The sequence below is a fragment of the Stenomitos frigidus ULC18 genome (assembly GCF_003003795.1).
In the GTDB taxonomy this organism is placed as follows: domain Bacteria; phylum Cyanobacteriota; class Cyanobacteriia; order Leptolyngbyales; family Leptolyngbyaceae; genus Stenomitos; species Stenomitos frigidus_A.
The window spans coordinates 57672-104745 of sequence record NZ_PVWK01000121.1 but is presented as its reverse complement, the minus strand read 5'-3'; the positions used below and the strand labels follow the sequence as shown (position 1 = coordinate 104745).

The 47074-nt window shown below is 51.4% G+C and carries 43 protein-coding genes (1 of these 43 running past the window's edge); 25 read left to right on the top strand and 18 right to left on the bottom strand.

Annotation, left to right across the window (positions count from 1 at the left end):
* Positions 1-347: 347 nt before the first annotated feature.
* Together C7B82_RS22305 and C7B82_RS22300 are read right to left on the bottom strand one after the other, a co-directional pair.
* Positions 348-833: a 2Fe-2S iron-sulfur cluster-binding protein gene (locus C7B82_RS22305; RefSeq protein WP_106258690.1), complete on the bottom strand. Its 486-nt coding sequence runs from the start codon at positions 831-833 to the stop codon at positions 348-350.
* Between the two features lie 34 nt (positions 834-867).
* On the bottom strand, positions 868-1758 hold the full coding sequence (locus tag C7B82_RS22300) for a hypothetical protein (protein ID WP_106258688.1): 891 nt from the start codon (positions 1756-1758) through the stop codon (positions 868-870).
* Positions 1759-1933: 175 nt separating this feature from the next.
* On the opposite strand from C7B82_RS22300, the gene C7B82_RS22295 reads away from it, so the two are divergent.
* The 5 genes from C7B82_RS22295 (at position 1934) to C7B82_RS22275 (ending at position 7816) form a co-directional block, all read left to right on the top strand.
* Positions 1934-2953, top strand: coding sequence for a LysR family transcriptional regulator (locus C7B82_RS22295; RefSeq protein ID WP_106258686.1), 1020 nt, complete (start codon positions 1934-1936; stop codon positions 2951-2953).
* A 17-nt stretch (positions 2954-2970) separates the two neighbouring features.
* Positions 2971-4476: a protein kinase domain-containing protein gene (locus C7B82_RS22290; RefSeq protein ID WP_106258685.1), complete on the top strand. Its 1506-nt coding sequence runs from the start codon at positions 2971-2973 to the stop codon at positions 4474-4476.
* Positions 4477-4633: 157 nt separating this feature from the next.
* On the top strand, positions 4634-5719 hold the full coding sequence (locus C7B82_RS22285) for a PstS family phosphate ABC transporter substrate-binding protein (protein WP_106258683.1): 1086 nt from the start codon (positions 4634-4636) through the stop codon (positions 5717-5719).
* A gap of 195 nt (positions 5720-5914) precedes the next feature.
* A complete protein-coding gene (locus C7B82_RS22280; protein ID WP_106258682.1) occupies positions 5915-6562 on the top strand; it encodes a DUF4439 domain-containing protein in 648 nt (215 codons plus the stop codon).
* A 519-nt stretch (positions 6563-7081) separates the two neighbouring features.
* Positions 7082-7816, top strand: a complete 735-nt coding sequence (locus tag C7B82_RS22275; protein WP_106258680.1) for a DUF4079 domain-containing protein — start codon at positions 7082-7084, stop codon at positions 7814-7816.
* Positions 7817-7898: 82 nt separating this feature from the next.
* Here C7B82_RS22275 and C7B82_RS32600 read toward each other — a convergent pair whose 3' ends face one another.
* The 3 genes from C7B82_RS32600 to C7B82_RS31635 all read right to left on the bottom strand — a co-directional run bounded on the left by C7B82_RS32600 (position 7899) and on the right by C7B82_RS31635 (position 8887).
* Positions 7899-8069 carry a hypothetical protein gene (locus C7B82_RS32600; RefSeq protein WP_181357612.1) on the bottom strand — a complete coding sequence of 57 codons (171 nt, stop codon included), beginning with the start codon at positions 8067-8069 and terminating at the stop codon, positions 7899-7901.
* Between the two features lie 140 nt (positions 8070-8209).
* Positions 8210-8500: a hypothetical protein gene (locus C7B82_RS22270; RefSeq protein WP_146141237.1), complete on the bottom strand. Its 291-nt coding sequence runs from the start codon at positions 8498-8500 to the stop codon at positions 8210-8212.
* A 195-nt stretch (positions 8501-8695) separates the two neighbouring features.
* Positions 8696-8887, bottom strand: coding sequence for a hypothetical protein (locus tag C7B82_RS31635; protein ID WP_146141236.1), 192 nt, complete (start codon positions 8885-8887; stop codon positions 8696-8698).
* On the opposite strand from C7B82_RS31635, the gene C7B82_RS22265 reads away from it, so the two are divergent.
* From C7B82_RS22265 to C7B82_RS22255, 3 genes are all read left to right on the top strand, one after another.
* Positions 8868-14681: an alpha-2-macroglobulin family protein gene (locus tag C7B82_RS22265; protein ID WP_106258677.1), complete on the top strand. Its 5814-nt coding sequence runs from the start codon at positions 8868-8870 to the stop codon at positions 14679-14681. The genes C7B82_RS31635 and C7B82_RS22265 overlap by 20 nt on opposite strands.
* Positions 14682-14760: 79 nt before the next feature.
* Positions 14761-15024, top strand: a complete 264-nt coding sequence (locus tag C7B82_RS22260) for a hypothetical protein (protein WP_106258675.1) — start codon at positions 14761-14763, stop codon at positions 15022-15024.
* Positions 15025-15489 (top strand): type II toxin-antitoxin system VapC family toxin, encoded by a 465-nt coding sequence (locus tag C7B82_RS22255; RefSeq protein ID WP_106258674.1) that lies wholly within the window; start codon positions 15025-15027, stop codon positions 15487-15489. It begins immediately after the preceding gene.
* A gap of 78 nt (positions 15490-15567) precedes the next feature.
* On the opposite strand, the gene C7B82_RS22250 is transcribed toward C7B82_RS22255, so the two are convergent.
* Together C7B82_RS22250 and C7B82_RS32595 are read right to left on the bottom strand one after the other, a co-directional pair.
* Positions 15568-15831, bottom strand: coding sequence for a hypothetical protein (locus C7B82_RS22250; protein ID WP_106258672.1), 264 nt, complete (start codon positions 15829-15831; stop codon positions 15568-15570).
* Positions 15832-15853: 22 nt separating this feature from the next.
* A complete protein-coding gene (locus tag C7B82_RS32595; RefSeq protein WP_181357611.1) occupies positions 15854-16015 on the bottom strand; it encodes a hypothetical protein in 162 nt (53 codons plus the stop codon).
* Positions 16016-16206: 191 nt separating this feature from the next.
* On the opposite strand from C7B82_RS32595, the gene C7B82_RS22245 reads away from it, so the two are divergent.
* Entirely contained in the window at positions 16207-16446 is a 240-nt protein-coding gene (locus C7B82_RS22245) for a hypothetical protein (protein WP_106258671.1), read from the top strand.
* Entirely contained in the window at positions 16443-17036 is a 594-nt protein-coding gene (locus tag C7B82_RS22240; protein ID WP_106258669.1) for an LSm family protein, read from the top strand. Before C7B82_RS22245 ends, C7B82_RS22240 begins: the two co-directional genes overlap by 4 nt.
* 914 nt (positions 17037-17950) lie before the next feature.
* Here the strand turns inward: C7B82_RS22240 and C7B82_RS22235 are convergent.
* From C7B82_RS22235 to C7B82_RS22225, 3 genes are all read right to left on the bottom strand, one after another.
* Positions 17951-19087, bottom strand: coding sequence for a hypothetical protein (locus tag C7B82_RS22235; RefSeq protein ID WP_181357610.1), 1137 nt, complete (start codon positions 19085-19087; stop codon positions 17951-17953).
* Positions 19088-19372: 285 nt separating this feature from the next.
* Positions 19373-20263, bottom strand: a complete 891-nt coding sequence (locus C7B82_RS22230; RefSeq protein ID WP_339375287.1) for an ABC transporter ATP-binding protein — start codon at positions 20261-20263, stop codon at positions 19373-19375.
* Positions 20253-21443 (bottom strand): branched-chain amino acid ABC transporter permease, encoded by a 1191-nt coding sequence (locus tag C7B82_RS22225; RefSeq protein WP_106258712.1) that lies wholly within the window; start codon positions 21441-21443, stop codon positions 20253-20255. The genes C7B82_RS22230 and C7B82_RS22225 overlap by 11 nt, the downstream gene beginning before the upstream one ends.
* A 213-nt stretch (positions 21444-21656) precedes the next feature.
* On the opposite strand from C7B82_RS22225, the gene C7B82_RS22220 reads away from it, so the two are divergent.
* The 4 genes from C7B82_RS22220 to C7B82_RS22205 all read left to right on the top strand — a co-directional run bounded on the left by C7B82_RS22220 (position 21657) and on the right by C7B82_RS22205 (position 24872).
* Positions 21657-21854 (top strand): hypothetical protein, encoded by a 198-nt coding sequence (locus C7B82_RS22220; protein ID WP_106258668.1) that lies wholly within the window; start codon positions 21657-21659, stop codon positions 21852-21854.
* Entirely contained in the window at positions 21820-22161 is a 342-nt protein-coding gene (locus tag C7B82_RS22215) for a cytotoxic translational repressor of toxin-antitoxin stability system (RefSeq protein WP_245940045.1), read from the top strand. Before C7B82_RS22220 ends, C7B82_RS22215 begins: the two co-directional genes overlap by 35 nt.
* Positions 22162-22412: 251 nt before the next feature.
* Positions 22413-23999 (top strand): glucose-6-phosphate isomerase, encoded by a 1587-nt coding sequence (locus C7B82_RS22210; protein WP_106258666.1) that lies wholly within the window; start codon positions 22413-22415, stop codon positions 23997-23999.
* 162 nt (positions 24000-24161) lie between these two features.
* Positions 24162-24872, top strand: coding sequence for a response regulator transcription factor (locus tag C7B82_RS22205; protein WP_106258665.1), 711 nt, complete (start codon positions 24162-24164; stop codon positions 24870-24872).
* A gap of 50 nt (positions 24873-24922) precedes the next feature.
* Here the strand turns inward: C7B82_RS22205 and C7B82_RS22200 are convergent, their stop codons facing one another.
* Entirely contained in the window at positions 24923-27037 is a 2115-nt protein-coding gene (locus C7B82_RS22200) for a S8 family serine peptidase (RefSeq protein WP_106258663.1), read from the bottom strand.
* Positions 27038-27339: 302 nt separating this feature from the next.
* On the opposite strand from C7B82_RS22200, the gene C7B82_RS22195 reads away from it, so the two are divergent.
* From C7B82_RS22195 to C7B82_RS22180, 4 genes are all read left to right on the top strand, one after another.
* On the top strand, positions 27340-27954 hold the full coding sequence (locus C7B82_RS22195) for a hypothetical protein (protein ID WP_106258662.1): 615 nt from the start codon (positions 27340-27342) through the stop codon (positions 27952-27954).
* Between the two features lie 136 nt (positions 27955-28090).
* The gene (locus tag C7B82_RS22190) at positions 28091-28345 is read left to right on the top strand and encodes a BolA family protein (RefSeq protein ID WP_106258660.1); all 255 of its coding nucleotides are present in this window, start codon (positions 28091-28093) and stop codon (positions 28343-28345) included.
* Positions 28346-28425: 80 nt separating this feature from the next.
* Positions 28426-28749, top strand: coding sequence for a Grx4 family monothiol glutaredoxin (grxD, locus tag C7B82_RS22185; protein WP_106258659.1), 324 nt, complete (start codon positions 28426-28428; stop codon positions 28747-28749).
* Between the two features lie 176 nt (positions 28750-28925).
* Entirely contained in the window at positions 28926-29507 is a 582-nt protein-coding gene (locus tag C7B82_RS22180) for a Uma2 family endonuclease (protein ID WP_181357609.1), read from the top strand.
* 226 nt (positions 29508-29733) lie between these two features.
* Here C7B82_RS22180 and C7B82_RS22170 read toward each other — a convergent pair whose 3' ends face one another.
* A complete protein-coding gene (locus C7B82_RS22170; protein WP_245940044.1) occupies positions 29734-30189 on the bottom strand; it encodes a sll0565 family protein in 456 nt (151 codons plus the stop codon).
* A gap of 56 nt (positions 30190-30245) precedes the next feature.
* Here C7B82_RS22170 and C7B82_RS22165 point away from each other — a divergent pair, with 56 nt between their 5' ends.
* A complete protein-coding gene (locus C7B82_RS22165) occupies positions 30246-30563 on the top strand; it encodes a DUF6439 family protein (protein WP_339375286.1) in 318 nt (105 codons plus the stop codon).
* Positions 30564-30643: 80 nt separating this feature from the next.
* Here C7B82_RS22165 and C7B82_RS22160 read toward each other — a convergent pair whose 3' ends face one another.
* The 4 genes from C7B82_RS22160 to C7B82_RS22145 all read right to left on the bottom strand — a co-directional run bounded on the left by C7B82_RS22160 (position 30644) and on the right by C7B82_RS22145 (position 36427).
* Positions 30644-30931 (bottom strand): hypothetical protein, encoded by a 288-nt coding sequence (locus C7B82_RS22160; protein ID WP_106258658.1) that lies wholly within the window; start codon positions 30929-30931, stop codon positions 30644-30646.
* Positions 30932-31122: 191 nt separating this feature from the next.
* The gene (gene bchD, locus C7B82_RS22155) at positions 31123-33288 is read right to left on the bottom strand and encodes a magnesium chelatase ATPase subunit D (RefSeq protein WP_106258657.1); all 2166 of its coding nucleotides are present in this window, start codon (positions 33286-33288) and stop codon (positions 31123-31125) included.
* Positions 33289-33351: 63 nt separating this feature from the next.
* Positions 33352-34599 carry a sensor histidine kinase gene (locus tag C7B82_RS22150; RefSeq protein WP_219904639.1) on the bottom strand — a complete coding sequence of 416 codons (1248 nt, stop codon included), beginning with the start codon at positions 34597-34599 and terminating at the stop codon, positions 33352-33354.
* Between the two features lie 25 nt (positions 34600-34624).
* Complete coding sequence (locus tag C7B82_RS22145; RefSeq protein ID WP_219904638.1) at positions 34625-36427, bottom strand: ABC transporter ATP-binding protein; 1803 nt, start codon at positions 36425-36427, stop codon at positions 34625-34627.
* 361 nt (positions 36428-36788) lie between these two features.
* On the opposite strand from C7B82_RS22145, the gene C7B82_RS22140 reads away from it, so the two are divergent.
* Complete coding sequence (locus tag C7B82_RS22140) at positions 36789-38666, top strand: sensor histidine kinase (protein ID WP_106258655.1); 1878 nt, start codon at positions 36789-36791, stop codon at positions 38664-38666.
* On the top strand, positions 38654-40279 hold the full coding sequence (locus C7B82_RS22135) for a hybrid sensor histidine kinase/response regulator (protein WP_219904637.1): 1626 nt from the start codon (positions 38654-38656) through the stop codon (positions 40277-40279). Before C7B82_RS22140 ends, C7B82_RS22135 begins: the two co-directional genes overlap by 13 nt.
* A 130-nt stretch (positions 40280-40409) precedes the next feature.
* Here C7B82_RS22135 and clpB read toward each other — a convergent pair whose 3' ends face one another.
* Positions 40410-43031, bottom strand: coding sequence for an ATP-dependent chaperone ClpB (gene clpB / locus C7B82_RS22130; protein WP_106258652.1), 2622 nt, complete (start codon positions 43029-43031; stop codon positions 40410-40412).
* A 509-nt stretch (positions 43032-43540) separates the two neighbouring features.
* Here clpB and C7B82_RS22125 point away from each other — a divergent pair.
* Entirely contained in the window at positions 43541-43732 is a 192-nt protein-coding gene (locus C7B82_RS22125; RefSeq protein WP_245940043.1) for a DUF2949 domain-containing protein, read from the top strand.
* A 218-nt stretch (positions 43733-43950) separates the two neighbouring features.
* Here the strand turns inward: C7B82_RS22125 and C7B82_RS22120 are convergent, their stop codons facing one another.
* The gene (locus tag C7B82_RS22120) at positions 43951-44544 is read right to left on the bottom strand and encodes a DUF3611 family protein (protein WP_219904636.1); all 594 of its coding nucleotides are present in this window, start codon (positions 44542-44544) and stop codon (positions 43951-43953) included.
* A 196-nt stretch (positions 44545-44740) separates the two neighbouring features.
* Here C7B82_RS22120 and C7B82_RS22115 point away from each other — a divergent pair, with 196 nt between their 5' ends.
* The 3 genes from C7B82_RS22115 to C7B82_RS22105 all read left to right on the top strand — a co-directional run.
* Positions 44741-45418 (top strand): response regulator, encoded by a 678-nt coding sequence (locus C7B82_RS22115; RefSeq protein ID WP_106258647.1) that lies wholly within the window; start codon positions 44741-44743, stop codon positions 45416-45418.
* Between the two features lie 723 nt (positions 45419-46141).
* A complete protein-coding gene (locus C7B82_RS22110) occupies positions 46142-46525 on the top strand; it encodes a PadR family transcriptional regulator (protein WP_106258703.1) in 384 nt (127 codons plus the stop codon).
* Positions 46526-46736: 211 nt separating this feature from the next.
* Positions 46737-47074 carry the 5' portion of a cofactor assembly of complex C subunit B gene (locus tag C7B82_RS22105; RefSeq protein ID WP_106258646.1) on the top strand. The gene runs 193 nt beyond the window's last position, so 338 of the gene's 531 nt are visible here — the first part of the coding sequence; the start codon lies at positions 46737-46739; its stop codon lies off the right edge, out of view.

Below are 47074 nucleotides of genomic sequence, written 5' to 3'. Positions count from 1 at the left end.
CACGACGGATTTCCAAGGGCTAGGAGACTAATCTAGAGTCATCACATTTCCTGCTCTCTGTCAATGCGTAACTTCTATACATGTGAAACTATATACATATACAAGTACGTACGGAGAGAAGCGCTATCCTCTGAACGTAATCAATGACTACAGTATATTGAGCTACAGTCCGGATACGCTTCCTCTGTGTTGCAATGAAACTACTGTCCACCCCAGCTTTGTTAGACGCTGGACGATGGCTTTCTGCTAAGGAACACGAATTTAATCACTCCGGCATTTTCCGTAGGGGCGCACGGCCGTGCGCCTCTACCTGCAAACAATTTGTCGATTTTATTTAATCCACGATCCTAAGAATCTGTTGTGAGAGAGAAATAGTTGCCGACATTGAAGCTGGTTGTGTCTTCAATTTGCTTGAGCGTCGAGCGAGTGATGAGTTTGCCTGCTTCGACGAGTACCTTCCCGGTAAGGGGATGCAGCAGATCCTGGTCGGCACGTCTGCCAATGAGCGCTTCAATATCCTTGATGGAGTTGATGTACATACCAGGTGGCAGCTCAACCACAACGCCATCCTGCAAAACCCTTGCTTGGCAGGCCAGACGGGAATGTGGCTTGCAGGTCGTGATGACCTCCAACGTGCGTTGCTCGCGGCGACTGACAGGAGAGAGTGATTCCATTCCCTCTTTCACATAAATATGACAGGTGGCACACATGCCTCGCCCACCACATTCTTTCAAAACATCCAGATCTTTGTTGATGAGTACTGAGAGGAGATTGCCGTTGGTTTCAACAGACGTATTCTGCGCGATCGGTTCGAGTCTGACGGTTTTAACCATGAGTCGTTACAAGAAGGGTTAAGTGTTTTAAGGACTAAAGGTTGGGGGGAAGCAGAAGGGCTTTTTGCTTCTCGTTCAGGGCTTTTTGCTCAATGATCGCGGGAAAATCGCGGATTACCTGGGTACACCGTTTAACGAACGCGCCGACCCATGCTTGAAGCCACTGTTGCTCTTGAGCGGTTAAAGGCGTGAGAGCGTTTTGGGATGACTCTCCTGTGAGGGAAAATTGAGCGGAGCGATCAATTTGAACTGGGGCTAACCAATCCACCTGCGGCCGTGTGGCTTTCCAGTAGTTTGTAATGACATGGGTGCCCAAATATTGAGTTGTGAATTGGCTGAGCTGGTTAAGGGCGGCGATCGCCTCTTTCAGCGTTATCGGCTCAGAAGGTGACGCTAACGTCTGCTCAGGAAGTGGATCAAGGAGTGTGGGAGGTGTGACCGTCTCGAGTGCGGGTGCTGCAGCATGAGTGTCCTGAGCCTTAACCGTGATGGGGTCGTCAATGAGCGTCGCTGATTCAGTAGTGTGTCTGCGGTTATTTAGACTGGTGAGAGGGATATTATCGGCAATCAAACGGAAGGTGGCGATCGCGTTTGGGATATTTTCTTGCAGAATGGCTTTAAGCTGTTTGATGGTGCCCAAACAGTCTGCATAGACTAGATTGGAACCCGTCAAAACCAGCAAAACCATGCCTCGATCGAGTTTGTAGAGATGAACCTGGTGTTCAATAAATTGAAACTCAAACGTATCGAAGTCATCAGGAATTGTTTCAACGACTTGTAAGATGCCTTGGGCAAGGGCTTCTTTTTGTTGAAAGTTCAAGGTCTGATCGATACCACAAAAATAGGGTCGAGAATGCCCATCCATTAGGGCAACGCCTGCAATTCCTGGTAAATTCAGAAAGTCCTGAATAACCTCCCGTTTCATAGTTCTTTAATTTACGTTTCAATACGACACATGGCATAACGTACTGTTAGGGACTATTCGGCTGACTGTGTTAGGGTTTCTGGGTTAGAAGCGCATTGATTGCCTGATGGCTCTATCGCGTCTAAACCAGCAGGTAGGTACACTCCAGCTCCTCCAAAATCTCAGGTTTAGCAGTATGTCTGACCTTCCTTTTACTCTAGATCAGTTACGCATTCTCAAAGCGATTGCCGCCGAGGGAAGTTTTAAGCGTGCGGCTGATAGCTTGTACGTTTCGCAGCCTGCCGTTAGCTTACAAGTCCAAAATCTGGAACGCCAGTTGGATGTGCCCCTGTTTGACCGAGGCGGTAGACGGGCACAGCTTACGGAAGCGGGACATCTACTGTTGAGCTATGGAGAAAAGATTCTTACGCTTTGTCAGGAGACCTGCCGTGCGATCGAGGATTTGCAAAACCTCCAGGGCGGCACCTTGATTATTGGAGCCAGTCAAACTACGGGTACCTATCTACTACCGCGCATGATTGGTGTGTTTCGGCAGCAGTATCCTGATGTGGCTGTACAGCTACATGTGCACTCAACGCGTCGTACCTCCTGGAGTGTGGCGAATGGGCAAATCGACCTTGCAATTATTGGGGGTGAGATCTCACCGGAACTACAAGACTCTCTAGAAATTATTCCCTATGCTGAAGATGAACTAGCACTGATTCTGCCCGTCTTTCATCCCTTAGCCAAAGTGGAGACGATTCAAAAAGATGATTTGTATAAGCTCCAGTTCATCGCGTTAGATTCACAGTCCACGATTCGTAAAGTCATCGATCAGGTTTTGGCGCGTTGCGGCATTGAAACCCGTCGCCTCAAGATCGAGATGGAGCTGAATTCGATCGAAGCCATTAAAAACGCGGTACAGTCGGGATTAGGGGCAGCCTTTGTGTCGATTTCAGCGATCGAAAAAGAACTACAAATGGGTGTCCTGCATCGCGCCAGAATCGATGATGTGGTGGTGAAGCGGATGCTATCCGTCATCATTAACCCCAACCGTTACCGTTCGAAAGCCGCCGAAGCCTTCTGTCGGGAGATTTTACCCAAGTTTGCTGGCTACGCTAACTTGCAGCCCTGTGAACCTGAGCCCAGAGAGCCCTTAAAGCCTCTCGCCTCAAGTTCGGGTATTAGCCGTCTAGTCGTGCCAGAGATTGATTAAGCTAGCCCCTCCCCTTTATGGATCTCTATTGCACCCGTCCAGGCTGCCCACGCCCCGTAAATGCCTTTGCTGACTTGGATCACCCAGCCACGCTGAAGACGGTACCGCAGAAATATTGTACGACCTGTGGCATGGAGTTGATCTTAGTGGGTCGCTACCTGCCGCTCAAGTTGTTAGGGCAGGGCGGCTTTGGTGCTGCGTTTCTAGCGCGCGATCGCTATACGCCAGCGATGCGCCAGTGTGTCGTGAAACAATTTTTGCCATCTGGCAATCTTAGCCCCGCTCAGCTTGAAGTCGCGCAGCAACTCTTCGAGCGTGAGGCAGAAGTATTAGAGCAACTTGGCAATACCCATCCGTTGATTCCTGACCTGTTTGCGTTTTTTGAGCTGACGCCTCCCAGTACGCAATCCGGCAAGCAGGATAAGTTTTTTTACCTCGTACAAGAATATATCGACGGAGAAACGATGGAGGAAGAGTTGGTGCAAAAAGGCACGCTCTCTCCAGATGATGTCACCTTGATGCTGAAAGAGGTGCTCGAAATTCTCACGTTTGTTCACGATCATGGCTCGATCCATCGGGATATCAAGCCATCTAACATCATGCGCCATCGCAATGGGCGTTTCTATCTGCTGGATTTTGGCGCAGTGAAACAAGCAACGAAAGGCGCGGCGGTAGCAAAGTCTACAGGTATTTACTCTCTGGGCTTTGCGCCACCAGAGCAGATGTCTGGTGGGGAAGTCTATCCCTCTAGTGACCTGTATGCGCTGGCTGTGACCGGCTTGATGCTACTAACGGGGAAGCAACCGAATGAACTGTTTGACTCCTACAGCAATACCTGGAAGTGGCGTAGCTACGCCTCTGGTGTAAAGCGGTCTCTGGCAGACGCGCTCGATCGCATGCTGTTGCCGACACCGAGTCAACGGTTTCAGTCGGCAGCAGAGGTACTGACAGCACTCGCTCAATCGTCTAGTCCAGGTCGAGTGCGATCGCCTGTCACCCCCAAACAAGCGCCTCCACCTGTACCATCGTCTCCCACAGCGCTGCCGCAACCCTTGCCTCAACAGCAACCTGTCTCACTGCCGATAGCTTCCACACCAGCCTCATCGCAGTCTTTAAAGCCCGCTAGGCAACGTGCGGCGATCGCGCCCTTCTCGACTCTCGAATTATTGGGTGCGGCAGCGTTCACTGGGTTTGAGGGTGGCTTGCTGGCGATCGCGCTGATGAGTCTGCTGGGGACATCGATCGTCAGCGGGGGCTTTTGGATTGTGCTGTTGGCAGGCTTGGTGTTCCTCCAGTCGCGGCGCACGATTGAGCGGGTGGATCTGTTAATTACCGCAGGGATCACGCTGGCGATCGTGCTTTTTGTCTCGCCACTCCATCGCCTTGCTGTCTACTTTGCATCTTTGTTTGGCGGAAACGTGCTGCTCACTGTTGTAGCGATCGCTGTAGCGACTAGTTTGGGTGCGATCGCCGTGACAGCCCTCTTTCGGATCATCTTTAATCTGCTGTCTAATTTTCTTTAGAGGCTGTTGATCAGGATTATTCGGTGTGGGCAAAGATTGCTAGAGCGCCTCTTGCATGTAGCGATCGATATGTTGGTTGGTGACGCGAATCCTTTAACCTTAAGCAAAGACACGCAGTTTGCTGACTAGCTGCTCAATCTGTGGCAAAAATGATCCTATGGCACAAAAAAACGATACAACGGCATTGATCCTGGCGTTTGTGGTGACGGCAGGGCTGATTGGCGGAGGCTTTTGGTGGTTTACCCAGCGCTCTGGCAGCGATTTAAATAAAATTTTATCAACCGGAACGAATCCGTCCACTGGCAGTAATGATGGCAGTAATTCAGCACCACCGACGGGCGAACCAAGCCCTCAAGGGAGTCTGGCAACGGGTGAGGGCTTTGCAAGCGTTCAAAAGGTTCCATCCGGTTTATTTAGCTATGGTGGCAGCACGACCTGGGCACCGATCCGGTTGATTGTTGATCCAGTGATCCAGTCTACCCGACCAGAGTTTCGTCTACGTTACGTTGACCCAATTTCTGGCGCACCGGGTTCGGGAACAGGCATTCGGATGCTGCTACAGGATGAGATTGCGTTTGCTCAGTCGTCGCGTCCGTTATCCGACCAAGAGAACCAGACAGCAGCGCAAAGAGGTATCAAGCTCAAGCAAATTCCTGTGGCGATCGACGGTATTGCGATCGCCGTCAATCCTAGTCTGAACATACCGGGTCTGACGATCGACCAAATCAAGTCAATTTACAGTGGTACCGTCACAAACTGGAGCCAGGTTGGTGGTCCTGACTTGCCAATTCAGCCCTTTGAGCGTCCACCGACGGCAGGGGCAGGAACCATTGAAGTATTGTTAGGCGATCGTAAACCAGGTCCTAATGTCCAGGATGTTTCCACTACGACCGCAGGCTTGCGGAAACTGGCAATCAGTCCAGGGGGGATCTATTTTTCTACAGCAACTGAGCTGGTGCCGCAATGTACAGTCAAACCTGTACCGATCGGTCGCCAACCGGGGCAATTTGTACCACCCTACCAGGAGCCGCTCGTTGCTCCTAGTGGCTGTCCTGCTCAGCGTAACCGGATTAACGCCAGCGCCTTTCAGAGTGGGCAATATCCGCTGACTCGTAACCTCTTTGTGATTGTGAAACAGAATGGTGGTGCTGAGCAGCAAGCTGGTGAAGCGTATGCCAACTTTCTACTTTCACCACAGGGGCAAGCGTTGATTGCCAAAGCAGGCTTTGTGAGCATTCGCTGATGGATGAGGCGCTTCAGCTATCAGCTACCAGCAACGAGTATAAGGTTGGCGCTGACTACGGACCGCTAACCACTGATCACTAACCGCTCTCAAAACGCATTTGCAAGGGATGTAGCAGATCCAAAGCGACCGGGAGTACGTATCACTCTCTAGATTCGCCTAGGAGAACTCACCCATATGAATCAGGAAAGAAACATGCTGACCGAAGCTACTGCCCGTCGTATCAAGCGTTGGTCACGCCGTGACCTGCTGAAAACAGGTGCAGTGGTCGGTACGGCTGGTGCGATCGGCATACCTGCGATCGTTAAACGTGTAGAGGCTGCGTCTCCAAATATGATGAACGATGCCAAAGTGCTCAATGGTGCGCTGTTCTATGAACACCAGGCGATTTGGGCGTATGGGTTTGCAGCAGGCAAGCTGACCAATACCAGTGTTGGTAAAGCAGTGCTTGCCATTGCTTTGGCCAACCAGGCAGACCACAAAAAGCACCGTGACACTTTAGCAGCCGTTATTAAGCAGTTGGGTGGCACACCTGCTGAAGCGCAAAAACAATACGACGTCTCACCTTACCTGAAAGCTGGCGAAGGTGCGCTCGACTCTGATGTCAATATTGCTAAGTTGGCACTGGCGTTAGAAACGGATGCCGCGATCGCCTACGGTCGTGAAATTGCTAAACTCACAACGCCTGCACTCATTACGGCCGGTGCCAGCATTGGTGCTACGGAAGCGTCTCATGCGACCTTGATCCGGTCTGCCTTCAAAGCGTTAGGCGTTGATCTCGCTGTCATCCCTGCATCATTTGTGAGTGCTGACACGCGTAGCAACTGGGTGCTGAAAGTATAGCCTGTAGCGTTAAGGATGATTTCTAGTCAACAAAAGACCCGTAGGAGCAGGTTTGACCACAAGGTTAACGGCTAGAGATCAAGACTCTGGCAAAACCTGCCCCTACCCAACGGTAAATTTTTGCTTGGAAATTTCCCAAGGAGCGTGGATTAAATAAAATCGGTCATCCTCACGGTAAGGGCTTAGCATTCGGCAGGGTTGCCTTTGGCTATGGCAAGCGCTTTTACCCGAATGCTAAGCCCCTACAAAATTGTCGGTTTTATTAAATTCTCATTCCTAAAAGTGTGGACAGCCAGTGAGGGTGAACGGGGAGAGTTAGACGGGAAGCATGGCTAGACCTTTAAGGTTCATTGCTTCCCGTCTAACTCTCAATTTGTTTGAGACAATTTGCCTTTAAGACGAGTGATTTCTGAGAAGTTGTCCTCGATTCAGCTAACTCTCAGTTTGACCTGATAGTCTACTAACAGCTTGAGTGTTTCAACGTTTCAAGCTGTTCATGCTCCCTCTAAAAAATGCGCTATGGATCTTAATACTAAAGATTTGGTGCTGCTATTGCATCCTGCGTTCGCAGTGATTGTTGTGTTTCCTCTCATTGGCATGGTTGTGAGAATGGCATGGCAAACGCGTCAGCGCCGCCTGGAAGTAAAAACAGCCAACAAAAGCAAAATTCCTCCCGTCGTTGGGCAAGAGCACGTTGAGTTAGGTCGTTGGCTCACTGGGACGGTTGTGGCTGCTTACTTTCTTGGTATCACACGATCGATTATCGACAACATTCAAACCAAGGAACTGCTGAGTAAAGAGCCATTCCAGGTTGTTTTTATTGGACTACTTTATGCCGCAACGATCGCGTCACTCGTCTTTCTGTATCGGGCACAAGACAAGCTCTGGCGAGGCGTTTTCGCTACTTTAACCGGAATTGGTCTTGTGGTTCTGGGTTTTCAGGAAGGTGTCTATCGCCTGGATAATCAGTGGTACATGTCTCACTTTTACATCGGGCTGGTAGCAGCCTTATTGATGGTGTTTTCGCTGGCGATCGTCCGCGACATTTATCAGGATCGTGCAAACCGCTGGCGTACGGTTCATGTGGTGCTCAACTGCGTCGCACTCTTGCTGTTTATCGGACAAGGGCTGACAGGTTCCCGTGATTTGCTAGAAATTCCGCTGAGCTGGCAGGAAGAAACCATTTACAAATGCAATTTTGACAAAACGTCACCTGAGTACAAAACTTGCCCACCGTTAGCAGCACCTAAGTAGGCCGTATGTAGGCACATCGTCGGACAACACAACATGATGGCTAAAGGCTTCAACATGATGAAGTGGGTCGTCATGACGCAAATCAGCTCGCAGCCACTTTATCCTGATGGCGAACTTGATCGCTTACCGGGTCGATCGCATCTGAAGGACTCTTTTGCTCGTTAACCTCTTGCTTGTAGGCTGCTCTGGCAGAAACGATCACTGGCGTCAGCACGATCGCCATAACTAGGAGTGGCAAAACAAAACTCAGCATGGTGTCGAACCTCTTAGAGGGGATAGCTTTGAGACGGCAAACGGCGGGCAATAGTTCAGCGCGATCGCTGCCTGAGCAGTTTTTTTGCTTACGTTGGCTTCAACAGTCTGAAACAACCTTTCTGCTACTAAAATCTGCTACTAAAAGGAGAAACGAGGGATGATGATGATCCGGCGTTCTTCGTAGCGATCGCGTCTGTCATGACGGCGGAATCGATCATCACGACGATCGCGCCAATAACTCTCCCGTGCCTCGCTGCGACGGTTCCATTCACGTTCATCCTGTCGGTCATTTCGGCGGTCAAACGCGCGATTGAGGTTGTAAAAATCGATCGTGCGGACTCTTTCAGGGTAATGATTGTAATGGTTATTCCCGCGAGTAGCACGCTGATACTCAGGCTCGCTCGCAAAGGCAGCTGTTGGAGCGAGCACAGCGATTGCGCATAGCAAAGACAAAGTGGTACGAAGCATGACTAAGGGTCTCCTGCGGTGCATGACAGCCTTATGTATTCAGTCTAAAGTGTGAACGCTTTGCAGGCCTCTTCCTGGAGCCAGATTGAGCACGACTGCTCTGAGGAGACGCAGAATTGAAGCATGAATCTTTCTGTCGCCCCATAGCGTCTGTGTCTAGTCGACGTCTAAAGGCTGCAACTGTTGCGTGCCCGCCGCTGACCTTATGGCGATCGTGGGTAAAGATTTATAGCTGTTACCGGGAATTCCTCCTGAGTTGCGGGTAGGAATGAGGTGGTAGCGGAGCAATTTGTTAGCGTCGGGCGATCGTACAGTGGGGAAAGCGGTAATGAGAAATGGTGGTGGCATCAAGCCCTGGTTTGTTTTGCTGGCATTATGCGTTGCCCTTGCCATTAAAGGCTGTAGCGTTGCGAACATTACTTCGACATCCAATCCCCAGCCATCGGTAGCCGCACTAGCCGCGCCCAAATTACCCGACTGGATTGAGCAGATCAGCCCGACTGGAGAAGCCGCCACCACTGCGCAGATTCGGATTCGCTTCAAAGCACCCCTCATTCCCGTTGAGAGCTTGGAGAGTAAGGATCAGCAAGCTCTGCTGCAAAAATTTGCCCTTGTACCGCCACTTCCCGGTCAGTGGCGCTTTCTCACGCCACGCATGGTCGGTTTTCAGGGCGATCAGGCTATTCCTAAAGCAACCCGTGTGCAGGTCACGCTCAAAGCAGGGTTAGCAGATTTGCACCAGCATCGTCTAGATCAAGACCTCACCTGGACGTTTAACACAGAGCCCATTAAGCTAACGAATTTACCCGGTACGCCAGCAAGCGGAACACCTGGCAGTGAGGCAGGAGAACCTCTAGATATCAAGCCTGTGTTGAAGTTCAACTCCAATGTAGAGCTTGATTTAGCTTCGTTAAAAGAGCATGTACAGCTGGTACCGGGCAATGAAAAGAACGGCGTAGCGCTGAACGTAGCGCTGGAAAAGAGTGAAGAAACGCCCAAAGAGCAATACCCTGAAACGAAACTCCCGACCGAGCAGTTTGATCCCTCTGTACGCGACTGGTTTTACACGATCGAGCCTCAACAGCCGCTCTCCAAAGCGACCCGCTATCAGTTGAATGTCACGCCCGGTTTAGCTCCTGCGAAAGGCAATATGCCCAGCGAAGGTGTCTTTACTAGCCAGGTAGAAACTTACTCACCGCTTGCTTTTCAAAAGCTTGGCTCTTACGGACAGCCAGATGCGGGTGGCGTTCCGGGTCGCTTTGTAAACGGCAGTGCGCAGTTGGAGTTCAACAACGAGCTGGATGCGGAGGCCGCGATCGCGAACATTACTATTGAGCCTGCACCGAAAAAGGATGTGCCTCTAGTGCGTGCGTATGAGGGCGATCGCATCATCACTCTTAACCCCTGGGCGTTAGAACCAGCCACAAACTACACCATCACACTGGGCGCTGACCTCAAAGACAAATTTGGGCAGACGCTTGGCAAACCAGCGATCGTGTCCTATGCAACGGGCGACGTTGCGGCTGACCTCTGGGCACCCTCTGGGCTCAATATCTTTCCAACAGGCAAAAATCTTCAACTGAACCTTTCGACCGTCAACCTTTCTAGCTACAAAGCCGCTTTCGCCGTCGTCAAACCCACTGATCTGGTCTATGCCGACTCTGCCTATCCCAGCGACAACGGTGACGGACTGTTGCCCAAGTCCTCTGCCTGGAAAAGTGCTACCGTCAATGGTCAAAAGAATCGTTCAACAGACACCACTGTGCCCCTGCAAAAACAGCTGGGTGGTGCCACAGGCATGCTGGCGTATGGCGTGCAGGCGCGCACCAATGAGTATCAGGACGGCAAGCAGAAGAAGTGGCGCGAACCAACGACCTATGGCCTGGTGCAGTTGACTAACCTGGGCGTCTTTGCTCAGTGGTTCCCAGAGTCCGGCATGGTGCGGGTCAGTCACCTGTCGGATGGTGCTGCCGTTGCGAATGCGGCTGTGCAGATTTATCAATCAAAGCTGGATGCCAAAACGCAGCCTGCCCCTAGCGCCTGTGCAACGGGTAAAACAGACAAAACTGGAACGCTGTTGCTCGACAGTAAAGCGTTGCAGACCTGCATGGGCAGCACTGGGCGTTTTCCTGAAGCGCCAAAGCTGCTCATTGTCGCGCAAGAAGGCAAAGATTGGGCATTCACTCGCACGCTCGAATACAGTGGTGCCTATGAGTATGGCGTTGACGCGGGTTGGCAAAGCAACAAGCCTGATGCGCGGGGTCTTATCTTCTCCGATCGCAAGCTGTACCAACCGGGTGAAACGGCCTGGTTCACGGGAGCCGCGTACTACCTTCAAGATGGCATCCTCAAGCAGGATAAAAATGTTCGCTATACCCTGACGCTGCGTGATTCTAACGGTCAGGAAACGAGTCTGGGCAAGCAAGCAACCAATGAGTTTGGCACGTTTTCCAAGGAATGGGCGATCGCTAAAGCGCAACCCCTCGGTTACTACGCCATCCTGGCAAAGAGCGATCGTGGAGTCGAAATCGCAGGCGAATTCCGCATCGCCGAATTCAAACCACCGAACTTCAAAGTCGCGTTGACTTTAGACGGTGGCAAACCTGCTGAGCCAACCACTCCAACTCAAACTTCAAACCTCGAAACTGAAAACGTCTCCTCGATCGCCGCTGTTGGTCAAACCATTACGGCCAAAACTCAGAGCAACTATCTCTTCGGCTCTCCGGTAGACGGCGGCAAAGTCGAGTACTACGTTACCCGGAAGCAAGCGACCTTTGCACCCAAAGGCTGGGATGGGTTCGCGTTTGGACGTCAGTGGTTTTGGCCTGAAGAAGCGCCGACGGTCACCACCGATGTACTGCAAACCAATCAAGTCTTGAGTAAGGGTGGCGATAGCAGCCAGACCGTTACGGTTGAAAATGACCTGCCGTATCCCATGACGTATCGCGTGGATGCTCAAGTTTCAGACGTATCGAATCTCTCAGTGGCCGATTCCAAGACCTTCCTCGCCTTGCCAACCGACAAACTCATCGGGTTGCAAAGTGATTTTGTGGCAACGGCAGGACAGGATTTCCCTGTTAAGGTCATTGTCAGCGACCTGACAGGCACCCCGATTCTGAATCAAAAAGTGCATCTGGAACTGCAGCAGATGCACTATAGCCGCGTGACGAAACTCGTGGAGGGTAGCCGGACGCAGCAAGATCAGGTGGAATATAAAACGGTTGCAGCGATCGATGTGCAGTCGGATGTCAGCCCGCAAGCCGCGTCGTTAAAGCCGCCAGCGCCTGGTTCCTATCGCCTCCGCGCCACGTTTTCAGGTGGTAACGAGATTGGTGCGACCGATGTGCAGCTCTGGGCTACAGGTGACTCGTCAGCGATCTGGGGCAACCGCTACCGCAACAATCGTCTAGAAATCAAGCTGGACAAGAAGCACTATCAGGTGGGCGAAACAGCCACAGCATTGATCCAGTCTCCTTACTCAGACGGCGAACTCTACTTTGCGGTTGTGCGCCACAAAACCCTGTACAAAACCCTGACAAAAGTGCAGGGCGGTGCGCCGAAAGTGCAATTTCAGATCACGCCTGAGATGCTACCCAATGCGGCTGTGGAAGCCGTATTGGTGCGTCAAGGGAAGCCCCTGGAGCAGATTGAACCGGGTAGCCTGGATAAACTCGTCCGCATCGGCTTTGCTCCCTTTGAAACGGATCTGAATCCTCAATATCTCAAAGTTGAAACGACGGTGACGCCTACGCTACAGCCGGGTGCAGAACAGACGGTGCAGCTTCAGCTTACGAAGCAAGGACAGGCTGCGAAGGGACAAATCACGCTGATGGTAGTCAACGAAGCGGTGCTGCAACTCAGTGGTTATCGTCCCCCTGACCTGGTAAAAACGGTATATGCCGAACAACCCATTTCTATTCGTTTGAGCGATAACCGTCCCGATGTTGTCTTGCAACCGCAGGCATCACCGCTCGAAAAAGGCTGGGGCTATGGTGGTGGGGCGTCTGATGGCGCAGGCAGCACACGCATTCGCACAGACTTCAAAGCGCTGGCGTACTACAACGGCTCGGTGAAAACGGATGTGATCGGCAACGCCACAGTCAAATTTAAACTGCCAGATGACCTGACCACCTGGCGCGTCATGGCCGTCGCGACGGATGGTGAACTGCACTTTGGTAATGGGGACGCCACCTTTGTGACGACCAAACCACTGATTGCAAACCCGCTGTTGCCACAGTTTGCGCGCCCGGGCGATCGCTTCCAGGCTGGCGTTTCCGTCACCAATAACACGGGGCAGAATGGCAACCTTGCCGTCAACGGCTCTGTGACCGATCCCCTCAAGCTAGATAACTCCTCTGGTCAGCAACAGGCGCAGGCGGGTTCGGGCACGAGCGCCTATCGCTTCCCCGTTGTAGTGCAAACAGTAGGCGACGCGAAGGTGAAATTCACCACGCAGCTCGGCGGTGACAGCGATGCGTTTGAAGTACTGCTTGACGTGAAGGCGCTCGACGTGACGGAACAAACGGTGGAAGCCGGTACGACCACTGATCAGGCAACTATTCCACTCAATGTGGACAAAAATGTGGCACCCGATGTCGGTGGACTGGATATCTCGCTTGCCAGCAGCCTGATGCCCATGCTCACGGCTCCCGCTAAGCAGGTGCTCGACGAAACCAACCTGCCCTTCCTGGAGCCCACTGCCAGCCAGCTGACGATCGCCGCTAATCTACAAACCCTTGCCCAAACCTACGGGCAAACCTTCGCCAGCTTCAATCCCACCCAGCAGGCAACCCAGGCGATCGAACGCTTGCAATCTCTCCAAACACCCGATGGTGGTTTCGCCTCCTACCCTGGACAAGAGACCTCCGATCCCTTCGTCACCCCCTACGCCGCTCAAGCGATCGCCCTCGCCGATCGTGCCTTCCCCTCAAAACTCCTCACTCCTCACCCCTCACTCCTCACCTCCCTCACCGCCTATCTCAAAAAACTCCTCGCCGATCCCGGTCAGTACGAGTTCTGTAAAGAGCAACTCTGTAAAAATCAGGTACGGCTGGAAACATTGATTGCACTGGCAGCTTTGGGCGATCGGCGCAACGACTTCCTCTCCGACCTCTACAGTCAACGTAGCCAACTCGATCCCGTGAGTCAGATCAAACTAGCGCGTTATCTGTCTCAGTTCCCCGACTGGCAGCAAGAAGCCAAAACAATGGTGAATCAACTTCAGGAGGCGATTTACCAAACTGGACGCAACGCCACCGTTAATCTACTCCCCAACTGGCGTTGGTTGAATTCACCCACAACGGCACAGGCTCAAGCGTTACGGCTCTTTGTCGCTCAGAAAGCCAAAACCGAGGACACCGATCGGCTCTTGCAAGGGCTGTTAGGACAGCGGCGCAACGGCACCTGGCAATCCACCTACGACAATGCGGAAGCGCTCACGGCTCTGGTTGAGTACAGCAAGCTGCAACCCACACCGCCCAACTTTGAGGCAACGGCACAACTCGCGGGCAAAGCCATCGGGACTGCCAAGTTTGAGGGCTACCGCAACCCCAGCCAGGATGTGAAGGTGGGTATGGCGGATCTGCCGCGCGATCGCAATGACGTGACTCTCAAGAAAACGGGGCAGGGCATCCTGCACTATCTCGTTGTTTACCGCTATCGGCTACAGGGCAATCAACCCGGTAAGCTGAACGGCTTGCGTGTGACCCGCACCATTCGTCCTGCCAATGAGGACAAGGTGCTGTATAAAACTGGACTGGTTGCACCTGAGCCACTGACGGTTCCAATTGGGCAGGTCTACGACATTGGGCTAGAAATCATCACCGATCATCCCGTCGATCATGTCGTTCTCACTGATCCATTACCCGCAGGCTTTGAAGCCGTTGACAATAGCTTCCAGACGACAACACCCTACTTCAAAGCGCAAGGCGATAGCTGGCAGCTTGGTTATCAGACCATCTACCACGATCGCGTCGTTGCTTTTGGTGACAAACTCGATCCCGGCGTGTACACCCTGCACTACCTCGTTCGCTCCGTCACTCCCGGCACGTTTCTCTATCCAGGTGCTGAAGCTCATTTAGAGTATGCTCCTGAGGAATTCGGGCGATCGGCTTCTTCAAGTCTGGTTGTATCGGAGAAGTAGAGAAGGAGCAATCGCTGTAGCTTCATGAACATAAGCCTCTGTAAAATAGAGGTCTAAGCCAGCCTATCGGTAACAAGTAATGCCTCCGGCAATTTTGAATCAAATTCTTGACCAACTCAAGACCTTAGAGCCTTCTGAGTTACAGCAGCTTAGCCAAGCAATTCAGCATTATCTTGCTGATCAAGAGACAGCCGCTCAACGAGTTGCCTTCCATCAAGCACTCGTCGAATCTGGATTGGTACGGCAAATCAAAACGCCTACCTTTGAACAAAGAACACACCAGCACCTCATCCAGGTGCAAGATGGCTCGGTTTCTCAAACGATCATTGAGGAACGTCGGTAGATGGCGGTCTACTTTTTAGATAGCAGTGCATTGGTAAAGCGGTACATCAGTGAAGTTGGTTCAACGTGGGTCTTCGGGTTATTTGATGCTGCACTGAGTAATGAAATCTTCGTTGCAGCCATCACAGGGGTTGAAATCATTGCAGCCATCACACGACGATCGCGCAGCGGCAGTATTACTGTTGCCGACGCCGCATTCGTATGCAACCAATTCAGAAATGATTTGCAGACGGACTATCAAGTCGTTGAAATGACAGAGGAAATCATTTTTGCCGGGATGTCGCTAGCAGAAACACAAGGATTAAGAGGTTATGATGCCGTTCAGTTAGCAGCCGGACGTGCCGTGAATGCGCGTTGTATCACCAGTGGTTTGCCATCTGTAATTTTTGCGTCGGCAGACAGTGAGCTGAATGTGGCTGCTACCAACGAAGGGCTATCGGTGGAGAACCCCAACAGCTATCCATAGTTGCGTACGATAGCGTAATGGGAGATCGGCTTCCTCAAGCTTGGTGGTTTCGGAGAAGTAGAGGCTGGCAAGCTGACTTTATGGCGCTTCTTTCTGATGAATTAACTGCTCAATCATCTGCTGCTGAAGCCCTGCTGTTTCAGCCTGCGTTTGAGTCGTCGTCTTTAGCTCAGCCAGATCCATTCTGAATTCAGTATTGGACTCGATCAACTGCCCCATGCCTGAGACCAATCCTTCAATGCTTTCACGCTGCTGCACCGACGCTTTGACTAGCTCACCTGCAATGACTACCAGTTGGGCAATCCGCTCATCAATTGTTTCCAGTCGTGATTCAATAGCCATGCTGCGATCGTGTTGTCAACGCTTACTGGCTGCTGATTGTATCAGATTTATAGAGATTAGGAGCGATCGGCTTCCTCAAGCTTGGTGGTGTCGGAGAAGTAGAGAAGTGGCGATCGGGTTGTGGCACCAGGGGCGATCGTGATACGCGAATTTTCTTGATAATGCCCCTCAGCAGCGATAGCATGCGAAAAAAATCTTATGATATCCCCATATCAGGGTTATCAGTGGAAAATACGTGATGATACCCGCACGAGGATATTACCGAGAAAAAATTCTATGTAATAAGTTGTTAGGCAGAGAAGTCATAGTGTGAGTAGCAGTATGTAGAAGTTGATAATATTTCGTTAGAACATCTTGATTCTAGGTTAGACCTCTATGACTGAACCGATTGATGTCGATTCAACTACTTCAGTTCCGCACACACCAGCCTATGCAAGCTTCGACTTCAATACGGATAGATTAATGCACTTCATTCAGTTTACAGGTCGGGGGTTTCAAGGAATCAGACAAGAAGCTACTTTATCAAAGACCAAAAGCATTCTCTTTGCCCCGAACGACCTAGAACAAGAGTTAAACGTAGAAGAGAATGGCAGTGAACAAAGAAGGTCAATTTGACAACAGACCAGGCAACAGAGATCAAACAAGAAATCTCAGATTATGCAGAGAAGTGGGATGCCCATCTCTCCGGATTCAATGTGGGATTAGAGTGGATGCCAGTGTTGATAGTTACCATTGTTGAAGCCTATCTCATGGATGTACTTGTTTATACTGCCAGAACTGATTCTACGCTTATGGAAGAATCTAAAATGTCTGCTTCATATTCTGAAATGACCAACGCTTCATCATTAGAAGAGTTACTTCAAGGACTGAGATATCAATGGGCTAGAAAGTTCATTAATGAGGGAGGTCCGAAATGTTGGATTAAAAGCCTTAAGAAGATGGGTGCTCGTGGATATAGTTCAGAACTTGCAAAAGAAATGGAGACGCTTTGGGGTATCAGGCATCTAATTGTACATTCGACTGGAATTTCTACGCCTGATTTTGTTCGCCGTCATCCAGACTTTGGTGTAGCAGTTGGTGAGAAAATTCAAGTGAGATTGAATCAGTTAGGTGATTGGGTTAAGCACATTTACCACTTTGTTGATGTAACTGATGCCTATTTCGCACAACGTTGCAAGCTGAAATCTTCTGAAAAACAAAGTTAAGCTTTATCAGTTATGTGCAAAAACAAAGCCCTGCCTAACAAGTCCGTTGCACACCGACCGTATCGAGATAGTTGGCTGAGTCCGAAAGGTTGTTGGCGGCGGGTGAACGGGGTCGTTATTGCCTTGTGATCGCAACTCTTCTCAGTTGAGTGGGAACGATCGCGCCACCCATCACACGTTCTGAGGGGAACGATCGGCTCTCATATCGTTATGCCTTTCATTGAGGCGTTGTACGATCGCGAAGGCAAGAACTTCTGCTGCATTGCAACGCAACTTCTAGAGAAAGGAATTCTGGGCAGAGCGAGTTGACGCAGCGCAATGCCAGCCAAACAGATAACCCCGAGCGTATTTGTTGCTACGATCGGGGCTATCTAAACTTTCAATCAAGGGATTAAAAGCAACGAGTTAATTTTTTACACAGCACTCAGAACGGCTGATGTGAGGGATCTCCTCTTTTATGACGCTCCTAGCTAGAGCTGCTTCGATACCGTCGTTTGGGTAGTTGCAGGTCTCTGGGTATCTATCGCATTACTCTCTGAGATTGTAGATGAAGAGATATCAACAACCTGGTTGAATGCTGCTTTTATTGACGAGATAGATTCAGACGTTAAAGCGATAAAAACCTCCTGTTTAACGAGACTGAACTATTCGATTTGACTGAATGATTCGATTTGAATAAGAAGCCTCCTTTCGCTGCTTCTTATGTTCTTAGAATACTCCTCTCTTACTTTGATTTTCGGGTTTGAAATTAAAGTTTACCTTGGTGCTTTTGTGCGATTAAAAGGCTGTATTCCAGCCCATAGGACGCCCTTTAAGGGGTGAGTGAGAGCAGCGATCGCTGAAAAAAACTCCTCCCGTGTTTTGGTGTCCTTGGGAGGAGTGATTGCTCTATATCGTTGATTAGACGCGTGCCGTTATGGAGCCGGAACCGCTACACGATTGCCAGGAACAATCTGTGGCTGATACGAAAACACCTCGCGGCTGCGGGGATTGACATACACCTTGACCCACTGCACGTCGTTGAGACCGTTTGCTGCATTGTTGCCAAAGGTCTCAACGCGAGTGAAGTTTTCAAGACGCCTGCCTTGAGCATCCAGCAATGGTTTGTCAATGCGGAAATAGTGTGAGTCGCCGTGTACGTAAGCAACTGGTTTGCGGAACGCGATCACTTCATTGCGCAATGCGACTAAATAGTCCTTGTAGCCATCAGGAATCGGCAATTTCGTGGTGGCGTCAACGTCATTTTCCACGAGCGTCTTTGGATCACGTGTCGGGGCTCTAGTTGAGTCGCTGTTATCCCAACCCGGATCAGCCTGGGTGATCAACATCACCGCTACCGAGTTGCGTGCCTTTGCCACTCTAAAAGTTTCTTGCAGCCAGGCAATATTGGCTGCATTTCGCGCTGCGTATTCCTCTGCGTCGGGTGCAGTGTCGCACAGGTTGTTGCATGAACCCTGGACATTAAGTGTCGCATAGGTAACCTTGCCAACTGTCCAACGGCGGTTCTCAACATACGGAGCGGCTTGGACTTCTTGTTTCAGGCGGCGTTGTCCAAATGAGTAAGGCTCGCTGAAGAATAACTGGCGCTCGTAGTTAAGGCGTTCGAGTGAGTTAAAACCACCGTTTGCCGGGCGATCGCAGTCAGTCCAGTCGTTGTCACCTGGTGTAAAGATTGCGGGTGCTTTCAGGGCGTTTAAGTAATCGAGCGATTGGGCATAGAGTTCATTACTGCAACTGGTCGGCGTAACCGAGCCTGCGATGGCGTTGCCCGCTTTCCAGTCGCCGTCGAAAGCCGTGAAAGCCAGGTCTTGCGAGTTCATGTCCGCGATGATGTTAGGAACCCCAACCTGCGCCTGCACATCGTTATAGGGTAAATCGCCCCAAAGTCCGATCGCGTAGGGTTCGTATTTGCCCTTATTCTCTTTTTCGCTGGCAGTGACCATCATTGCGGCACTCGCCAAGAACGGCACCGTCAACGCCAATAAACACATTTTACGGAGCAGACGCGCAGTGGTGACGCGTTGAAACCCTGAGTAGCCAAGCTTTGTCATATCAATCCTTACTTAATTCTTTTAATCTGTGAGCGCATTCTGGACAAATAGCCCTCGCCTGCGCTACGCAATCAAGACGTTAGATTACTGGATTGTTTATGACAGATGGGTTACGGATACGTTATGCGCTGGTTAGGAGTTCGTTTTTTTACAGGTACTTTACGGATATTTCATAGGCACTTTACGGTTGCTTCACAGAATTTCCTTTCATTCAACTGAATTTTTGGATGCCTACACCATTCTGATGTTCGGTATCGCTGACTAACCCTAGACTGTTGGTTTGGGTTACTGCCCCAAATAGGCTTCTAGCACCTGAGCGTTGGTTTGAATTTCGGTGGGGGTGCCAACAGCAAGGTTGCGTCCTTCGGCGAGAACCCAGACACGATCGCACAAGGACATAATCACGTCCATGTTGTGTTCGATGATCAAAAAAGTGAGTCCTTCGCGGTTCCAGGTGAGGATGCGATCGCAGATTTGCTTAATCAGTGTGGGATTGACTCCCGCAGCGGGTTCATCGAGCAAAATCAGCTTGGGCTGGCTCATCAGCGCTCGTCCAATTTCCAGGAGTTTGCGTTGACCACCGGATAAGGCTCCTGCGTATTCGTGCGCCATGTGTGCGAGTCCGATCGACTCCAGAATGGTCATTGCCTGTTCGCGCTGCTGGCGTTCTTCGGCAGTAATTTGCTTTTGTTTAAACCAGGTGAGCCAAAAATTTTCCCCTGTTTGATGTTGGGTTGCCAGCAGCATATTTTCTAGTACAGAGAGGCGAGAGAGGACTCGTGCGACTTGAAAGGTACGAATCATACCGCGTTGGGCGATCTGGTACGACTGGAGCTGGTGAATGGGTTCGCCATCGAACAGCACACGCCCTTTGTCAGGATGGATGAAGTTTGACAGCAGGTTAAACAGCGTCGTTTTTCCGGCTCCGTTGGGTCCAATGAGTCCGGTGATACTGCCTTTGGCGACTTCGATCGAGGCGTGATCGATCGCCACCAATCCACCAAAGCTCTTGATCAACCCACTTGCCGCCAGTAGTGGTAGTTGCAGCTTGGCAGGACGCTCGATCGGTTCCACATCTGCCATTTCCACATCTGCCAGGATGTCTGCCAGATCTTCACTGTCAGGATGGCTTAAATGCTCTACCGGATCAACCGCATTGGGGTTTTCATCGACCAAGAGAGAGTTCCTCCTTTTTGCCTAAAATGCCCTGCGGTCGCGCCATCATCAGCACAATCAGCAGTAAGCCAATGATCATAATCCGAAAGGCTCCGGCTCTGCCTTCATCCAACGTCGGCGGAATGGCAGGCACGATCGCGTGTAGCGCCGGGGCGATCGCGGGCAACAGAAACCGTGTCACTGAGTTGTACGCCCAAAAGATTGCCGCTCCCAGCAGGGTTCCAGCATTGTTGCCAGCCCCACCCAGAACGACGATCGTCCATGCCTGAAACGTAATCAAGGGAATGAAGCCATCCGGATTAATGAAGCTCAACTGCCATGCGTAGAAGGCTCCCGCAATGCCCGCGATCGCCCCACCCAGCATGAGTGATTGCAGCTTGTACCAAAACACATTCTTGCCCAGCGCTTTAGCGATTTCCTCATCTTCACGAATGGCTTTGAGGACACGACCCCAGGGCGATCGTACCAGTGCCTCTAAACGCCAATAGACCAGCGCCAACACCAGCACCAGCACCAGCATCAGTCCCGCTTTATAGGAGTAATCGTAGAGTGATACTGCGCCTGCCCAATAGAGCAGCAGTCCCAAAATAGCAGTCGCGATACCCAATGACAGTTTGCCGATTTGTCCCGACTGGATGCCCTCACGGGTGTCTTTCTGCCCCAGGCGATCGAGTCGCTTCCACGTCCAGCGCCACAACTGCCAGCCAGCCAGCGCAAAAATGGCTGTCCAAATGCCAATCATGCCAATTTTGCTGATCAGGGTTGGTCGGGTTAGCGCTTCCAGCGGCAGGGGATAGCTGTAAACGCCTCGTGCGCCTTGGGTGAGCCATTCTTCGTTGAGCGCGATGAGACGAATAACTTCAGACACGCCGATCGTGACGATCGCCAAATAATCTTCCCGCAGGCGCAGTGTGGAAAGCCCAATCAGCAGACCTAAGCCAGCCGCCAGACACGCCCCAATGAGCACCGCCAAAATGAGCGGTACCCCCTTCATGCTCACCAGGACAGTGGTATACGCTCCAACCGTCATAAAGGCGATGTGACCAAAGTTAATTAACCCTGTGAAGCCCCACTGCAAATTCAAGCCCAGGCTAAACAGCGCAAAGGTTGCAGTAAAGATAATCAGCGAGACAAGGTAACCGGGCGTAAAAAACAGCAGAATGCCGCTGAAATCGAGCATGAGCAATGTGAGCAAAGGGCGATTGGATCGTATCCTACCAGTCAATTTGAGCCAGTAGAGATACATCTTATACGGAGCCTTTCGCGCCGAATAGGCTCATACAAGTAAGAATAGCGGCGTTAATTTGCCTCCCAACGAGTGCTTTGCTTCCTTGTTTGGGCATTCTGAGACTACACGAATCTGTCTCCGTTGAACCTTTCGTTCGAGGGCATTATGAGTCTTCTCAAAGATCGGGCACATCACCTCGTCGAGCAGCTAGCGGATGATGAACTGCTCGATGTTTGGATCGTTCTCTCTGAACTCTACTGCGACTTTTATATGCTGCGGGCAACGCAAGCCTGTAAGCAAACGTTAAAGCCTGGTGATACCTTAACGCGTGACGAAGCGCTTCGCTTACTGTCAGCAAGATAACCGCAAGATGAACGGCAAGACTCCCCTCGCCCGCACAATGCAGAACGCCAAAGGCCTAGAAGTCCGCTATGCACGATCGTTCTTACTCGATCTGAAAAAGCTGGAGCCCATCGCCCGGCAGCGCATTCAGCAGTTTGTGTTTGAAGACTTTTCGAGTGTCCATCAACTGCAGTCGTTACCGGCGTTTCGATCGCTCGGCTCCAGCGCTATTTTTTACCGATTTACGATCGATCGCTACTTCATCAGCCTCGAAATCACTGGACAAATTGTTAAATTTTTACGACTGTTGCCGAAGCCGGATTTGTGAGAAAGGGCGTGGGAGTAGAGAGTGGCAGAGAGGCGGGGGAAGACGGGAAGATGGGGAGGCGGGGGAAGACGGGAGGCAGACGGCTAAAAGCTAAACCTCCTTCGCTCCTCTTGCACCTTCCGCTCCCCTTGTACCCTCTGCTCCCAACTTTCTCACCTTCTACTTTGTTATTTCTTTCCAAAACCTACCGTTCCTAGCCCCGTGCCCGGATACACTGGCAGTGACGAACGTTAAGAGGCGTGAACCCCGCTATGGATGCTGCTGCACTCTGGCAACGTTACCAGGACTGGCTTTACTATCACGAAGGCTTGGGGCTCTACTTAGACATCAGCCGCATGCGCTTTGACGACGCCTTTGTCGCCACCATGCAGCCCAAATTTGAGCAGGCATTTAAGGACATGGCGGCGTTGGAAGGCGGCGCGATCGCCAATCCCGACGAAAACCGCATGGTGGGTCACTACTGGCTGCGCGATCCTGACTTGGCTCCGACACCAGCGCTCAAACAAGAAATCAGCGAGGCGCTCGACCAACTAGAAGCGTTTGCCCACAAAATTCATGCGGGTGAGATCTGCCCGCCTCAGTCCACAAAATATACCGATATTCTGTCGATCGGCATTGGGGGATCTGCACTTGGACCACAATTCGTCGCTGCCGCTCTCGCTCCTGCTGCACCACCATTAACCATTCACTTTTTTGATAACACTGACCCGGATGGTTTCGATCGCGTGTTTAAGGAGCTGGGCGATCGGTTGAGTAGCACGCTGGTGATTGTCATTACTAAGTCGGGCGGCACGCCTGAAACCCGTAACGGCATGATTGAGGCGAAGAAAGCCTTTACAGACAAGGGCTTAGATTTTGCCAGACAAGCCGTCGCGATTACCATGCCTGGTAGCAAAATGGATGCACTGGCGCGATCGGAAGGCTGGTTGGCAACCTTCCCCATGTTCGATTGGGTGGGAGGGCGCACGTCGGAACTGTCGGCTGTTGGGCTGCTTGACGCAGCGCTGCAGGGCATCGATATCCGCAGCATGTTGGCAGGTGCCAAAGAGATGGATGCGGCGACGCGCCTTCCTCAACTGAAGGCAAACCCAGCGGCGCTGTTAGCTCTTGCCTGGTATTTTGCAGGTAACGGCAAAGGCGAAAAAGATATGGTGGTGTTGCCGTATAAAGATAGCCTGTTGCTGTTTAGCCGTTACCTCCAGCAGCTCGTCATGGAGTCTCTGGGTAAGGAAACGGATCTGGACGGCAAGACGGTCTATCAAGGTATTGCGGTCTACGGCAACAAAGGGACAACCGACCAACATGCCTATGTGCAGCAGTTGCGCGAAGGGGTGCCCAACTTCTTCCTGACCTTTATCGAAGTGTTGAGCGATCGCAAGGGCTCGTCGATCGAAGTCGAACCTGGTGCAACAGCTGGCGACTACTTGTCTGGCTTACTCCAGGGCACGCGACAGGCACTCTACGAAAATCATCGTGATTCCATCACCGTTACCATTCCTGAAGTGTCTGCCAAGCTGGTTGGTGCATTGATCGCACTTTATGAACGGGCAGTCGGTTTGTATGGCTTTCTGGTGCATGTCAATGCCTACCATCAACCGGGTGTTGAAGCGGGTAAAAAAGCAGCGGCAGACATTTTGGCGCTGCAAACGCAGGTCTTGGCAGCGCTCAAGCCCAACGGGCAACTGCTCTCTTTGGAAACATTGGCGGCAAACATTGGTGCTTCCGACAAAATTGAGATTATCTACAAGATTGTCCGGCATCTCTCAACGAACCAGCGTGGTGTGGTGCTAGAAGGTAATCCGGGTGAGCCTGCCAGCTTAAAGGTCGGTGTTCAGTGATGAGTGACTAGAGGGTGAGCGATCGCTGCCGTAACGTTTGGCAGCGATCGCTCAGCCATGATCCATAGAGACTGAGAAACCGCTATATTTTAGCTTTGACACTCCGAATCCTTTAAAATTGACATACTTCAAGGCTTAGACAACACTAGCAGCGGCTTCTGTATGCCTCTCACAATCCTTGTTGCTGATGATGACTTGGGCACGCGGCTGTCCATCAGTGATTACCTCGGGGCAAACGGTTATCTGGTCATTGCGGCCGAAAATGGTCAAGAAGCGCTGAGACTGGTTGATGAATACCAGCCTCATCTCGTGATCACCGATATCACCATGCCGCAGATGGATGGTTACGAGTTGGTAAGTCGCATTCGGCAGCGTCCCACGTCGCGACTGCTGCCTGTCGTCTTTTTGACGGCACGTAACGACACTCAAGAGCGGATTCGAGGGTATCAAGCGGGCTGCGATGTTTACCTGTCTAAACCCTTCGAACTACAAGAGTTAGGGGCAGTAGTGCGAAATCTGCTGGAGCGACTGCAGTTGATTGAGTTAGAGTGGCGCTTTGCACGGGGGGATGCAGCCCGCCGTGACGCTGAGCAGACAGAGGCGCGATCGTCTCCGTCAGGTCGTAACGAATATCAGTCGATCGCACAGCATGCCGCGCTATCAGTAGCCGTTGCGGCGCTGAACCTTACTCAACGCGAACGCGAGGTGCTCAAAATCCTTTCGGATGGGCACTCAAATATGCAAATTGGTGAATCGTTGCACTTGAGCCCCCGCACGGTTGAAAAATACGTCAGCAGCCTCCTCCGCAAAACCGACACCAGCAATCGCGCTGAACTGGTTCGTTTTGCTATGGATCATCATTTGGTGGAATGACTTTTCGTCTGTAGGGGCGTTCCATGGAACGCCCCTACAGACACCCTCTCTCAAACTCCCAATGTCAACGTCCAACTATTCAGCGTTCCTATGTCACCTTCAGCTGCATCAACCACGCGCAGTTGCCAACGCCCTTGAGCGGGTTGGTTTAAGAAGCGTCTGAGTAGTGCAGTTGTTTGTAATGTGTAGGTCGTTTGTAGTCGGGTGCTCCGTCCGAGTAGACGACTTTGGAGTAAAATAATTTGATCCGAGGGGGACGTCAGGCTGATTTCCAGGTCGCCCAGAAAGCTATGGTCGATCGCCACACTGACCTGGATCGATCTCACCGTACCTGCCTCTGTCATCTGGATTGTGCTCGTTACACCCTGTGAATCGTTGTCAGGAATCGCCACACTGGTGGTATTTTGCTGTTGCAGTTGGCGAGAAGGGGCGATCGCTGCCATGGCTTGTCGCTGTACTGCCGCCTGTACTGCCTTCGCGGCATTGACCTTGCCATAGCCAAACCAGTCGCAGCGTCCTCCTGCTTCGTAGGTGCCTTTGCGGAAGCCAAACTGTGGATCAGGGTTGGAGTCCACAATTTTGTCGGCCGTTTGTTGCAGCAGTTGCTTGACTTCGGCTGCGGTTAAATCGGGGTTGGCTGAGAGTACCAATGCTGCCACGCCAGCTACAAGCGGACAGGCGCTGGATGTACCACCAAAGTCGATCGCAATATTGTCCGGCGCGTAGCCTGCTGCTCCGACGCGATCGGTGGTTACAATACCCAACCCTGGTAGTGCACCTCTCACTTGCGGTGGTGTAAAAACATAACCAAGGTCTTGAAGTCCGATTCCTGGCGGCGCATTGTTGCTGGGTGCACAGACAGAGACTTCTGCACCCCAGTTGCTATACGCTGCTTTTTTATTGAGACTGGTTGACGCCGCGACCGTGATGACATCGGGATGGACTGTAAAACCTCCCAGCCAGGCAGTGTCACCGCTCAAGGCGTTGTTGGGCCAGCCGCTTTCATTCACAGTGCCATTGGTGGGTCGGTTGGCATTTCCGGCTGCAAACACAATGACGCAGCCTTTACCACGCCGACCGTTGGTGGCAGCCTGGGTGAGTGCAGCACGCTGTCGCAGTGACAGCGGGAAATATACGGAGGCGGGACCCCAGCTACAGGAGATGACCGATGCACCTTTGGCGACTGCCCAACCGAATAAGTCTTCGATCGTCTGGTCATCTAAAAAGCCCGTCGTGCGGATGGGCATCAAGGCGCAACCCGGTGCTACACCGATCGCTCCAATTCCATTCTCTTCGGCAGTGGCAACGCCGCCGCAGGCAGTGCCATGATTGTCGTCTGGATCGCCCGGCAGTGGCAGAAAGTCATTTTCTTTGAAGTCACGGGGAGCCACGATTTTGCCAATGCCCTGAAAGTCAGGATGGGTCAGATCTACCGAGTCATCCATGATGGCGATCGTCACCGAGCGAATGCCGCGCGTAATGTCCCACGCTTTCTCAGCTGAAACATGAGAATTGGGAGCCAGGTCAGCCCCGCCGTTGTGGTTGAGATGCCACTGCTTGGGGTAAATCGGATCGCGGGGACGGTAGTGCGATTGGGTGCGCACGATGATGTTTGGTTCTGCCGTCAGCACCTCCGATCGCTGCATCAGGCGATTGGCGATTTTGAGCGGATTTTCTTGCGCACTGGCGGTCGCTTCAAAGACAAATGTGTTGGGCACCCCCGCAATCGGCTTCACCTGACGTAGCCCCACCGCCCCGGTAATTTGAGCGATTGTCTCTGCTGTGACAGTTGTAGCGAACTGCACCGTTAGTTGATTGGTCAGATATAGCCGCGAGGCTGGATCATCTTTGAGTTGATACACATGACTGGTGTAGTTCACCGCATCGTCATCGCGCAGTTGCTGCATCACGGTGTCACGCTGAGCCGGATCGACCACAATCTCTGTAAGTTTAGCGGGTATGCGTGTTGGACTGACATCAGCAGGGAGCGGTTGGATCAGACCCGCGATCGCGGCTTTGTTGATGGCATTGAGCGTAAAGCGATCGTCCACCTTCTCCAGCAACAGTTCTTCGCCACCGCGCTGCAACACCCTACTGATGCTCGACTCGGGCATTGCTGCACCTTGAGTGCCTGGTGCCGAATTTGCTGGCGTTTGATCCGTCATTGAAACACCTCATTGAGAAAAAGGGGGTAGGGAATTGGGAATCGGGTGCAGGGGCATGCCATACGCCTTCTCATCCGCTGTGCCCAATAGCCCTCACCAGTCTTACTAATGCATAAAGAACATGCAAATCAAACACGCTAAACGCTGATGGCTGACTGCCAAGAGCGACCAGATTCATTCAGCGCCCCTTACTAGTCACTAAAACTACTCAGGCGCAGAGTCACTCTGCAATGGTAATATACCCACAGTTTTGATACAGTTGTGTTTCTTCTGTTTTCTGCAATTAGAGCTAGAGCTGCCTCATGGAATCCTTTGGAACTACTCGTATCCTCCGCACCGCAGGGCTGATCGCCCTGTCACTCCTGGCGGCTTCTGTCCTGCTGAAGCCCGGAAGCAGTCTTGCCCAGGCTCTCCCAGCCAGCCCGAATCGTGCACAGCCGATCGACCCTAACGATCCAAGCGTTTTGAAACCAACCGATCAAGACGCGGGACTGCTCAGCCAGCAAGGCGGTAAGCGCTTGCTGGACGAAGCAGACAAGGCCGTGACTGCTCAAAATTATCCCACTGCGATTAAAAAGCTTCAGGAAGCGCGTCAGGTCTTCAACCAGCTTTCCAACTTTTATCAAGATCTGGCTGGGAGCTTTTCTGGTATCGATAATCGCATTGCCGACACTCAACGTCGTAAAGCTTTGGAAGCAGCCGAAATGCGTGACCAGGCAACCTATCAACTGGCGCTGGTGCATCGTGCCCAAAGCCAGCCAGAACTGGCAGTGCCTCTACTTGTACAAATTATCCGTAGCCAACAGCCAACGCGCAGCCTGGGGCAAAAAGCCTACCAGCAACTGCTTGAGTTGGGCTTTGTGGATGCGCCCTACCCTCGCCCTCGTGCAGACCAGCCGAGCGCAGCCCCTCGTTAACAGAAAGAGATTGGGCTGGTAGAGGCCTGGCGTAAAGAATTGGCTCGATCGCATCTGCCCTTAAAACGATGAGACTCAGCTTGACACTGAACGTTAGACTAGAGTGAGGAACTTAAGCAGTGACCAAGGAGCGCAAATGATTAGCCCTGATCAGGTTGAAACCATGATCAAAGCTGAACTGCCGGATGCCCAGGTTCAGGTGTTGACAAACGATGGCGAACACTACGAAGTGACGGTCGTATCATCACAATTTGATGGTAAACGTTTGGTGCAGCAGCATCAGTTGGTGAATAAGGCAGTCCAGCAGCACTTGCTCAGCGGGGCAATTCACGCGATGGCAATTAAGACGTATACCCCTCAAGATTGGGCGGTCGCTAGTCAAGCGGTCTGAATTGTATCGCCGATCGACTCGCTTTGATCGAACTTAGCTTGATACCAGTCTTCTTGTACACACCTCATCACTCCAAACCTATGACTCCCGAAACCCAAGAGCGCCTCGAAACCCTGATCAAACAAAACAAAATCATGGTCTTCATGAAGGGCAACAAGCTGATGCCCCAGTGTGGCTTTTCCAACAACGTGGTGCAAATCCTCAACACGCTCGGCGTTCCCTTCGAGACAGTCGATGTGCTGGCCGATGCTGATATTCGCCAGGGCATTAAAGAATACTCTAGCTGGCCGACGATTCCTCAGGTTTATGTGGACGGCCAATTTGTAGGCGGTTCCGATATTCTAATTGAGCTTTACCAAAAGGGTGAACTGCAAGAAATGGTTGAAGTTGCGATGGCTTCGTAGTTTTTAGCCAACGGCGCTTTTACAGTCAGAACAAGCAATGCTTAAAGCGTGAGGTTGGGTCAATAGTAGACTCAGCCTCTTTGTCTTTCTAGCGTTTGGTTTCGTAGAATCTTGATGTGTAACCAGCATGAGCGATCGAGGAACTAGCAAACCTAACCATCGGAGGTGAAATCCCCATGATTATGCAAGCTGAAGCAAAGTACTACACGCCTGAAGCTTACTTAACGCTTGAAGAAACGGCGCAAGAACGACATGAATATAGCGATGGGGAAATTGTGCCGATGGCAGGCGGGATGCCCAACCATAACCAAATTGCGTTGAACCTCAGCGGTTCCCTAAATTTTGCGCTCAGACGTCAACCATATCGCGTTTTTGTTACAGACCAGCGGTTGTGGATTCCAGCGCGACGGCTTTATACCTACCCAGATGTGATGGTGGTTCAAGGCGCGTTGCAACTTCAAGAAGGGCGCAACGATACGCTGACCAATCCGGTGATGATTGCCGAAGTGTTATCAGACTCAACGCAGGCGTATGACCAGGGTGAAAAATTCAAAGCGTGTCGCACGATTCCTGGCTTTCAAGAGTATGTTTTGATTGATCAATACTCGATGCACGTTGAGCAATACTACAAAACTGAACCGCATCAATGGCTTTTTTCTGAGTATGACGGTGAAATGTCAACGCTGAAACTTAACACCATCCCGTTTGAAATTTCCTTTGCCGATCTGTACGACAAAGTTGACTTTGCCACAGGGTAAAATTTCGCCCTACCTTTTGTTAATAAGACTATTGGCAACATCCAGCCATCCTTCAACTTCATCCTTTAAGTTAGCCATCACCTCTTCCATTGTGTCTCATTCGGTAATGCAATCGGGCAGTGCAGGAACCTCCGCCCAATAGCCGCCTTCTTCTGCTGGATGAACAATGGCTCTGATTTTCATACATCTGTTGAGCTAGCTGTTAAGAATATATTAACCACTCCATCTACTTTTCTGGTTGCGAGGATTGGGGAGCGGGGAGCGGAGGGCGAGGAGACGGATTGGGACTTTGGAACACCGCGAAGGCGATCGACCAACCAATCACAAGACCCAACCCACCAAAGCGAATAATTTGCCAGAAGGGTTCTCGCAAACTGCCCCAAGTGAAAAGTTTACTTTCCAGGTTGACTTCGAGTTCGTCGAGTTGCGTCTGCAGGCGGCTTAACTCGGCTTTGAGTTCGGCAGTCGGCGATCGCTGGAGTTGCCGTTTAAGCTGCTCTTGGCGTTCCTGAAACTGCGCTTGAATTTGCTGATCCTGCTGTATTTGCGTATAGCGTTCCTTGAGGTCATGGAGCGATCGCTCAACGGTCGCTAATTCCTGCTCAAACGCCTGTGCCTCTGACAGCAGTCCATCACTGTCGTGGCTAGAAGCAGAATCAGGCGATGGCGGCGGCAACGTCATAACAGCAGTAGTAGAGTAGAGATACTCTTGATTATGCCCACGATCGCAAGAACCGTATGCCCGATACTTCTCTTTCTGCTAAAACCGCACCAACCGTCATGGCTCCTGGCAATAGCTTGAGTCAGTTTAGTGCTGCCGAACTCGCTCAAGCACTGCTCGAAAAACTTGCGATCGCCGATCGCGACTGGCACCGCCTCAAGTCCAACCGCAAAGCCCGCGCCAATGAGCAGGCCGCCGCTGCGATCGTCTTCCTGCTTAAAGACCAGTCCGAAGAAGCGTTGCCCAGACTCCAGCAAGCTGTTGCGTGGCTCGATCGCTCCATTTCAGCGCCGCCCTGCGAATCACATGGCGATCGGGCTAAGGAAGAGGGATAAGGAGAGTTTTGAGTTTTGAATTACTTCCTAGCCCCTTTTCTCTAACAACTAAAAACTAACAACTAAAAACCAAAAACTACTCAGCCTTCCTTCACCACTTTTAGCTTCTTACGCTCTGGCGGCATGGTGACAGAAAATTGTCCTGCTAGTTTGGTACTGCTTGGCCCAGTTTGAGTTGATGTCTCGATCGGCGCATTACGAGCAGGGGATTGTGCTTGAATGGCTTCGCTGATGGGGTGATGCAACAGAGTGAGCAAGCAGGAGCAACCCGTGAGGAGTAGCAAATCCAATTCCTTGCTCAACAGCCTCCGCTGGGTTTTGCGAAAGGGAAGACTGGAAATTGTTTGCTTCAGGTATTTGCGTGTCATAGGGTTGCAACTGTCGATAATAGATTGAAGGCTCGGATTTCTCAGTATACCCAAGTCGATCGCACGCCTGTCTAGCTTAGACTGCTTGGCTGGCGAAGCTGTTCCTGGTATAGCGCAATCCATTTGGCTTTCAGCTTTTAGCCTTCAGCTTTCAGCTTTAAATCCTACGCTGACCGCTGACCGCTAACCGCTCAAGGCCGACTCATATCGCGCATGGCTCCTCGTGCCATGGCCGCGATCGCCTGATCGTTGGCTTTCGGTAGGTGGTAGTATTTGCCGCCTGCTTGCTGTGCCAGTTCCTTCGCGAAGCCTGTAGAAATGAACTTGTTTTCGGTGTCAATGACCAGCAGTTGAATGTTGAGGGCGCGGATTTTGGTGGCAATGTCGAGCAGTTCTGCTTTGATGTCGGGCTTTTCGTCGGGCGGAATGGTTTCGCCGAGCGATCGTGCCAGTGGCACATTACCGCGTCCATCCGTGATGGCGACAACTAGCACCTGCCCGATATCACCAGACTGTCTGGCATTCACGCCGACTCTTACTGCTTGCGTCAGTCCGTGCGCTAAGGGTGACCCACCACCGCACGGCATTTGATCCAGACGTCGTTTAGCGGCCTCGATCGATCGGGTTGGTGGCAGCAACACTTCGGCTTGCTCTCCCCGAAACGGAATCAACGATACTTGATCACGATTCTGGTATGCCTCAGTTAGCAGCCGCAGCACGGCTCCTTTCGCCGACTGCATCCGGTTAAGCGCCATCGAACCAGACGCATCCACTACGAAGACTACGAGTGCTCCTGCTTTACGTGCCAGCCGTTTGGCTCGAATGTCTGCTTGTTCGACAAAGACTCGTTTGCGGGGGATAGGGTGTGGCGTGTAGGGTGTAGCATTGGACGGCTGCTGACTGTCGACCGCTGACCGCTGACTGCTGACCGCTGACTCCTCTCTCCTTGCCCGTCGCGATTTCTGATAGGGCGCTGCGGCTCTTAGCGTGGCATCGACAGCAATACGGCGTACTTTCCCTCTGGGCAGCATGGGTTTGACATAGCGACCCCGATCGTCCGAGAAAATGGTCGCACGACTGCCAGATTTGCCCTGACGAGTGGCAGTTTGAGCAAAGTAAAGCACGGATGGATCGAGGATTACGCCTTCCGGATCAAAGATAAATTCTTCGGGAATGCTGGGTGTTTCTTGCTCTTGTTCCTCTTGTTCCTCTTGCTCCTCATCGTCGTCGCGATCGTCCTGATCTTCTTCCGATTCGTCCTCTGGTTCTTGTTGGCTTTCGGGTGGCGGCGGTGGCGGCGGTGGCGGTGCTTCCGGTGGTGTCTGCACAATGGTCGATCGCGGCACAATGACCAACTCAACCGCACGACGCAAATCGTCTGCGGTGACATCTGTGCGACCATCCAGCGCAGCATGAGCTTTGGCAACACGGACGGCAAACAACTCGGCTCGATGCCCCATCACGCCACCGCGAATGGCTTCATTGACGAGATATTCGACCTGGGCAGAGGTTAACTGCACATCTTTAAGCCATTCTCGCGCCAGCACGATTTGTGTTTTGAGAGAGTCGAGGTCTTCCGCGTACTGAGCGAGAAACGCTTGCGGTGAGTCAGCGTAGCGGGTGGCCTGCTCCACTGCCAGGACACGATCGTCTAACCCCAGCACCATATCAGCAGAAAGGGCGATCGCAATGCGGTCTAACAAATGCTCGCGCAGGTTTCCTTCTTCAGGGTTGTATGTGGCTACCAGTAGTGGTTTACAGGGATGCTGAAAGCTAATGCCTTCGCGCTCAATCTGGTTGCGTCCATCCGTGAGAACGGAGAGCAATAGGTTGGCAGCCTGGTCGTCTAGCAAATTGATTTCATCAATGTAAAGCACGCCCCGATGCGCTTCTGCCAGTAGCCCTGGTTGAAATACCGTCTCCCCGCGCTTAATCGACTGGCTAACATCCACTGAGCCCAATAGACGATCTTCCGTAATGCCTAGGGGAATTTGTATAAAGGGCGCAGGAATCACCTCGGTAGGAAAGTCTAAAGTCTCAAGGCTAAAGGATGAATCTGTTTCCCCTTTTATCCGTGATCCTTCATCCTTTAGCCTTTCTAGCGTCTCGTCGTCCCACTCTTCGGGATGCAGCGGATCGCTGTTGAGAGAGCCTTGGACAATTTCGATCGGTGGCAAAAGGGCATGGAGTGCTCGTGCCATCACTGATTTTGCCGTCCCACGACGTCCCGCAATCACGACGCCCCCTAAACCTGGATCAACGGCTGCTAGCAACAGCGCGAGTTTAATGGCTTCCTGACCAACCACTGCAGCGAGGGGAAAAGCGAGAGAGGGTGCAGGTGTGCTGAGTGCAGGCATGGCTTTGCATCGTAGGACAGTTCACATCTCAGCATACCAAGATCTCAGGATCGAAGCGTAGAGCTACTCGATCGCGCCATCTGTTGTATGAGCCTCTGCTAGCGTCACGTGGAGTGGAAACGTGACCGTAAAGATAGAACCGACGCCTAAGGTAGACGTCACGGTGATCTCGCCTTGTAATAAGTTGACGAGACGAGAGGCGCTCGCCAACCCCAACCCTTTGCTGTCAAAATCACGGGATTGATCGCTGGTTTCCAGCTGAAACTGGGGTTCAAAAATGTTGGCTTGATCTTCTGGCGCAATGCCGACGCCCGTATCGATTACGGCGATCGACCAGCGGTCTTCGGGCAATGACTGAGCGTGTAGCTGAATCGAGCCAGTATTGGTGTAGCGGATGGCATTGTGCAGAAGGTTAGTAATGATTTGATGCAGGCGCAACGGATCAGACAGAACTTGGTCAGGAGCCGTCGCACAATCGACGCTGACCTGCAACTCCTTGGCGGCGATCGTCGGTGTCATCACCTGCACAATTTCTTGGACGATCGCGCGAACATTTGTGGTCATCAGGTGCAGCTTGAGTTTTCCAGCTTTATAGCGAGAGAGTTCGTTTAAATCGTTAATCAGGTGCAACAGATAGCGACCGTTCCGCACCACACGCTCAATGTGGTCGATTTTAGGCACTGTATCTTGCGGCAGTGCTTGTTGCTTTTGCTGTTGACGTAGAAACAGTTCCGAAAAGCCGACGATCGTGTTGAGCCGAACGTTCAGTTCATCGGTCAGCAAAGACAACCCATCTTGATTGGTACGCACCAGACGATTCATTTCTTGCCCGGTCATTGCCAGTTGACGCTGCAACTGCTCTAGCTCTTTCATCCGCTCGCCGACATAGCTTTTGAAGCATTGAGCGATCGCTTCATCAATGACCATGTCGATCAAACGAAAAACGCGATAGACCTCGATCGCCGACTCACGTAAAAGATCAGCTTCTAGAGTGGCAAAAAGCGCTCGTCGCAAGAGCCGATATTCCCGCACGATTTCTACCGGATCAAACCCTTGCTGCGCACGTAGCGTCCCATGCTGCAAACTGGCATCCACAAGCAACTGCAGGTCATCGTCCTCGCTGCGTGACAGCACTGTTGCCAGTGCTTCCAACACCATAGGTAAGTGATCTTTGATTGCGGTTGGAGAAAGCGTGTCATCACTCTTCAAGTGGCGATCGCGTCGCACGGACTCGATCCACACGTTGAGAATCGTATCGGTTTGCTCAGTAATGATTTGACCAAAGTTGAGCATGGCAGCAAGACGGTTCAAGGCGACGATAGGGCACTTGTTTAGTCTAGCGATTGGAGAGAGGAATGAGGGATGGCGATCGCTTTACTTGCGATTCCAAAATGACGCTGTAGAGTGGGCTGGTTTGCATCAACTCTTGATGGCTTCCCTGCGCCACTAAATGGCCTTTGTCCATCAAAAAAATGCGATCGGCGTTTTGGACGGTGCTGATGCGTTGAGCGACCACAAACGAGGTGCAGGTGCGTTGGCGCATCAGTTCATCCAGGGCTGTCTGAATTTGGGCAGCGGTTTGGGCGTCTACTGCAGAGGTGCTGTCATCCAAAATCAGGATGCTGTAGTCAGTTAAGAGGGTACGAGCGATCGCCAATCGTTGTTTTTGTCCACCGGATAAACCGACGCCGCGTTCACCCACGATCGTCTCATAGCCATTGGGTAAGCCCATGATGAAGTCGTGCATTTGAGCCGCTTTGGCAACTTCGATCACTTGTTCTAAGGAGGCATTGGGTTTAGCGTAGGCAATATTTTCGCGAAGCGTACCAGAAAACAGCGTCGTTTCTTGGAACACAATACCAATGCGCGATCGCAAGCTTTTGAGTGTGAAATCGCGCACATCCCGTCCATCAATGCGGATTGCGCCAGCCGTCGCATCGTAAAAGCGAGGCAGCAAGTTCATGATCGTGCTTTTACCCGATGCCGTCATCCCCAGCACCGCAATCAGTTCATTCGGTCTGGTTTCAAAGGAAACACTTTTGAGGGCTTCGGTGGTCGCACCGGGATAGCGGAAGGACACGTTTTCAAAGGTGATTCTGCCGCCACAGGTTTCAAAGGGCATGGCATTTGGTCGATCGCGGATCTCCACTGCTGCATCGACCACTTCATACACCCGTTCGGCCGATGCTGCTGCCTGGGCGATCGCGGGTGCCGCAAAGCCAATTAGCAAAATGGGCTGCAGAATCAACAGGAGATAGGAATTGAACGCAACCAATTCGCCTACAGAGAATCTGCCGCCGATGACCTCTGCACCGCCATAGCCAAACACTGCCAGCGTCACCAAATTGCTCAACAGAAAGATGAACGGGAAGGTGTTGCGAATGGCGCGAATAGTTTTCATGTTTGCCCGGACAAGGGCATCATTCATCGACGTGTAGCGGGTCATTTCGGTCGATTCGCGCACGAACGCTTTGACCACGCGAATACCCAGCAGGTTTTCTTGCAGGATGGCGTTGAGGTCGCCCAGTTGCTCCTGCACCTGCTTAAAGAGCGCTCCATTGCGGGTGAGAAAGTTTGCCAGCAGCCATCCCGCCATCGGCACAACGGTTAGGGTGATGAGCGCTAGCTTCCAGTTCATGATCAGCAGGATGAACGCGATCGCCACCAGTGTGACCACTGAGTTAATGACCTGTATCAAGCTCGTGCTGAGAAAGGCGCGAATCTGCTCAATGTCGCTGGTCACACGGGTCAGCAGTTGCGAGGTCTGCGACTGGTCGTGATAGCTAAAGCTGAGGTTTTGGATCTGGCTGAAAATCTTGTTGCGTAAATCGTAGGCAACGCCCTGAGAGGCTGCTTCTGCCCAATAGCTTTGCCCAAAGTTGAACAACCCACGCCCGATCGCGGCAATCATCATCCACCCAGCGCTGTACAGCACAATTTGTAAATTCTGTTTCGCAATGCCCTGATCGATGCCCCAGCGAAACAATTGAGGCGTGACAGCACTGGCGACTGTCAGAAGGAGCAGACTGAGCAAGGCACCGATCGCCGTCCAGCGATAAACGCTCAAACTCTGCATTACGCGCCAAATTGGCTGTATGGAGGCTTTTTCCTGAAGTTCTGCTTGTTGTACCAATGGCATAACCGCCTTTATAGCTGTTGCTCAGCGCACGATCGATTGACCCGTCAAAATTGTAAGCTGTCTCCCTTCAATCCCAAACTTTAGATCTTCGGTGTCTTGTCAACGTCAGGGCGTTGCTCACCTGGAAACCGGGTTGTTTGGCGCTAAATGTTAAATAACTTTACAGTTCTTCCGTTGAATTACGGACGTTTTTCAGGCTGTCTTTTTTATTTACAGAAAAGGGGGCTTTGTCTGCCGCTAAACGGCTCGAATCTTCACAGTTTCTGCGTTGAATTGCGGAAGCTTTGGGCTTACTTTTGTTAGGGTCAAAGTAAATCAGGCTTGGCGCAGCGTTGAACAACTCGCATAAAGACAGTCCTATATGTTGAATGCTATCCAGACGTTCTTTAGTACGGGATCATTCATTCCACATGGACATTGCTATCTTTGGCAACCAGGGTTAGTAGGGCTACACATCCTTGCGGATGCCCTGATTGCGATCGCCTATTACTCCATTCCCATCACGCTACTCTACTTTGTGCGGCAGCGGCGAGACTTACCGTTTCGCTGGGTCTTTTTGCTGTTTGGGGCGTTTATTGTTGCGTGCGGCACCACGCATCTTTTAGAGATTTTGACGCTCTGGCATCCCGTTTACTGGTTGTCGGGCACTATCAAAATGGCGACGGCTGCGATCTCCATCATCACCGCGTTAGAACTCATCCCGCTCATGCCAAAACTGCTGGCAATACCCAGTCCTGTTGAACTGGAACGAGCGAATCGAGAACTGGAGCACGAGATTGTCGAGCGCAAGCAGATTGATGCCGCTCTACGGGTGAGCGAAGCCCGCTACCGGGCGATTGTGGAAGACCAGACCGAGTTGATTACACGCTTCGAGGCAGATGGCACCCTCACCTTTGTGAATGAAGCGTATTGTCGCTATTTTGGCGTGTCGCGAGAAACCATCATTGGCAGCCGTTACGCGCCGATCGTCTTTGAGGAAGACCACGAATACGTGGATCACCAGGTGCGATCGATGAACCGGGATAACCCGTTTGTGATCATTGAAAATCGCGTCATTGTCGATGGTGCGGTGCGCTGGACGCAATGGCATAACCGCATGCTGTTTGACAAAGACGGTCAGTTCGTCGAGTTTCAGTCGGTAGGGCGTGACATTACCAAAATTAAGGAGACCAAAGCAGCACTGCGGGAAAGCCAGCGCTTTGCTCAAAAAATTGCGGATACCAGCCCCGCCACGATCTACGTGTTTGACTTGGTGGAACAACGCAACATATACGCTAACCACCAGCTAACGCAGCAGCTTGGCTATGCCGATGGCGAAATCCAGCCGCTTGCACCAGCCTTCCCACGCGAGATTCTGCATCCAGATGACTGGGCAACATTGGCAGAGAGCGTGACGCTCTGGCAAACCGTTCCCGATGGCGAGATTTTACATGTTGAGCGACGGCTGAAGGCTTGCGATGGTGAATGGCGCTACTTTCAGTGCCAGGAAACGGTCTTTGCTCGCGATCCAGATGGCACACCCAAACAAACGCTGGGCGTTGCCGTTGACGTGACACCAGCCAAACGGTTTGAAGAACTGCGCCAAACACAAGCACAGTTGCAAGCGTCTTTGAAAGAGAAAGAGGTTTTGCTCAAGGAAATTCACCATCGAGTGAAAAATAACCTGCAAATTGTTTACAGTCTGCTGCGGCTGCAATATCGACGCGTCACCGATGAAAAGGCGGCAAGCATTTTGTTGGAGAGTCAGAATCGGATTAAATCGATCGCTCTGGTACACGAAAAGCTCTATCGCTCTGACGATTTAGCTCACATTGATTTGAGCCAATATATTCCTAATTTAGTTAGCAGCTTATTTAGCTCTTACAATACTCGGTCAAACGCGATCCAGCTTAAGACCGACATTGAGCGGGTTCTGCTAGATATCGATACAGCCATTCCGTGCGGTCTCATCATTAACGAATTGGTATCGAATGCGCTGAAATATGCGTTTCCAGCAGAGCAGACGGGCGAGATTGCGATCGGACTTCATACTACGATCGATCGCAATCTCACACTGACCATTAGCGACAACGGCATCGGCATTCCACCCACGTTCGACCTCACCAAAATGGATTCGCTCGGTCTGAAGTTAGTGAACGATCTGGTACATCAGCTAGAAGGCACGATCGCTATGCATGGCAGTCATGGCACGGCATTTGAGATTACGTTTTCCAGCAATGAGGTACTATGCGAAGTATGATCCCCGAGCGAACCGCACCCACAACGATTCAGATTATGGTCGTGGAAGATGAAAGCGTGATTGCGGCTGATATCAAAGATTGCCTGGAAAATTTAGGGTATGGAGTTCTAGCGGTCGTTGCTTCAGGTGAAGAGGCAGTTGCTACAGCGACGTCCTTACTTCCTGACCTGGTGCTGATGGATATTCGGCTGAAGGGAGTGATGGATGGTATCCAAGCCGCCGCAAAGATTTGGCAGCGCCTACACATTCCAGTAGTGTATTCTACCGGGCACTCTGATCGCGGCACGATGGAACGCGCCAAAGCCACGGGTCCCTTTGGTTATGTGCTGAAGCCAGTGGAAGAACAAGAGATGTATGTGGCGATCGAGACGGCACTGCAACGCTTTCGCCTGGATCAGGCACTGCAAAAACGCGAACAATGGCTTTCTAGCATTCTGCGGTCAATTGGTGATGGCATCATTGTGGTAGACGCCGACTGTCGCGTCCGGTTTCTCAATCTCATTGCCGAGGCGCTGACTGGCTGGAAACAAGACGACGCGCTCAATAAAACGATTACCGACGTCTTCCACATCATTCACGAAGAAACACAAACGTCGGCTCACAATGTCGTGAGTGAAGCACTACAAAGCGGCACACTCGTTTATCCAGCGGGCGATTTCATACTCGTTTCTCAAAGTGCCGAAAATACGCCGATCATGACCAGCATCGCGCCGTTTCTAGACGACAACAACGTGATTACAGGTGCCGTCATTGTCTTCCGTGATGATACCGAGCGGCGGCAAGCGGAGGAGCGCAACATAGCGATCGCGCGATCGCTACAGCTTGAAAGCCAAATGGCAGAACTGCAGTCCCTCAATCAACAAAAAGATGACTTCTTAAATACGGTGTCCCATGAATTGCGTACGCCACTGACCAACATCAAAATGGCAATCCGCATGTTGGAGCTGACCCTCGATCAACGCGATAGCTCTGCTGTCGTGAGTGACGCAGACTCAAATCCCACCATCCGCTACTTAAAGATTCTCAGCGACCAGTGCGATCGACAAACGTCGCTCATAAACGACTTACTGGATTTGCAACGACTCAATGCCAATGCTTACACGATCGACCTGAGCACCGTTCATCTGCAACGCTTTCTGCCCGAAATCGTCGAGAACTTTCAAGCACGTGCCAAGGCACAGCAGCAAGCGCTACAGATTAATGTTGCACCTGATTTGCCGTCTGTCATGACGGATGCCACTGGGCTGAGCCGAATCATTACAGAGTTGGTCAATAACGCCATCAAATATACCCCCGCCGATGAGCGCATCACTGTTACGGTGCAACTACTCGAACAAACTCCACCCAGCACCACACCCATCGTTCAGTTTCAGATTGCCAACTCTGGCGTTGAGATTCCGCCGACTGCACTCCCTCTTATTTTTGACCAGTTTTACCGTGTGCCTAGCGCCGATCGTTGGCGGCAAGGCGGCACAGGGCTAGGGCTAACGCTCATAAAGAAATTAGTCAACCACCTGGGTGGTTCCATCCACGTTACCAGTAAGCAAGGACAAACGTGCTTTACCGTCGAGTTGCCTGTTGACCTCAGTCGCTCCTCTGTAACCGCTGATTGATCTCGCTGATGGTGGAGTGGAGGGAGTGGGAGGGCAGGGGGAGCGGGAGAAGCGTGTTGAGTTTCAAGTTCTAAGGTTTGAGTGGATTTTGACTCTTCACACCTCACACCTCACTCCTCACTCTTCACGCCTACTGCGTTGTCAGGACTTCTGATGGCAGGCGTTTAAATGCCAACCGCTCATTCTCCACATCCACAAAGATGGTGTCGCCATTGGTAAATTCACCACGCAGGATGGCTTTGGCAATCTGTGTTTCGAGTTCGCGCTGGATCGCACGCTTCAGTGGACGGGCACCAAACACAGGGTCGTAGCCCACTTCGGCGATAAAGTCCAATGCACTATCGGAGAGTTTGAGGGCCATTTTACGGTCTGCCAGTCGATCGCCCAGTCGTAAGGTCTGGAGTTTGACGATTTGCCGCAGTTCCGATTTCTGTAGCGCATGGAAGATGATGATCTCATCAATGCGGTTGAGAAATTCGGGGCGGAAGCTAGTGCGCATGGCATCCATCACCCGCGATCGCATCTCGTCGTAGCGGTTATCGTCACCTGCAAGATCCAGGATGAACTGCGAACCGACGTTGCTGGTCATGATAATGACGGTGTTTTTGAAGTCCACCTTGTGCCCCTGAGCATCGGTCACGCGCCCGTCATCCAGAATTTGCAGCATCACGTTAAAGACATCTGGATGCGCTTTCTCAATTTCGTCGAACAGAATCACCGCATAGGGACGACGACGGATTGCTTCGGTCAACTGCCCGCCTTCGTCGTAGCCCACATAGCCGGGAGGCGCACCAATCAAGCGCGAGACGGTGTGCTTCTCCATGTACTCAGACATGTCAATGCGTACCATCGCTTCTTCGGTATCAAACAGATAAGCGGCAAGGGCTTTCGCTAACTCGGTTTTACCCACACCTGTAGGACCCAGGAAGATAAAGCTGGCAGTGGGACGGTTGGGATCGGCTAAGCCAGCACGCGATCGCTGAATGGCATCTGCCACAGCCGTAACCGCTTCTTGCTGACCAATCACACGTTTGTGCAAGTCGTCTTCCAGGTGCAAGAGCTTCTGCATCTCCGATTCCACCAGCTTGCTGATGGGAATACCCGTCCACTTGGAGATGATTTCGGCAATGTCAGATTCAGTCACTTCCTTTTGCAACAGCGACTTGCCGCTTGATTGCGTTGAGGAAAGTTTCGCTTCCGCTTCTTGCAGTTGGCGATTGAGACCTGCTAACTTGCCATACTTCAGCTCAGCAGCACGGTTCAGATCATAATCCCGTTCTGCTTGCTGAATCTGAATGTTGAGCTGATCCATTTCCTCTTTAAGGGTCTGGATCTGATCCATCACGCCTTTCTCTGCTTGCCATTGCGCATTGAGAGTGCTTTGGGTTTCCTTCAGGTCGGCTAATTCACGATCGAGTCGCTCCAAGCGATCGCGCGAGGCGGAGTCCGTTTCTTTTTGCAACGACAACCGTTCCATCTCAAGCTGCAAGATTTTGCGATCAACCTCATCTAGCTCTTCGGGTTTCGAGGTTTTTTCCATCTTCAGCTTGGCAGCGGCTTCGTCGATCAGGTCGATTGCCTTGTCAGGCAGGAAGCGATCGGCAATATAACGTGCGGATAACGTTGCGGCTGCAATCAACGCATTGTCAGAAATATTAACCCCATGATGTAGTTCGTAACGCTCCCGCAAGCCACGCAAAATTGAGATCGAATCTTCGACGCTCGGCTGATCCACATACACTTGCTGGAAGCGACGTTCTAACGCCGCATCTTTCTCAATGTATTTCCGATACTCATCCAGCGTTGTGGCACCAATACAGCGCAGTTCACCACGAGCCAGCATGGGCTTGAGCAAGTTACCTGCGTCCATTGCGCCCTGCGTGGCTCCAGCCCCGACAACGGTATGAATTTCGTCGATAAAGAGGATGAGTTGCCCTTTCGACTCCGTGACTTCTTTAAGGACGGCTTTCAGACGTTCCTCAAATTCACCTCGATATTTGGCTCCAGCAATCAGCGCCCCCATATCGAGCGCAATGAGTTTGCGATCGCGCAAAGACTCTGGTACGTCACCACTCACAATCCGCTGCGCCAGCCCCTCAGCGATCGCGGTTTTACCTACACCAGGTTCACCAATCAGCACGGGATTATTTTTGGTGCGACGAGACAAGATCTGGATGGTGCGGCGAATTTCGTCATCGCGCCCAATCACAGGGTCAAGCTTGCCTTCACGGGCAAACTGCGTCAGGTCGCGTCCATATTTCTCCAAGGACTCGTACTTGCCTTCCGGGTTTTGGTCTGTCACCTTTTGACTTCCTCGAATCTGGTCGATCGCATTTCTGAGTTTGGTTTCATCTAGTTTAAGTTCCGCCAGCAATCCTTTACCAAAGCGATCGTCATTGGCATAACCCAGCAACAGATGCTCCACTGAAATAAACTCGTCACCTAGCTGTTTGCGGTAGCCATCGGCGCGATCGAGCAGAGTATCTAAGCTGCGTCCTAAATAAATAGACGTGCTGTTGCCAGAAACCTTTGGCTGCTTACGAATAAAGTCATCTGTACGATCGCGAACGAGCTTGACATCTACGCCAAGCTTATTAAGGATGCTGCTGGTGAGTCCGTCCTGCTCTAACAGCGCTTTCATCAGATGTTCCGATTCAATCTGCTGTTGCTGAGACTGCTTCACGACCTCCTGCGTGCGCGCGATCGCCTCCCAGGCTTTTTCGGTAAATTGATTGGGGTTGGTTGGCTGCATAGTCCCCTCGATAGTCGTTCGGTATACGTTACTAACGTCATTGTAGAGAAGTCGGCGCGATCGCTAGGGTCGGTGTTCACGCCATCTTGAATGAGTATTGCCGAAACCTCAAGAGTGCGAGGCCGTCTGCAAGGCTTGAGGCGTTAGGGTTAATTAACAATCGAAGACATCACTGACAAATCTTCATAATCGCTCATAACCCTATATGTAGAGCTGGGCGTTGTTTTTTGTTGGTTTTAACGCCAAGCGTGGGGCCGATCGCCCATTGCGACCTCACGACTCAGAAAAACTCTCTGTTCATTGACTGAAGATTGTGGTTTAAGTGAGTTGCAAATACGTAAAACCACGATTGCCATCAGCAAATATCACTCGATCGGGTGGCCCCGGTGGATGATGCCTTCTCAGTTTCTCTTCAGTAGCATAGCGCCACGCTGGAGCCTTAACTGGGGCGATCGCTCAAGCAATTCAACAGTCAGGTAACTCAACATTCAGGGGTGAAAAGTCTAGCCGTGCAATCCGACCGTAGCAATACTCAGCTCATCAATTTTCTTCAAAAAGAACTTGCTCTCTCCACCACGGCGATCGCAATGGCACTCCGTCACTCCGAGCAAGACCCTGGGCCATTGCCGATGATTCTCTGGCAGTATGGCCTGGTTTCTCTAGAGCAGTTAGAGCAAATCTTTGACTGGTTGGAAGGGTAAGGCGGTTGTTAGAAAAAGGCTAAGGAACAAGAATTTAATAACTCCGGCATTTCCCGTAGGGGCGCACGGCCGTACGCCCCTACCTGCAAATAATTTGTCGATTTTATTTAATCCACGATCCTAAAGGATAAAGTATGAAGGCTAAAAGCAGAAGGGCGCAAAGGCTTATTCTGTATTCAAAACTTATCCTTTATCCTTCATCTTTTATCCTTTCTTGTCTACTGCTTACTCATGCGGTTCAGCAACCAGAGCGATGCGGTAATGCCAAAAAACTGCGCCAAAATGACGTTGATGCTGGCTTGAACAACCAAAATGTCGAGGGGTTGAATAAACTTTGACGGATCTGTGTTGACGAAGCCACCAATGCCTTGATTGAACGCTTTCGCTGCCAGCAAGCCCACCGTTGCCTCTGCGCCCAACAGAGAGAGCAAAATACCAATCAGGCTGGCAATGAGTCCCATACGCAGCACTTGAATCGTATCGGATTTGCGAGGGCGGTTGGCAGCCACGCCGTCTAGCTTGCGCCCGATCGGGATGTAGCGGAACAGCGCCCAGTACATATTAAAGACCAGCACTGCAATGCCAAAAATGGTCACCAGTACGCCGATCCCAGTCGTTGGGCTATTTTGATTGGCACCACCAGAACGGCTCAACGCGCCAGCAAAAATCAGAATAATGCTCGACACTACCGTTAGCACTAGCTGAATCCAAAGGCTGATCCACCCTGTCATCCGAAAGGTTTTAGCGATTTCCTTTAGAGTGGGCGACGTGGAACCTGACTTGCCAAACATAATGCAAATGCCTGAAAGCATAGTGCTCTTAGTCTCTCATGGTAAGGCGTCTTCAGGCTAGGAGGGGCGATCATCTGCTGCTTTTCCCTTCCCACTTTCCTGTCCAGCGCAAGCAGGTTTTTCGTTTACCATAGGATGCAATTAGCAAAATCTGCCTCTACAAGCTCCTCTAGCTAGATGTCCTAAGTCACTTCCCTATCAAATTTGAGGTGCTTTTATGCCTGACGAGATTCAACCGCATAGCCCCGCTGCGAACCTTCCTCCTTTGCGAATTCTCATCGTCGAAGATGACCCAATGATGCAGCTAGGCTTAGAGCAATGTTTAGAAGACTACCCTCAACTGACTGTGGTTGGGCAAGCCAGTGATGGCTATTTGGGTGTTGAGGCCGCACTGAAGCTGAAGCCTGACGTGATTGTCATGGATATTGGACTGCCACGGTTGGATGGTATCGCAGCGACGCAGCAGATTAAAGCAGCGCTGCCCTCTGTGCGGATTGTGATGCTGACGTCACATACAACTGAAACTGAGGTGATTGCAGCCCTTTCCAGTGGTGCAGATGCCTACTGTATTAAGGGCACTAATGTGGAACGCCTGTTGGCTGCGATCGCGGCTGCCCAAGAAGGTGCAACGTATTTAGACCCACAAATTGCCCGTCGTGTGGTCGAACATCTTAAACCGCCGACACCCACCGGTACCATCGGTCATTTGTCTAATCGAGAGCAGGAGGTACTGCAACTCATGGTTGAAGGTCAAAGTAATCCTGAGATTGCAGCAACCCTTTACCTTAGCCCCAACACGGTCAAAACTCATATCCGAGGCATTATGAACAAGCTTGCGGTGGACGATCGTGTCCAGGCTGCTGTGGTCGCATTGCGATCAGGGTTAGTTAAGTAGCCTGAAGCTTGGCTAAAAGGGAGCTGAACGCTCACTGGTAGAGGCATCAATCTTGGCGGATTTGTCAGCTGGCTCGTCAACGTAGCGATACCCTGAATAAAGCCTGCCAGCCGATCAGATTTTTTCTCTAGCATTGGTCACTTTCGTAGCTGTCACCCCTCAAGCCAACAATTACGTCTCATGTCTTAACTTTGGAAAGCGAAACTTATTTCTTTTTTAGGGGACGATATTCAAATTAAGATCTAGAATTAGGGTGTAGAGATCTACAGCGCTTGTAACTGGCTACGGAGTCTAGCCTTTCTCAGTATTACACCTTGTCTAGGTGTGCTCTCACACTGAGACTTTATCGAATCGCTCAGTTTATTGCCTGGTGATGCTTGATCTACGAAGTGAGATTCCATTCTTAGGATTCCATTCTTAGTAGCCATAGGGGTGAGAGCTTCTGAAGGTTGCTGGAATAGTTAAGGTTTCTCATTCTTGACCTTAGCGTACGTAGGTTTAATGGCTCACCCAGGTTTAACTAACTAGGCGATCGAGCTGGTTACGAGCAGAAACAGGAACGAGCACCCAACGGCATTAAATTTCTACTTCGGTAATAATTTAATGCTTTCGGATGATGTAGCCCCTTAGGGTGTCATTGCTAGGCTAGGTATATTGTCCTCTGTTCACCCTGCGACTCTTTGCAGTGAAAATGAACTAACTCGTAATGTCTGGATGGGAAAGATGAAGTTTGACGATATTTATCAGTTTTTCCAAGCGCCACCACCGTTCTACCTCAACAAAGAGTTGGCGGTCTGTTATGTCCTTGCCGTTCTGTCGCGTGGCGATTCATACGGTACAGAGTTGATTAACCTGTTGGAGACCGAGTATCCAACCTACCGTCTCTCTGACACCGTACTGTACAGCGCGCTGAAATTCTTGGAGGAGGAGCAGATTATTGAGGGCTATTGGAAAAAGGTTGAAGGCCGCGGTCGCCCTCGCCGTATGTACCAGATCAAGTCCGAAATGGCACAGCAGGCGCAAGACCTTACCCGGTTGTGGTACGACTATGTCAGAAATCACAGTACTGTGGTTCACTCAAATGGGTTAGCTCCAAGCCACAATTAGCATTCAATGTGTCTGTTTCAATGTGGCTATTGCTGACTGTGCGATCAAGCGTGTGGCGTTTCAGTTTTCGAGCACCTTTAGATACCAGTTGATTGAGCTTTAGTTGCAATGATCTAGGGGAGTGAATGCTAACACTCCCCTATTTTGATTGGGTTCGCATCACTTAGACATAAACTAGATAGGTAGACTGTTTTAAGCAAGAGTCCTGAAAATGAATGCTTCCGTTCTGCCATCAACCTTTGTGCTGACACTTTTGATGTCGGTAGGGCTGGTATTTTTTATTCGGGCTTCGGTCAAGGATCGCATCGAAGTGATCAGGCTTGGCTCAGAGCAGTCAGCGGTAGCGCTGCTAAACCAGCTGCAGGCTTATTTTACGCAACGCGCCTACCGCCTTGCGGCAACCGATGCGACACAGCTTCAAGCGACGTTTGAGGGAGTTGTCAGACCCAGCCTGCTAATGGCTACCTTTTTGACCCTGCTGGCTGCGATCGGTTTCCTCTGCCTTGCACTGATGCTGTCTATTCTCTTTCCTGGTTTCTCTGAGGCTCT

Bases quoted from the DNA above. Each gene is read 5' to 3' on its own strand.
- C7B82_RS22255 (WP_106258674.1), top strand. From the start codon at position 15,025: ATGGCGGTCTACTTTTTAGATAGCAGTGCATTGGTAAAGCGGTACATC.
- C7B82_RS22180 (WP_181357609.1), top strand. From the start codon at position 28,926: ATGATTATGCAAGCTGAAGCAAAGTACTACACGCCTGAAGCTTACTTA.
- C7B82_RS22275 (WP_106258680.1), top strand. From the start codon at position 7,082: ATGGATCTTAATACTAAAGATTTGGTGCTGCTATTGCATCCTGCGTTC.
- C7B82_RS22245 (WP_106258671.1), top strand. From the start codon at position 16,207: ATGACTGAACCGATTGATGTCGATTCAACTACTTCAGTTCCGCACACA.
- C7B82_RS22225 (WP_106258712.1), bottom strand. From the start codon at position 21,443: ATGCTCGATTTCAGCGGCATTCTGCTGTTTTTTACGCCCGGTTACCTT.
- C7B82_RS22250 (WP_106258672.1), bottom strand. From the start codon at position 15,831: ATGGCTATTGAATCACGACTGGAAACAATTGATGAGCGGATTGCCCAA.
- C7B82_RS22195 (WP_106258662.1), top strand. From the start codon at position 27,340: ATGGAATCCTTTGGAACTACTCGTATCCTCCGCACCGCAGGGCTGATC.
- C7B82_RS22210 (WP_106258666.1), top strand. From the start codon at position 22,413: ATGGATGCTGCTGCACTCTGGCAACGTTACCAGGACTGGCTTTACTAT.
- C7B82_RS22120 (WP_219904636.1), bottom strand. From the start codon at position 44,544: ATGCTTTCAGGCATTTGCATTATGTTTGGCAAGTCAGGTTCCACGTCG.
- C7B82_RS22205 (WP_106258665.1), top strand. From the start codon at position 24,162: ATGCCTCTCACAATCCTTGTTGCTGATGATGACTTGGGCACGCGGCTG.
- bchD (WP_106258657.1), bottom strand. From the start codon at position 33,288: ATGCCTGCACTCAGCACACCTGCACCCTCTCTCGCTTTTCCCCTCGCT.
- C7B82_RS22265 (WP_106258677.1), top strand. From the start codon at position 8,868: ATGAGAAATGGTGGTGGCATCAAGCCCTGGTTTGTTTTGCTGGCATTA.
- C7B82_RS32600 (WP_181357612.1), bottom strand. From the start codon at position 8,069: ATGCTGAGTTTTGTTTTGCCACTCCTAGTTATGGCGATCGTGCTGACG.
- grxD (WP_106258659.1), top strand. From the start codon at position 28,426: ATGACTCCCGAAACCCAAGAGCGCCTCGAAACCCTGATCAAACAAAAC.
- C7B82_RS22280 (WP_106258682.1), top strand. From the start codon at position 5,915: ATGCTGACCGAAGCTACTGCCCGTCGTATCAAGCGTTGGTCACGCCGT.
- C7B82_RS22190 (WP_106258660.1), top strand. From the start codon at position 28,091: ATGATTAGCCCTGATCAGGTTGAAACCATGATCAAAGCTGAACTGCCG.
- clpB (WP_106258652.1), bottom strand. From the start codon at position 43,031: ATGCAGCCAACCAACCCCAATCAATTTACCGAAAAAGCCTGGGAGGCG.
- C7B82_RS22285 (WP_106258683.1), top strand. From the start codon at position 4,634: ATGGCACAAAAAAACGATACAACGGCATTGATCCTGGCGTTTGTGGTG.
- C7B82_RS31635 (WP_146141236.1), bottom strand. From the start codon at position 8,887: ATGCCACCACCATTTCTCATTACCGCTTTCCCCACTGTACGATCGCCC.
- C7B82_RS22140 (WP_106258655.1), top strand. From the start codon at position 36,789: ATGTTGAATGCTATCCAGACGTTCTTTAGTACGGGATCATTCATTCCA.
- C7B82_RS22290 (WP_106258685.1), top strand. From the start codon at position 2,971: ATGGATCTCTATTGCACCCGTCCAGGCTGCCCACGCCCCGTAAATGCC.
- C7B82_RS22170 (WP_245940044.1), bottom strand. From the start codon at position 30,189: ATGACGTTGCCGCCGCCATCGCCTGATTCTGCTTCTAGCCACGACAGT.
- C7B82_RS22300 (WP_106258688.1), bottom strand. From the start codon at position 1,758: ATGAAACGGGAGGTTATTCAGGACTTTCTGAATTTACCAGGAATTGCA.
- C7B82_RS22160 (WP_106258658.1), bottom strand. From the start codon at position 30,931: ATGACACGCAAATACCTGAAGCAAACAATTTCCAGTCTTCCCTTTCGC.
- C7B82_RS22145 (WP_219904638.1), bottom strand. From the start codon at position 36,427: ATGCCATTGGTACAACAAGCAGAACTTCAGGAAAAAGCCTCCATACAG.
- C7B82_RS22200 (WP_106258663.1), bottom strand. From the start codon at position 27,037: ATGACGGATCAAACGCCAGCAAATTCGGCACCAGGCACTCAAGGTGCA.
- C7B82_RS22135 (WP_219904637.1), top strand. From the start codon at position 38,654: ATGCGAAGTATGATCCCCGAGCGAACCGCACCCACAACGATTCAGATT.
- C7B82_RS22220 (WP_106258668.1), top strand. From the start codon at position 21,657: ATGAGTCTTCTCAAAGATCGGGCACATCACCTCGTCGAGCAGCTAGCG.
- C7B82_RS22115 (WP_106258647.1), top strand. From the start codon at position 44,741: ATGCCTGACGAGATTCAACCGCATAGCCCCGCTGCGAACCTTCCTCCT.
- C7B82_RS22305 (WP_106258690.1), bottom strand. From the start codon at position 833: ATGGTTAAAACCGTCAGACTCGAACCGATCGCGCAGAATACGTCTGTT.
- C7B82_RS22295 (WP_106258686.1), top strand. From the start codon at position 1,934: ATGTCTGACCTTCCTTTTACTCTAGATCAGTTACGCATTCTCAAAGCG.
- C7B82_RS22235 (WP_181357610.1), bottom strand. From the start codon at position 19,087: ATGACAAAGCTTGGCTACTCAGGGTTTCAACGCGTCACCACTGCGCGT.
- C7B82_RS22260 (WP_106258675.1), top strand. From the start codon at position 14,761: ATGCCTCCGGCAATTTTGAATCAAATTCTTGACCAACTCAAGACCTTA.
- C7B82_RS22110 (WP_106258703.1), top strand. From the start codon at position 46,142: ATGAAGTTTGACGATATTTATCAGTTTTTCCAAGCGCCACCACCGTTC.
- C7B82_RS32595 (WP_181357611.1), bottom strand. From the start codon at position 16,015: ATGCTATCGCTGCTGAGGGGCATTATCAAGAAAATTCGCGTATCACGA.
- C7B82_RS22165 (WP_339375286.1), top strand. From the start codon at position 30,246: ATGCCCGATACTTCTCTTTCTGCTAAAACCGCACCAACCGTCATGGCT.